The sequence below is a fragment of the Caulobacter vibrioides genome (genome assembly GCF_002858865.1).
In the GTDB taxonomy this organism is placed as follows: Bacteria; Pseudomonadota; Alphaproteobacteria; order Caulobacterales; family Caulobacteraceae; genus Caulobacter; species Caulobacter vibrioides.
On sequence record NZ_PJRR01000007.1, the window covers coordinates 1 to 53,931 of the forward strand.

The 53,931-nt window shown below is 65.5% G+C and carries 61 protein-coding genes, 5 tRNA genes and 1 pseudogene (1 of these 67 only partly in view); 48 read left to right on the forward strand and 19 right to left on the reverse strand.

Translation table 11 applies throughout. From position 1 onward, the window contains the following. Positions 1-169 precede the first annotated feature (169 nt). Entirely contained in the window at positions 170-508 is a 339-nt protein-coding gene (locus CVUC_RS03030; protein ID WP_010919216.1) for a P-II family nitrogen regulator, read from the reverse strand. Positions 509-985: 477 nt separating this feature from the next. On the opposite strand from CVUC_RS03030, the gene CVUC_RS03040 reads away from it, so the two are divergent. The 3 genes and pseudogenes from CVUC_RS03040 to CVUC_RS20255 form a co-directional block, all read left to right on the forward strand. Beyond that, on the forward strand, positions 986-1,885 hold the full coding sequence (locus tag CVUC_RS03040; protein ID WP_096032978.1) for a glycine--tRNA ligase subunit alpha: 900 nt from the start codon (positions 986-988) through the stop codon (positions 1,883-1,885). Positions 1,886-1,891: 6 nt separating this feature from the next. Next, positions 1,892-3,976: a glycine--tRNA ligase subunit beta gene (gene glyS, locus CVUC_RS03045; RefSeq protein WP_101685788.1), complete on the forward strand. Its 2,085-nt coding sequence runs from the start codon at positions 1,892-1,894 to the stop codon at positions 3,974-3,976. 54 nt (positions 3,977-4,030) lie between these two features. Next, positions 4,031-4,114 (forward strand): annotated as a pseudogene (locus tag CVUC_RS20255) (hypothetical protein); the annotation flags it as partial. 23 nt (positions 4,115-4,137) lie between these two features. On the opposite strand, the gene CVUC_RS03050 reads toward CVUC_RS20255, so the two are convergent. After that, positions 4,138-4,995 carry a metal-dependent hydrolase gene (locus tag CVUC_RS03050; RefSeq protein ID WP_096032979.1) on the reverse strand — a complete coding sequence of 286 codons (858 nt, stop codon included), beginning with the start codon at positions 4,993-4,995 and terminating at the stop codon, positions 4,138-4,140. A 56-nt stretch (positions 4,996-5,051) separates the two neighbouring features. On the opposite strand from CVUC_RS03050, the gene CVUC_RS03055 reads away from it, so the two are divergent. Beyond that, on the forward strand, positions 5,052-5,684 hold the full coding sequence (locus tag CVUC_RS03055) for a TetR/AcrR family transcriptional regulator (RefSeq protein ID WP_164468102.1): 633 nt from the start codon (positions 5,052-5,054) through the stop codon (positions 5,682-5,684). Here the strand turns inward: CVUC_RS03055 and CVUC_RS03060 are convergent. The 4 genes from CVUC_RS03060 to CVUC_RS03075 all read right to left on the reverse strand — a co-directional run bounded on the left by CVUC_RS03060 (position 5,681) and on the right by CVUC_RS03075 (position 9,228). Beyond that, complete coding sequence (locus CVUC_RS03060; RefSeq protein ID WP_096032981.1) at positions 5,681-6,076, reverse strand: NUDIX hydrolase; 396 nt, start codon at positions 6,074-6,076, stop codon at positions 5,681-5,683. The genes CVUC_RS03055 and CVUC_RS03060 overlap by 4 nt on opposite strands. Beyond that, a complete protein-coding gene (gene hemB, locus CVUC_RS03065; protein ID WP_096032982.1) occupies positions 6,073-7,077 on the reverse strand; it encodes a porphobilinogen synthase in 1,005 nt (334 codons plus the stop codon). The genes CVUC_RS03060 and hemB overlap by 4 nt, the downstream gene beginning before the upstream one ends. Positions 7,078-7,135: 58 nt before the next feature. Further along, positions 7,136-8,635: a flavin-containing monooxygenase gene (locus CVUC_RS03070; RefSeq protein ID WP_096032983.1), complete on the reverse strand. Its 1,500-nt coding sequence runs from the start codon at positions 8,633-8,635 to the stop codon at positions 7,136-7,138. Between the two features lie 134 nt (positions 8,636-8,769). Then, complete coding sequence (locus CVUC_RS03075; RefSeq protein WP_024265702.1) at positions 8,770-9,228, reverse strand: DUF2147 domain-containing protein; 459 nt, start codon at positions 9,226-9,228, stop codon at positions 8,770-8,772. Positions 9,229-9,295: 67 nt separating this feature from the next. On the opposite strand from CVUC_RS03075, the gene CVUC_RS03080 reads away from it, so the two are divergent. The 7 genes from CVUC_RS03080 to hemA all read left to right on the forward strand — a co-directional run bounded on the left by CVUC_RS03080 (position 9,296) and on the right by hemA (position 15,533). After that, positions 9,296-9,400, forward strand: coding sequence for a hypothetical protein (locus tag CVUC_RS03080; RefSeq protein WP_101685789.1), 105 nt, complete (start codon positions 9,296-9,298; stop codon positions 9,398-9,400). A 91-nt stretch (positions 9,401-9,491) separates the two neighbouring features. Further along, a complete protein-coding gene (locus CVUC_RS03085; protein ID WP_164468103.1) occupies positions 9,492-10,637 on the forward strand; it encodes an isobutyryl-CoA dehydrogenase in 1,146 nt (381 codons plus the stop codon). 7 nt (positions 10,638-10,644) lie between these two features. Beyond that, on the forward strand, positions 10,645-11,250 hold the full coding sequence (locus CVUC_RS03090) for a histidine phosphatase family protein (protein ID WP_096032985.1): 606 nt from the start codon (positions 10,645-10,647) through the stop codon (positions 11,248-11,250). 4 nt (positions 11,251-11,254) lie between these two features. Next, entirely contained in the window at positions 11,255-12,307 is a 1,053-nt protein-coding gene (locus CVUC_RS03095) for an enoyl-CoA hydratase/isomerase family protein (RefSeq protein ID WP_101685790.1), read from the forward strand. A 58-nt stretch (positions 12,308-12,365) separates the two neighbouring features. Continuing rightward, positions 12,366-13,163: a class I SAM-dependent methyltransferase gene (locus CVUC_RS03100; RefSeq protein WP_096032986.1), complete on the forward strand. Its 798-nt coding sequence runs from the start codon at positions 12,366-12,368 to the stop codon at positions 13,161-13,163. Between the two features lie 14 nt (positions 13,164-13,177). Continuing rightward, positions 13,178-14,131, forward strand: a complete 954-nt coding sequence (mmsB, locus tag CVUC_RS03105) for a 3-hydroxyisobutyrate dehydrogenase (RefSeq protein WP_233279814.1) — start codon at positions 13,178-13,180, stop codon at positions 14,129-14,131. 175 nt (positions 14,132-14,306) lie between these two features. Next, positions 14,307-15,533: a 5-aminolevulinate synthase gene (hemA, locus tag CVUC_RS03110; protein WP_010919232.1), complete on the forward strand. Its 1,227-nt coding sequence runs from the start codon at positions 14,307-14,309 to the stop codon at positions 15,531-15,533. 97 nt (positions 15,534-15,630) lie between these two features. On the opposite strand, the gene CVUC_RS03115 is transcribed toward hemA, so the two are convergent. Then, positions 15,631-16,077 carry a MucR family transcriptional regulator gene (locus CVUC_RS03115; protein WP_024265704.1) on the reverse strand — a complete coding sequence of 149 codons (447 nt, stop codon included), beginning with the start codon at positions 16,075-16,077 and terminating at the stop codon, positions 15,631-15,633. A gap of 164 nt (positions 16,078-16,241) precedes the next feature. On the opposite strand from CVUC_RS03115, the gene glyA reads away from it, so the two are divergent. The 7 genes from glyA (at position 16,242) to CVUC_RS03150 (ending at position 23,066) form a co-directional block, all read left to right on the forward strand. Continuing rightward, a complete protein-coding gene (gene glyA, locus CVUC_RS03120; RefSeq protein WP_012640217.1) occupies positions 16,242-17,528 on the forward strand; it encodes a serine hydroxymethyltransferase in 1,287 nt (428 codons plus the stop codon). Between the two features lie 32 nt (positions 17,529-17,560). Beyond that, a complete protein-coding gene (nrdR, locus tag CVUC_RS03125) occupies positions 17,561-18,034 on the forward strand; it encodes a transcriptional regulator NrdR (protein ID WP_010919235.1) in 474 nt (157 codons plus the stop codon). A 65-nt stretch (positions 18,035-18,099) separates the two neighbouring features. Beyond that, a complete protein-coding gene (gene ribH / locus CVUC_RS03130) occupies positions 18,100-18,564 on the forward strand; it encodes a 6,7-dimethyl-8-ribityllumazine synthase (RefSeq protein ID WP_096032988.1) in 465 nt (154 codons plus the stop codon). Beyond that, positions 18,561-19,010: a transcription antitermination factor NusB gene (gene nusB / locus CVUC_RS03135; protein ID WP_010919237.1), complete on the forward strand. Its 450-nt coding sequence runs from the start codon at positions 18,561-18,563 to the stop codon at positions 19,008-19,010. The genes ribH and nusB overlap by 4 nt, the downstream gene beginning before the upstream one ends. Further along, positions 18,970-20,028, forward strand: a complete 1,059-nt coding sequence (gene thiL, locus CVUC_RS03140; RefSeq protein WP_010919238.1) for a thiamine-phosphate kinase — start codon at positions 18,970-18,972, stop codon at positions 20,026-20,028. The genes nusB and thiL overlap by 41 nt, the downstream gene beginning before the upstream one ends. Before the next feature lie 162 nt (positions 20,029-20,190). Beyond that, positions 20,191-20,685: a hypothetical protein gene (locus CVUC_RS03145; protein ID WP_024265705.1), complete on the forward strand. Its 495-nt coding sequence runs from the start codon at positions 20,191-20,193 to the stop codon at positions 20,683-20,685. 242 nt (positions 20,686-20,927) lie between these two features. Then, positions 20,928-23,066 (forward strand): sodium-translocating pyrophosphatase, encoded by a 2,139-nt coding sequence (locus tag CVUC_RS03150; RefSeq protein WP_096032989.1) that lies wholly within the window; start codon positions 20,928-20,930, stop codon positions 23,064-23,066. A gap of 90 nt (positions 23,067-23,156) precedes the next feature. Here the strand turns inward: CVUC_RS03150 and CVUC_RS03155 are convergent, their stop codons facing one another. Together CVUC_RS03155 and CVUC_RS03160 are read right to left on the reverse strand one after the other, a co-directional pair. After that, entirely contained in the window at positions 23,157-23,711 is a 555-nt protein-coding gene (locus tag CVUC_RS03155) for a response regulator (protein WP_164468104.1), read from the reverse strand. A 265-nt stretch (positions 23,712-23,976) separates the two neighbouring features. Next, positions 23,977-24,459 (reverse strand): outer membrane protein assembly factor BamE, encoded by a 483-nt coding sequence (locus CVUC_RS03160; protein WP_096032991.1) that lies wholly within the window; start codon positions 24,457-24,459, stop codon positions 23,977-23,979. A gap of 121 nt (positions 24,460-24,580) precedes the next feature. Between CVUC_RS03160 and CVUC_RS03165 the strand changes: the two genes are divergently transcribed. From CVUC_RS03165 to CVUC_RS03195, 7 genes are all read left to right on the forward strand, one after another. Then, the gene (locus tag CVUC_RS03165; protein ID WP_010919243.1) at positions 24,581-25,111 is read left to right on the forward strand and encodes a ubiquinol-cytochrome C chaperone family protein; all 531 of its coding nucleotides are present in this window, start codon (positions 24,581-24,583) and stop codon (positions 25,109-25,111) included. Beyond that, on the forward strand, positions 25,096-25,635 hold the full coding sequence (locus tag CVUC_RS03170; RefSeq protein ID WP_096032992.1) for a YceD family protein: 540 nt from the start codon (positions 25,096-25,098) through the stop codon (positions 25,633-25,635). Before CVUC_RS03165 ends, CVUC_RS03170 begins: the two co-directional genes overlap by 16 nt. A gap of 175 nt (positions 25,636-25,810) precedes the next feature. Next, positions 25,811-26,893 (forward strand): phosphate acyltransferase PlsX, encoded by a 1,083-nt coding sequence (gene plsX / locus CVUC_RS03175; protein WP_096032993.1) that lies wholly within the window; start codon positions 25,811-25,813, stop codon positions 26,891-26,893. Continuing rightward, entirely contained in the window at positions 26,890-27,867 is a 978-nt protein-coding gene (locus CVUC_RS03180) for a beta-ketoacyl-ACP synthase III (RefSeq protein WP_096032994.1), read from the forward strand. The genes plsX and CVUC_RS03180 overlap by 4 nt, the downstream gene beginning before the upstream one ends. 214 nt (positions 27,868-28,081) lie before the next feature. Then, on the forward strand, positions 28,082-28,384 hold the full coding sequence (locus tag CVUC_RS03185; RefSeq protein ID WP_010919247.1) for an integration host factor subunit alpha: 303 nt from the start codon (positions 28,082-28,084) through the stop codon (positions 28,382-28,384). Between the two features lie 12 nt (positions 28,385-28,396). Continuing rightward, positions 28,397-28,822: a MerR family transcriptional regulator gene (locus CVUC_RS03190; RefSeq protein WP_010919248.1), complete on the forward strand. Its 426-nt coding sequence runs from the start codon at positions 28,397-28,399 to the stop codon at positions 28,820-28,822. 63 nt (positions 28,823-28,885) lie between these two features. Continuing rightward, a tRNA-Pro gene (locus CVUC_RS03195) sits at positions 28,886-28,962 on the forward strand. Positions 28,963-29,027: 65 nt separating this feature from the next. Here the strand turns inward: CVUC_RS03195 and CVUC_RS03200 are convergent. Both CVUC_RS03200 and CVUC_RS03205 read right to left on the reverse strand, forming a co-directional pair. Next, the gene (locus CVUC_RS03200; protein WP_096032995.1) at positions 29,028-29,279 is read right to left on the reverse strand and encodes a DUF2842 domain-containing protein; all 252 of its coding nucleotides are present in this window, start codon (positions 29,277-29,279) and stop codon (positions 29,028-29,030) included. After that, positions 29,276-29,527: a GlsB/YeaQ/YmgE family stress response membrane protein gene (locus CVUC_RS03205; RefSeq protein ID WP_012640223.1), complete on the reverse strand. Its 252-nt coding sequence runs from the start codon at positions 29,525-29,527 to the stop codon at positions 29,276-29,278. The genes CVUC_RS03200 and CVUC_RS03205 overlap by 4 nt, the downstream gene beginning before the upstream one ends. Before the next feature lie 150 nt (positions 29,528-29,677). Here CVUC_RS03205 and CVUC_RS03210 point away from each other — a divergent pair, with 150 nt between their 5' ends. Beyond that, positions 29,678-30,709: a COX15/CtaA family protein gene (locus CVUC_RS03210; RefSeq protein WP_096032996.1), complete on the forward strand. Its 1,032-nt coding sequence runs from the start codon at positions 29,678-29,680 to the stop codon at positions 30,707-30,709. Positions 30,710-30,749: 40 nt separating this feature from the next. Here CVUC_RS03210 and CVUC_RS03215 read toward each other — a convergent pair whose 3' ends face one another. Then, positions 30,750-32,150: a PhoX family protein gene (locus CVUC_RS03215; RefSeq protein ID WP_096032997.1), complete on the reverse strand. Its 1,401-nt coding sequence runs from the start codon at positions 32,148-32,150 to the stop codon at positions 30,750-30,752. Between the two features lie 234 nt (positions 32,151-32,384). On the opposite strand from CVUC_RS03215, the gene rplM reads away from it, so the two are divergent. From rplM to argC, 3 genes are all read left to right on the forward strand, one after another. Further along, positions 32,385-32,858: a 50S ribosomal protein L13 gene (rplM, locus tag CVUC_RS03220; RefSeq protein WP_010919253.1), complete on the forward strand. Its 474-nt coding sequence runs from the start codon at positions 32,385-32,387 to the stop codon at positions 32,856-32,858. Between the two features lie 3 nt (positions 32,859-32,861). Then, positions 32,862-33,335 (forward strand): 30S ribosomal protein S9, encoded by a 474-nt coding sequence (gene rpsI, locus CVUC_RS03225; protein WP_004624294.1) that lies wholly within the window; start codon positions 32,862-32,864, stop codon positions 33,333-33,335. A 91-nt stretch (positions 33,336-33,426) separates the two neighbouring features. Next, positions 33,427-34,380 carry an N-acetyl-gamma-glutamyl-phosphate reductase gene (gene argC, locus CVUC_RS03230; RefSeq protein WP_096032998.1) on the forward strand — a complete coding sequence of 318 codons (954 nt, stop codon included), beginning with the start codon at positions 33,427-33,429 and terminating at the stop codon, positions 34,378-34,380. A 7-nt stretch (positions 34,381-34,387) separates the two neighbouring features. Here argC and CVUC_RS03235 read toward each other — a convergent pair whose 3' ends face one another. Then, positions 34,388-35,020 (reverse strand): DUF1287 domain-containing protein, encoded by a 633-nt coding sequence (locus tag CVUC_RS03235; RefSeq protein ID WP_096032999.1) that lies wholly within the window; start codon positions 35,018-35,020, stop codon positions 34,388-34,390. An 87-nt stretch (positions 35,021-35,107) separates the two neighbouring features. Then, positions 35,108-37,123: a class I poly(R)-hydroxyalkanoic acid synthase gene (locus CVUC_RS03240; RefSeq protein WP_164468105.1), complete on the reverse strand. Its 2,016-nt coding sequence runs from the start codon at positions 37,121-37,123 to the stop codon at positions 35,108-35,110. A gap of 89 nt (positions 37,124-37,212) precedes the next feature. Between CVUC_RS03240 and CVUC_RS03245 the strand changes: the two genes are divergently transcribed. The 18 genes from CVUC_RS03245 (at position 37,213) to CVUC_RS03340 (ending at position 48,584) form a co-directional block, all read left to right on the forward strand. After that, on the forward strand, positions 37,213-37,653 hold the full coding sequence (locus tag CVUC_RS03245; protein ID WP_024265708.1) for a hypothetical protein: 441 nt from the start codon (positions 37,213-37,215) through the stop codon (positions 37,651-37,653). Between the two features lie 108 nt (positions 37,654-37,761). After that, positions 37,762-38,982: an LL-diaminopimelate aminotransferase gene (locus CVUC_RS03250; RefSeq protein ID WP_010919258.1), complete on the forward strand. Its 1,221-nt coding sequence runs from the start codon at positions 37,762-37,764 to the stop codon at positions 38,980-38,982. A 36-nt stretch (positions 38,983-39,018) separates the two neighbouring features. Next, a complete protein-coding gene (locus CVUC_RS03255) occupies positions 39,019-40,308 on the forward strand; it encodes a homoserine dehydrogenase (protein WP_010919259.1) in 1,290 nt (429 codons plus the stop codon). Between the two features lie 74 nt (positions 40,309-40,382). Next, entirely contained in the window at positions 40,383-41,336 is a 954-nt protein-coding gene (gene glpX, locus CVUC_RS03260) for a class II fructose-bisphosphatase (protein WP_010919260.1), read from the forward strand. Positions 41,337-41,396: 60 nt separating this feature from the next. Next, entirely contained in the window at positions 41,397-42,374 is a 978-nt protein-coding gene (locus CVUC_RS03265) for a class 1 fructose-bisphosphatase (RefSeq protein ID WP_164468106.1), read from the forward strand. A 67-nt stretch (positions 42,375-42,441) separates the two neighbouring features. After that, positions 42,442-44,262, forward strand: coding sequence for a single-stranded-DNA-specific exonuclease RecJ (recJ, locus tag CVUC_RS03270; RefSeq protein WP_096033001.1), 1,821 nt, complete (start codon positions 42,442-42,444; stop codon positions 44,260-44,262). Positions 44,263-44,391: 129 nt separating this feature from the next. Continuing rightward, a tRNA-Glu gene (locus CVUC_RS03275) sits at positions 44,392-44,466 on the forward strand. A 45-nt stretch (positions 44,467-44,511) separates the two neighbouring features. Continuing rightward, positions 44,512-44,586, forward strand: a tRNA-Glu gene (locus tag CVUC_RS03280). A 172-nt stretch (positions 44,587-44,758) separates the two neighbouring features. Continuing rightward, positions 44,759-45,349 (forward strand): stationary phase survival cold shock domain protein CspD, encoded by a 591-nt coding sequence (gene cspD / locus CVUC_RS03285; RefSeq protein ID WP_012640225.1) that lies wholly within the window; start codon positions 44,759-44,761, stop codon positions 45,347-45,349. Then, on the forward strand, positions 45,318-45,872 hold the full coding sequence (locus CVUC_RS03290) for a DUF192 domain-containing protein (RefSeq protein ID WP_010919264.1): 555 nt from the start codon (positions 45,318-45,320) through the stop codon (positions 45,870-45,872). Before cspD ends, CVUC_RS03290 begins: the two co-directional genes overlap by 32 nt. Positions 45,873-45,936: 64 nt before the next feature. Further along, positions 45,937-46,013 (forward strand) — tRNA-Pro (locus CVUC_RS03295). Positions 46,014-46,039: 26 nt separating this feature from the next. Continuing rightward, positions 46,040-46,345, forward strand: coding sequence for an ETC complex I subunit (locus tag CVUC_RS03300; RefSeq protein ID WP_096033002.1), 306 nt, complete (start codon positions 46,040-46,042; stop codon positions 46,343-46,345). A 28-nt stretch (positions 46,346-46,373) separates the two neighbouring features. Continuing rightward, positions 46,374-46,450, forward strand: a tRNA-Arg gene (locus tag CVUC_RS03305). Between the two features lie 690 nt (positions 46,451-47,140). Next, entirely contained in the window at positions 47,141-47,392 is a 252-nt protein-coding gene (locus CVUC_RS03315; RefSeq protein WP_010919267.1) for a hypothetical protein, read from the forward strand. A 2-nt stretch (positions 47,393-47,394) separates the two neighbouring features. Continuing rightward, entirely contained in the window at positions 47,395-47,703 is a 309-nt protein-coding gene (locus CVUC_RS03320) for a hypothetical protein (protein WP_010919268.1), read from the forward strand. Continuing rightward, positions 47,704-47,961 carry a hypothetical protein gene (locus CVUC_RS03325; RefSeq protein WP_096033053.1) on the forward strand — a complete coding sequence of 86 codons (258 nt, stop codon included), beginning with the start codon at positions 47,704-47,706 and terminating at the stop codon, positions 47,959-47,961. A gap of 71 nt (positions 47,962-48,032) precedes the next feature. Further along, positions 48,033-48,251 carry a hypothetical protein gene (locus tag CVUC_RS03330; protein ID WP_012640228.1) on the forward strand — a complete coding sequence of 73 codons (219 nt, stop codon included), beginning with the start codon at positions 48,033-48,035 and terminating at the stop codon, positions 48,249-48,251. Between the two features lie 27 nt (positions 48,252-48,278). Continuing rightward, positions 48,279-48,584, forward strand: a complete 306-nt coding sequence (locus CVUC_RS03340; RefSeq protein WP_164468107.1) for a hypothetical protein — start codon at positions 48,279-48,281, stop codon at positions 48,582-48,584. Between the two features lie 224 nt (positions 48,585-48,808). Here CVUC_RS03340 and CVUC_RS03345 read toward each other — a convergent pair whose 3' ends face one another. The 4 genes from CVUC_RS03345 to CVUC_RS03360 form a co-directional block, all read right to left on the reverse strand. After that, positions 48,809-49,984 (reverse strand): lactate 2-monooxygenase, encoded by a 1,176-nt coding sequence (locus tag CVUC_RS03345; protein WP_096033055.1) that lies wholly within the window; start codon positions 49,982-49,984, stop codon positions 48,809-48,811. 261 nt (positions 49,985-50,245) lie between these two features. Further along, positions 50,246-51,343, reverse strand: a complete 1,098-nt coding sequence (locus CVUC_RS03350) for a 3-deoxy-7-phosphoheptulonate synthase (protein ID WP_096033056.1) — start codon at positions 51,341-51,343, stop codon at positions 50,246-50,248. A 95-nt stretch (positions 51,344-51,438) separates the two neighbouring features. Next, a complete protein-coding gene (locus CVUC_RS03355) occupies positions 51,439-51,522 on the reverse strand; it encodes a hypothetical protein (protein ID WP_024265711.1) in 84 nt (27 codons plus the stop codon). A 110-nt stretch (positions 51,523-51,632) separates the two neighbouring features. Beyond that, positions 51,633-51,950 carry a hypothetical protein gene (locus tag CVUC_RS03360; protein ID WP_164468108.1) on the reverse strand — a complete coding sequence of 106 codons (318 nt, stop codon included), beginning with the start codon at positions 51,948-51,950 and terminating at the stop codon, positions 51,633-51,635. Positions 51,951-52,172: 222 nt separating this feature from the next. Here CVUC_RS03360 and CVUC_RS03365 point away from each other — a divergent pair, with 222 nt between their 5' ends. Then, positions 52,173-53,768, forward strand: coding sequence for a methyl-accepting chemotaxis protein (locus tag CVUC_RS03365; RefSeq protein ID WP_096033058.1), 1,596 nt, complete (start codon positions 52,173-52,175; stop codon positions 53,766-53,768). Positions 53,769-53,889: 121 nt separating this feature from the next. On the opposite strand, the gene CVUC_RS03370 is transcribed toward CVUC_RS03365, so the two are convergent. Then, positions 53,890-53,931: the 3' end of a hypothetical protein gene (locus tag CVUC_RS03370; protein ID WP_024265713.1), read on the reverse strand. It continues 225 nt past the right edge of the window; only the last 42 of its 267 coding nucleotides appear in the window; its start codon lies off the right edge, out of view; the stop codon is at positions 53,890-53,892.

Here is a 53,931-nt window from a genome sequence, read left to right on the forward strand (position 1 = left end):
GCCGGAGCCGGCGCGGCCTCGGCGGGCGCGGCGGCGGCCGGCGCGGGCGCGGCCTCTTGGGCGAAAGCGGTCGCCCCCAGCGGAGCCCCCGCGATGGTCGCGGCGAGCATAAGCCCCGCCAGCGGTTTGAAGGTGAGTTTCATCGTCGGTATCCCCTTTTCCCGATGCGTTACAGAGCGGCCGAGCCGGTTTCGCCGGTGCGGATGCGGACGGCTTCTTCGACATTGAGGACGAAGACCTTGCCGTCGCCGATCTTGCCGGTGGCGGCCGCGCCCTTGATGGCTTCGACGGCCTTGGCGGCCGAGGCGTCGTCGACAACGGCCTCCAGCTTCACCTTCGGCACGAAATTCACCTGGTACTCGGCGCCCCGGTAAATCTCGGTCTGGCCCTTCTGGCGGCCGTAGCCCTTCACTTCAGACACCGTCAGGCCTTCAACGCCGGCCGCGACGAGCGCTTCGCGCACCTCGTCCAGCTTGAAGGGTTTGACGACCGCTATGATCAGTTTCATCCGCCTTACTCCGGCCCGCCGAGACGCGGGCTTGATTTGCTTGATTGTTCGAGAGCGATGTCGCCCCCGTTTTGTGATCACCGCCGACGCCGCCCTTACGCGCTGCATCGTTTCCCCGGCGCGATCACGCTATCGGCGACGGTTCCATGACGGGGCGCGCCAGCAAGGTTTTGGAAACGAAATGGGCGAGGCGCCCAAAAGCTGAGCGACGATGATCGCGACTGCATCAGATTTCAGCGTTTTCGATCGACGGGGTTTGGCGAGTGTCGGGTTCGCGCCTTGGCCCAGGGGGCGGAGAACCGCCAACCGGGGCGAGCGCGATCCCGATCCATGCGCCCTGCAGGCTCGCCGCCGCCGAGCGCTGGCGAACACACCGCGCCCCGCGCCAAATAAGGCCTTTTCCGGCAAGGACATCGCTTGAAGCCCCGGACGGCGAGCCCTATGGTCCGCCGACTTTTTCTAGGCCTGCTTCGATCGATGTCGCGCGAAAAACCCAAGTCCTTCCAAAGCCTGATCCTGACGCTCCATGACTATTGGAGCCGGCAGGGCTGCGTCATCCTGCAGCCGCACGACGTGGAAGTGGGGGCGGGGACCCTGCACCCGGCCACGGTGCTGCGCGCTCTTGGCCCCAAGGTCTGGAACGCGGCCTATGTGCAGCCCTCGCGCCGTCCGGGCGATGGCCGCTATGGCGAGAACCCCAACCGCCTGCAGCACTACTATCAGTATCAGGTGATCCTGAAGCCGAACCCCGAGAACATGCAGGACCTGTATCTGGGTTCGCTGGAAGCGATCGGCCTGGACCTGCGCACCCACGACATCCGCTTCGTCGAGGACGACTGGGAGAACCCCACCGTCGGCGCCTGGGGTCTGGGCTGGGAAGTCTGGTGCGACGGCATGGAGGTGTCGCAGTACACCTACTTCCAGCAGGTCGGCGGCCTGGACGTGAACCCGGTGGCGGGCGAGCTGACCTATGGCCTGGAGCGCCTGGCCATGTACGTGTTCGGCGTCGACAACGTCTATGACCTGCCGTTCAACGACCCGGACTCGCCCCTGGGCGCGACGACCTATGGCGACGTGTTCCTCGAGAACGAGCGCCAGCAGTCGGAAGCCAACTTCCACGGCTTCGACGTGGCCGTGCTTAAGCAGCAGTTCGAGCAGATGGAAGAGCAGGTGCCGCTGATGCTGGCGCGCTCATACCAGGACAAGGCCCTGGTGCTGCCCGCCTACGACATGGTCCTCAAGGCCAGCCACCTTTTCAACCTGATGAACGCCCGCGGCGCGATCGCCGTCGCCGAGCGCGCCAGCTACATCGGCCGCATCCGCGACCTTTGTAAGATGTGCGCCAGCGCCTGGGTCGAGCAGCAGGAAGCCGCGTAAGTTAAGATGCCCCAACTTCTCCTCGAACTGTTCTCGGAAGAGATCCCCGCCCGCATGCAGGCCCAGGCCGCCAAGGACCTGGAGCGCATGGCGCGCGAGCACCTGGCCGCCGCCGGCTTCCTGCCCGAGGCCTTGAAGACCTTCGCCGGCCCGCGTCGCCTGACCCTGGTGGCCGAAGGCCTGCCGCTGGCCCAGGCCGACCGCAAGGAAGAGCTCAAAGGGCCCCGCGTCGGCGCCCCGCCGCAGGCCATGGAAGGCTTCCTGCGCAAGGCGGGCCTGACGCAAGACCAGCTGGTCGAGCGCGACGGCGTCTATATGGCCTTCATCGAAAAGAAGGGCCGCCCGACCGCCGAGATCATCGCCGAGATGGTCGAGGCCATCGTGCGCGGCTTCCCCTGGCCCAAGTCGATGATCTGGGGCACCAAGAAGCTGCGCTGGGTGCGGCCGCTCAAGCGCATCCTGTGCGTGCTGGACCGTGAGGTCGTGCCGTTCGCGATCGAGGGTATCGAAAGCGGTGACATCACCGAAGGCCACCGCTTCATGGGCGAGGCCAAGCCGTTCGTGGCCAAGGACTTCGACGAGTATGTCGCGGGCCTGGAAAAGCACTTCGTCGTGCTCGACGTCGAGGAGCGCAAGCAGCGCATCCTCGAGGGCTGCAAGACCCTGTGCTTTGCGCGTCACCTGGAACTGGTCGAAGACCAGGGCCTGCTCGACGAAGTCGCCGGCCTGGCCGAATGGCCGACCCCGGTGCTGGGCGACATGGACCCGGTGTTCCTCAGCCTGCCGCCCGAGGTGATCCGCACCTCGATGCGCACGCACCAGAAGTACTTCGCCGTCCGCAAGGCCGGCGAAGAGGGCCTGGCCCCGCACTTCATCACCATCGCCAACATCCAGGCGGCCGACGGCGGCGCGGTGATCGCGGCCGGCAACGCCAAGGTCTTGTCCTCGCGCCTCTCCGACGCCCGCTTCTTCTGGGACGAGGACGTCAAGGTCGGCTTCGAGCCGTGGCTCAAGAAGCTGGACGGCGTGACCTTCCACGCCAAGCTGGGGACGATGGCCCAGCGCGTCGAGCGCATCGTCGCCCTGGCCGGCGAGATCGCGCCGCTGGTCGGCGCGGATGTCGAGAAGACCAAGGAAGCTGCACGGCTTGCGAAGGCGGATCTGGCCTCGCAGATGGTCGGTGAGTTCCCCGAACTGCAGGGGATCATGGGTGGCTACTACGCCCGCACCTTCGGCCTGGACGGCGAGATCGCAGACGCCGTGCGCGACCACTACAAGCCGCAAGGCCCCTCGGACGCCGTGCCGACCGCGCCGGTGAGCGTGGCGGTGGCGTTGGCGGACAAGCTGGATACGCTGGTCGGCTTCTTCGCGATCGACGAGAAGCCGACGGGCTCCAAGGACCCCTATGCGCTGCGTCGCGCGGCGCTGGGGGTTATCCGGATTATCCTGGAGAACGGCCTGCGCGTGTCGCTCAATCAGTCCCTTACGCCGGCATTTAAGCGTGCGTCTGAAGCTGAGGCCGAACATCGCCCCTTCAGCCTTGATGAGCGAGAAGAGCCCAGTGCTTCGTCCGTGGTTGGTGGCGTCATCGCCTTCTTCGCCGATCGCCTGAAGGTCACGCTCCGCGATCAAGGCAAGCGACACGACCTCGTCGACGCCGTGTTCGCCTTGGGCGATGACGATCTGGCGCGCATCGTCGCGCGGGTCGAGGCCCTGGACGGCTTCCTGAAGACCGACGACGGCAAGACCCTGATGGCCGGCTACAAGCGCGCCTCCAACATCCTCAAGGCCGAGGAGAAGAAGGGCGCCCTGCCGACCGGCGCGCCCGCCGAACCGGCCGCCGACAGCGCCGCCGAGGTGGGCCTCTACAACGCCCTGCGTCTGCTGGACAAACCACTGAAGGACGCTCTGGCCAAGGAAGACTTCACCGGCGCCATGACCCAGTTGGCCGAACTGCGCGGCCCGGTCGACGCCTATCTCGACGGCGTCTTCGTCAACGAGCCTGAACACCGCGAAAACCGCCTGCGCACGCTGGCGGCGGTGCGGGATGCGATGGGCCAGGTGGCGGACTTTGGGCTGATTGGGGGGTAGGGAAAACCTCCCCCCATACAAAACCCGTCATCCCGCGCTTGATGCGCGGGACCCATGGTTCAGCTTCCGCGTGAGAGCGTAAGTGTTCCTCGCACCTGCGGCGGACAAATGGGTCCCGCGCATAAAGCGCGGGATGACGGGGAGATCGGATGTGTTGACCCCTAAGCCCGCACCGCCGCCGCGTTGAACTCCGCCATCCAGTCGGCGACCAGCGGACGGTCGTCCTGGTCCCACGGGTGGAAGCCCGGGCGGTACCAAGCGAAATAGGTCTTCCAGCCGCGGCGGAAGATGCCCGGATCGCCCCAGACAAAGCGCTTCACCGCCTTCAGCGCCGCCTTGGGCGTATAGCCGTCGGCCTCCAGCAGGCGGGCGGCGTAGCGGCTGATGTTGCGGGTGAACATGATGGTGACCAGCACCATCGCCCGGCAGCGGATCATGTAGCGCTTGAACGGCGACCAGTCCTTGGTGACCTCCAGGAAGACGTCATAGGCCACGGCCTTGTGCTCGGTCTCCTCGACCGCGTGCCAGCGCCACAGCTTTTCGATCTCGGGGTCGGTAGTGTCGAACAGGTTGCGGTGACGGGCGTGCATCTCGGCCATCATGGCCGTGAAGTGCTCCAGCGCGATGGTCGAGATCAGCATGGCCATCGGCCCGCGCTCGCGGGCCATCTTCACGCGGCCGCGAATGGTCTCCTCGATCTCGGCGACCGGATAGCGCTCGCGGTCGATCAGGCTGTTGAGGTGATGGTGCTCGCGCGAGTGGATCGCTTCCTGGGCGATGAAGCCCTTGGCGTCTTCGAGCAGCTTGCCCGACAGGCGGTCGCGATAGGCCTTCACCGCGTCCATGAACATCCGCTCGCCGTCGGGGAAGGTCAGCGACAGGGCGTTGAACACCGCGGTGCCGACCGGGTCGCCGCCCAGCCAGTGACCCTTCTGGGCCGAGGTCAGGTCGAAGCGGATGTCGCGCGGGGCGACGGAAAGGTCGTCAGGCGTGTGCTTGGCTTGGGTCGCAGCGGTCATGGGCGTTGTATCCTTGGCCGAGTTGGGGCTTGGTCAGCCCCTGTTGCTCCTGAGATTTGGTTGTACTGACAAAAATGTCAATAGAGGTCTCGCCTATCCGCGCCCCGCGCGTGCGTCGCTCGCCTGAGGCCGCGCGCGAGAACATCCTGGCGGCCGCCGAGGCGATCCTGGTCGAGCAGGGGCCCCAGGCCCTGAAGCTGGCCGACGTGGCCAAGGCCGCCGGCGTGGTCCACGCCAATGTCATCCACCATTTCGGCTCGATCGCCGGCGTCGAGGCGGCGCTGATGGAGCGGATGATCCGTCAGCTGGCCGACAAGGTGATCGCCGTCATCCAGAAGGAGGGCTCGTATATCGGCATGGGCGCTCAGGCCCTGTTCGACGCCTTCGAGGCCAAGGGCGCGGCGCGCCTAGCCGCCTGGCTGGAGATGACCGGCGAGGGCAAGCGAATGACCCTGGTGCGCGATGTCGTCGACGAGATCATCGACACCCGCGTGGCCCGCGAGGCCGTGCCCAATCGCGACGCGGTCGTCGATTTCATCCTGCTGAACATCATCCTGGCCGTCGGTGTGGGGCTGTTCGGCCCGACCTTGAGCGAACTTCTGGGTCGCCCTTCGGGCCGGGCGCGCGAGCTGGCTCAGGCGCTGATCCAGGAGCGGATCGATCAGGTCGTCGCCGCCGCGCGGTCTTAGGCTAGCGCGCGCAGGGCCGGCAGGACAGCGTCGGTCAGCAGCGGCGCCAGACGCCGATCGCCTGGCGCAGCCGGATCGACCCACGCCAGTTCCTCGATCTCGGCGCGCGGGCTGATCTCGCCCGTCACCTCGGCGAGATAGGTCGCCGACTGCACCGTGAAGCCGGCTTCATTGGCGGCCGGGGCGCTGAAGTGACCCAACAGCTCGGCGGAAACGAGCTCGCAGCCCAGCTCCTCGCGCAGCTCGCGGGCCAGGGTGGCCAGGTCGTCCTCGCCCGCATCGCGCTTGCCGCCGGGCTTCATGAAGATCGCGGTCCCGCGTTTGCGGACCAGCAGCAGCCGGCCCTCCGCATCGCGGATGACGGCGGTGACGATGTCGAGGACGCGGTTCAAGCCCCCAGCTTCTCCGCCGCCCAGGGGGCGAAATAGGTGATGATCCCGGCCGCGCCAGCGCGCTTGAAGGCGGTCAGGCTTTCCAGGATGGCGCGGTCCTTGTCGATCCAGCCGTTCTGGGCGGCGGCCATGATCATCGCGTACTCGCCTGACACCTGGAAGGCGTAGGTGGGCATGCGGAACTCCTCGACCAGGCGGCGCAGGATGTCCAGATACGGCATGCCCGGCTTGACCATGACCATGTCGGCGCCCTCGGCGATGTCGAGGGCGACTTCGCGGATGGCCTCCTCGGTGTTGGCCGGGTCCATCTGGTAGGTCTTCTTGTCGCCCTGCCCAGCCGAGAGCTTGGCCGAGCCGATCGCGTCGCGGTAAGGGCCATAGAAGGCCGAGGCGTACTTGGCGGCATAGGACATGATCATCACGTCCTGATAGCTGGCGGCTTCCAGCGCGGCGCGCAGTTTGCCGATGCGGCCGTCCATCATGTCGGACGGCGCCAGGATGTCGGCGCCGGCTTCCGCTTGCATCAGGCCCTGTTCGATCAGGCGCTCGATGGTGGCGTCGTTGAGGATCTTGCCACCTTCGACGACGCCGTCGTGGCCATGGTCGGTGAAGGGGTCCAGCGCCACGTCGCACATGATGCCGACCTCGGGGGCGGCGTCCTTCATGGCCTTGACCGCGCGGGGGATCACCCCGTCCGGGTCAGCGGCGATCGAGCCGGCCGCGTCCTTCCGCGACCCGTCGATATGCGGGAAAATGGCGATGGCCGGGATGCCCAGATCTCGGGCGCGGACGGCGGCCTTGGCGGCTTCCTTGACCGACAGGCGCTCGACGCCGGGCATGGAGGCGACCGGGATCGTCCCTTCACCCTCGTGCACCACCATCGACCAGATCAGGTCGGACGGACGCACCTCAGTCTCGCGAACCAGGCGACGGACCCAGTCGCTCTGGCGCACGCGGCGCAGGCGGGTGTGCGGATAGGGGGCGAGGGGCGGCGTGGTCATGGCGTTGATGTGAACCGCGCCGCCGGCCTAGGCAAGACCGAGACGCCCTTAAGCGGCCTCACGAATAGCGGAACGCCGCGTCGGTAAGGTCGATGGTCGGGAAGAGGTCCTTCTCGGTCCAGTAGTCCTGGGTGTGACGCCATTCGGGCTTGTCGCCGGCCTTTGGCAGGAGGTGCATGTTGCGCATCAGGTAGCCGGGATTGAAGTCCTCAGGGTCGATCCAACTCCCGATCTTCATGTCCCTGTCCTCGGGCCGCAGGGCGACATCGACCTGACGGGCTCCGGTCCTTTCCATGTGCGCCAGCAGGCGACAGACGAAGTCGCCGATCAAGTCCGCCCGCAGCGTCCAGCTGGCGCGGAAATAGCCGAACACCCAGACAAGGTTCGGCACGCCCGTGAACATCATGCCCCGGTAGGTGACCGTCTTGGCGAAGTCGAGCGGCTGGCCGTCGATCTCGAAGGCGATGTCGCCCAGCACCGACAGGTCAAAGCCCGTGGCGGTGATGATCACGTCGGCGTCGAGGGTTTCGCCAGACTTGAGCAGCAGGCCGGTCTTGGTGAAGCGCTCGATCTCGTCGGTGACCACGCTGGCCTTGCCCGAGGCGACGCCCTGGAAGAGGTCGCCGTCGGGCACGAAGGCGATCCGCTGGCGCCAGGGGCGGTAGCGGGGCGTGAAGTGCTTGGCGATGTCGAAGTCCTCGCCGAGGAACATCTTCACGCCCTCCAGCAGCTCGGCCTTCACGGCGTCGGATTCCTCGATCGCGCGGCGGGTGAAGTCGTGCTGGTCGAAAAGCACCTTCCGGCGGACGATCTCGTGGATCCAGGCTTCGTCGACCTGCAACTGACGCAGGGTGTTGGCCAGCTCGTTCTCGTTGCGGCCGGGGACGAAATAGGTCGGCGAGCGCTGCAGCAGCGTCACGTGCTCACAATCGCCGGCGATGTTGGGGACCAAGGTGGCGGCGGTAGCGCCCGAGCCGATGACGACGACCTTCTTGCCCTTCAGGTCGAGATCTGCGGGCCAGGTTTGCGGGTGGACGATACTGCCCCCGAAATCCGCCATGCCTGGCCATTCGGGGGTGTAGCCCACCGAGTGGCGATAATAGCCCTGGCACATCCAGAGGAAGTTGGTGGTGTAGGTCTCGACGCCGTCAGGGCCGGTCACCTGCAGCGACCAGAGCTTGTCCTTGGACGACCAGCGCGCTGAGCTGATGCGACGTCGATAGCGGATGTGCGGAGCCAGGCCGTTCTCGTCGATCACCTCGCCCATGTAGCTGAGGATCTCGGCGGCCGTGGCGATCGGCGGGCCGACCCAGGGCTTGAAGCGATAGCCGAAGGTATAGAGGTCGCTATCGGAGCGAATGCCCGGATAGGTGTGGGTCAGCCAGGTGCCGCCGAAGCTATCGAGGGCCTCTAGAACGCAGTACCGCGTTCCGGGTCTTTGCGTCGTCAGGTGATAGGCGCCGCCAATGCCGGAGATGCCGGCGCCGACGATGATCACATCGAAGTGCTGTGTCGCCGCGCCATGCGCGGTCTTCTGAAGCGTCGCCGCCTCGGCCATGCCCGTTCCTCCCGTGTTGGCCGCTTTGCGGCCAGTCGACCGGACGCCTCTGACGGGCGTCTAGGTTATCGACGTACACTTGGAGGGTCGCCCGTGTTTTGCGCTTAATCAAGCGCGTTCACGAGCAAAGTCCGCTATGGGGCGGCGCGAGAGGCCAAGACCGACCCGCCGTCCAGGCGCGTCCAGATCTGCGACTTGCAGAACAGGTTGCCGATCACGCAGCCCTTGGCGCGCATCGTCCGAGCGTCGAGCACATCGGCGGTGCCGACCAGAGTGACCCGCAGGGTGGGAACCCAGACACGGCCCTTGAGCGAGCCGTTGTTCTGCGCTTCGAACTCGCGGAGCAGTTGCTTGCCGATCAGGGTGTCGGCGCCGGCCTTGCGCGCGTCGGCCTCGGCCTTGGCGCTGGCCCACACGACGACGCCGCACGTGGCCGCGCCGCAGTTCTTGATCTCAAGATGGACCGTATTCTTCGGATTCCGCCAGACGCCATAGCTACGCGTGATGTCGCCGCCAGCATGGGCGGGCGCGACGAACGCGGTCATGGCCAGGGCGACCGTCAAGGCCGCCAGTACGAGTTTGAAGAAACGCATAATAGTCAGTGCAAAGGATTATGATTGAGGACGCCACCCCGGAGCAGGGCATTTGGAGCGAAAGGCCATGGTTATCAAGGGGGTGCGCTCCAACAGGCGATTCACACCGTGTAACGGAGGATTTCAGGTCACATTGAGCTCCGGCGTTCCGATAGTCTCCATGATGCAGTGAAATGGCGGTGGCGCATGATTGACACCGCGTCGCCGGCGCGGCACGTCAGCCATCAAAGAGGCGAGGGCGGTTCTGCCCCGAACGGGAGGAAGTGCGCATGGATTTCGCGCTGAACGAAGATCAAGTCGCAATCCAGGACGCCGCCCGCGCTTTCGCCGAAGGACAGCTTGCCCCGCATTCGGCCGACTGGGACGAAAACAAGCACTTCCCGGTCGACGTGCTGCGCCAGGCGGCCGAGCTGGGCTTCGCCGGCATCTATGTGAACGAAGATGTTGGCGGCTCGGGCCTGTCACGGCTCGACGCCTCGATCATTTTCGAGGCGCTCAGCTATGGCGATGTGCCGGTCGCCGCGTATCTCACCATCCACAACATGGCGTCGTGGATGATTGACCGCTTCGGCTCGGACGATCTGCGCCAGCGCTACCTGCCGCGCCTGACGACCATGGAGCTGATCGCCAGCTACTGCCTGACCGAACCGGGCTCGGGTTCGGACGCGGCCAATATGCGCACAACCGCTAAGCTTGACGGCGACCACTATGTCCTCAACGGCGGCAAGGCTTTCATTTCGGGCGGTGGTGTCTCTGACATCTATGTCGTCATGGCGCGTACGGGCGGCGAGGGGGCCAAGGGCGTCTCGGCCTTCGTGGTCGAGAAGGGCATGGAGGGGCTGAGCTTCGGCGCCAATGAGCGGAAGATGGGCTGGAACGCCCAGCCGACCGCTCAGGTCAATTTCGACAACTGCCGCGTGCCGGTCGCCAACCGCATCGGGCAGGAAGGCGAAGGCTTCCGCTTCGCCATGATGGGTCTGGATGGCGGTCGCCTGAACATCGCCTCGTGCTCGCTGGGCGGGGCCCAGTTCGCGCTCGACACCGCCAAGGCGTATCTGGAGACCCGCAACCAGTTCGGCCGCCCGCTGAAGGACTTCCAGGCGCTGCAGTTCAAGCTGGCCGACATGGCCACCGAGCTAGAGGCCGCCCGGCTGATGGTGCGTCGCGCCGCCCACGCGCTGGACAGCAAGCACCCTGAAGCGACCAAGCTGTGCGCCATGGCCAAGCGCTTCGCCACCGACGCGGGCTTCCAGGTCGCCAATGACGCCTTGCAGCTGCATGGCGGCTACGGCTACCTCCAGGATTATCCGCTGGAGCGCCTCGTCCGCGACCTGCGGGTGCATCAGATCCTGGAAGGGACCAACGAGATCATGCGCGTCATCATCGCCCGCGAGATGTTCCGCCAATGAGCGTCGGATGATCTATCTCTGTCGTCACGGCCAGACCTTCCACAATCGCGAGGGGCGACTGCAGGGACGGACGGAGTCCGATCTGACGCCGCTGGGCCTGATGCAGGCCCAGGCCATGGGTCAGTTGCTGCGTGACCTCGTGCGACGCGAACCGCCGGCGCCCTGGCGACTGGTCGCCAGCCCGCTGCGCCGGGCGCGTCACACTGCCGAGGCGATCGGCGAGCATCTGGGACTAGCCGTCGATTTCGACGAGCGTCTTGTCGAGATCGATGTTGGGGAATGGTCCGGGCGCCTGCGCGAAGAGGTGCATGGCGAGAATCCTCACCTTGTCGGCGACGACGCCTGGGGCTTCCAGGCGCCGGGTGGCGAGACCTATGAGGCCATGATGGTCCGGTTGACATCCTGGCTGAGTGAGCAGGCCACAGAACCCGAGCGCCGCCTGATCGTCGTCAGCCATGGCGTGGCCGGCCGACTGCTGCGCGGCGCCTATGCCGGGCTGGCGCGGGAAGAGACGCTGCGGCTCGACATTCCCCAGGACGCGGTTTTCCGTCTCGCGAAGGGTCAGATCGACCGTTTCGACTGCGAGCCCATCGACGAACTCGCCGAGGACTAAAGTGATGACCGAAGACCCCGAAGTCCTGATCCGCGTCGAGAAAAACGTCGGCCGCATTACGCTCAATCGGCCAAAGGCGCTGCACGCCCTGACGCTTGGCATGTGCGAGACCATGATCGGCGCGCTGCTGGACTGGCAGGACGATCCCGAAATCTACATGGTCCTGATCGACCATACGGGCGAGCGCGGCTTCTGCGCCGGCGGCGACATCCGCATGCTGGCCGACAGCGGCGCCAAGGACGGCGTTGAGGCGCGCCGGTTCTTCCACACCGAGTACCAGCTGAACCACCTGCTGTTCACCTACGAGACCCCGGTCGTCGCGGTGATGGACGGGATCGTGATGGGCGGTGGTGTCGGGATCTCGATGCCGGCCCACATCCGGATCGCCACCGAGCGCACCACCTTCGCCATGCCGGAGACGGGCATCGGCCTGTTCCCGGACGTCGGGGGGGGCTGGTACCTGCCGCGGTTGCCCGGGAAGGCGGGGCTGTGGCTGGCCCTGACCGGTGCGCGGATCAAGGGCGCGGACTGCATGCGCCTGGGCATCGCCACCCACTTCGTCGAGTTCGGCGCGGTGGAGGGCCTGAAGAAGGCGATCATCGCTGATCCGCGCCGCATCGAGGAGACGCTGCGCAAGTACCGCGCCGACGCCGGAAAGGCCTCGCTCCTGGGCTTCGAACAGGATCTGAACCGGTTGTTCGTCGGCGAAAGCGTCGAGGAGATCTTCGAGTTCCTGACCCTCGACTCCAGCGACTGGGGCAAGGCGCAGCTGGAGGTCCTGAAGACCAAGTCGCCCCAGACCCTCAAGGTGGCGTTCGAGCAGTTGAAACGCGGTGCGGCGATGGAGGACTTCGCCGACAACATGGCCATGGAGTACCGGATCGGCTCGCGCGTGGTGATGAAGCATGACTTCATCGAGGGCGTGCGGGCCGTGATCGTCGACAAGGACAACGCTCCACGCTGGTCGCCGGCGCGGGTCGAGGATGTCACGGACGCCGCACTGGCCGAGATTTTTGCACCTCTTCCGCCGGGCGAAGAGTGGACACCGCTGACGTAGCGGACGTCGTGCGCTAACGTGCCCGGAAACAAGAACACGTCGGTTCGGAAGGATTGCCATGCGTAAGCCGCTGCTAAGTCTCGTCGCTGTACTGGGTTTGGCGGCCTGCGCCAGCCAGCCGATGATGGGACCTCCGCCTCCGCCGCCGTCGGGGCCGGTTGCGATCGCCCTGCCGGCCAATATCGCGGCCGCGCTCAGCGATCCGTCGCGTCCCGCCGCCGACATGATCCGCGACAAGGATCGTCACCCCGGGGAGGTGCTGGCCTTCGCGGGCGTCAAGAGCGGCGCCAAGGTCGCCGACCTGATCCCGGGCGGTGGTTACTTCACGCGGATCTTCTCGAAGGCTGTCGGGCCCAAGGGCAAGGTCTACGCCTATGTGCCCGATGAACTGACCAAGCTCGCCAAGCGCGAGCCTGCGGTGAACGCGATCGCGCGCGATCCGGTCTATTCGAACGTGCAGGTCATCCTGAACACGCTTCCCAACTTTGGTGCGCCGGAGAAGCTGGACCTCGTGTTTACGGCCCAGAACTACCACGACATGCACAACAAGTTCATGGGCCCGGCCAACCTTGGCGTGGTGAACCGTCAGGTGTTCCGGGCGCTCAAGCCCGGCGGCGTCTATCTGGTGCTCGACCATGTCGCCGACGCGGGTTCGGGCCTGCGGGACACCGAGACGCTTCACCGGATCGACCCTGCGGTGGTCAAGGCTGAGGTGATGGCGGCGGGTTTCGTCTTCGAGGGCGAGACGCGGGTGCTGCGCAATCCCGCCGATCCGCGCGCCGCCAACGTCTATGACGCCGGCATTCGCGGAAAGACCGACCAGTTCGTCTACAAGTTCCGCAAGCCGGCGCGCTAAGAAAGCTGATTAAAATCAACGATAAGAGCCGCGCCCATGAGGCGCGGTTCGCTTTTGCAGGGAGTTCTTCGATGACGCGTATCGCCTTTATCGGCCTTGGCAACATGGGCGGCGGCATGGCCGCCAATCAGGCGAAGGCCCAGCATCAGGTCCGCGCCTTCGACCTTTCAGCTGCCGCAGTGGAGCGTGCTGTCGCAGCAGGTTGTCTGGCGGCCGCCTCGGTCGCTGAAGCCGTCGCCGAAGCCGAGATCGTCATCACCATGCTGCCGGCAGGGCCGCATGTGCGCGCGGTCTACGCCGAGCAGATCCTCCCGAATGCGCCCAAATCCGCGCTGTTGATCGATTGTTCGACCATCGACGTGGACAGCGCCCGCGTCGTGGCCCGGCAGGCCGCAGAGGCCGGCTTCCGGTTCGCCGACGCGCCGGTGTCCGGCGGGATCATGGCTGCAGAGGCGGGAACCCTGGCCTTCATGGTCGGCTGCGAGGCGAGCGACTTTGCCACCGTGGAGGCCGCCTTGGCGCCGATGTCGCGCGTGACCATCCACGCCGGCGACCATGGGGCGGGGCAGGCGGCCAAGATCTGCAACAACATGCTGCTGGGCGTCTCGATGCTGGGGACCTGCGAGGCCTTCGCCCTGGCCGAGAAGCTGGGCCTGGCGGCCGACCGCTTCTTCGAGATCGCCAGCAAGTCTTCGGGCCAGTGCTGGTCGATCACCTCGTACTGCCCGGTGCCGGGCGTGGGGCCGCAGACGCCCGCAGATCGCGGCTACGAGGGCGGCTTCGCCTCGGCGATGATGCTGAAGGACCTGAAGCTGGCTCAGGAAGCCGCCGCCAAGGCCGGCGCCTCGACGCCGATGGGGGCGCAGGCCGAGGCGCTCTACGCGCTGTTCGACGCCAACGGCTTTGGCGGCAAGGACTTCTCGGCCGTCATCGAGTTACTGCGCGGAAGGGTGGCCGATCTGCATTGAATCGGCCAAGAGATGATGGTTCAGGGCGTGTATCGAGAAACTCGATCAAGGCCATCAGGCCTTTCGATTTGCTAGGTAAACGCCCTTAGATGGACACTGCGGGCCACAGGTGCGAAAAGCCGGGCCTGGACTTAGGGGATCGTCGACCCGATGGGGCGGCGGTTTAGAGATCGAAATGGACTACAAAGCCGCGTTCCGCAGCGCCGTTGAGCAGATCCGCGAAGAGGGTCGCTACCGGGTGTTCGCCGACCTGAAGCGTCAGCGCGGCCAGTTTCCGCGCGCGACCTGGACGCGCCAGGACGGTTCGGAACACGAAGTCGTTGTCTGGTGCAGCAACGACTATCTCGGACAAGGTCAGAATCCTGTGGTTCTGGAGGCCATGAAGGCCGCCGTTGACGAGCATGGTTCGGGCTCCGGCGGTACGCGCAACATTTCGGGCACCAACCATGACCACGTCCTGCTGGAGCAGGAACTGGCGGATCTGCACGGCAAGGAAGCCGGCCTGCTGTTCACCTCGGGCTATGTCTCGAACGAGGCGACGCTCTCGGTGGTCCAGAAGATTCTGCCTGGCCTGATCATCTTCTCGGACGAACTGAACCACGCCTCGATGATCGCCGGCATCCGCAACGGCGGTGGTCCGCGCAAGATCTTCAAGCACAACGACCTGGCGCATCTCGAGCAACTGCTGGCCGAAGCGCCGGCTGACGCGCCCAAGCTGATCGCCTTCGAAAGCGTCTATTCGATGGACGGCGACATCGCCGACCTCGCCGGCACCGTGGCCCTGGCCAAGAAGTACGGCGCGATGACCTATCTCGACGAGGTTCACGCGGTCGGCATGTATGGCCCGCGCGGCGGCGGCGTCGCCGAGCGCGATGGCCTGATGGGCGAGATCGACATCATCGAAGGCACGTTGGGCAAGGCGTTCGGCGTGATGGGCGGCTACATCACCGGCGACGCCGAGGTGATCGACGCCATTCGCCTGATGGCTTCGGGCTTCATTTTCACGACGTCTCTGCCGCCGGCCCTGACGGCCGGTGCGCTGGCCAGCGTCCGCTGGCTCAAGCAGCACCCCGAGGTTCGCGAGATCCACCAGGAGCGCGCGGCGACCCTGAAGGCCATGTTCAAGGCGGCGGGCCTGCCGGTTATGGACAGCGTCAGCCACATCGTTCCGGTGCTGGTCGGCGATCCCGTCCACTGCAAGATGATCAGCGACATGCTGCTGGCCGATTTCGGCGTCTATGTGCAGCCGATCAACTATCCGACCGTGCCGCGTGGCACCGAGCGCCTGCGCTTCACCCCGACGCCGTTCCATACCGACGACATGATGCGCAAGCTGGTCGCGGCGATGGAGAAGCTTTGGGCCCACTGCAACGTCGCCCGGATGGGCGGCTACGCGGCCTAGAAGGAAGACGCGCACCTTCAGCTTCGGACGCCCGCAAAGCTCTGGAAACGAAAAACGCCGCCGGAAACCGGCGGCGTTTGTGCGCCTGGATGATGGCTCAGCTGCCTCGTCGCACGCCCTTGCCCAGGCCGATCTGCTTGGCGAAATCCGAACGTCTGGCCGCATAGGCCGGCGCCACCATGGGGTACTCCGGCGGCAGGCCCCATTTGCGACGATAGTCTTCGGGGCTCATGTCATAGTGCGAGCGCAGATAGCGCTTCAGCATCTTCAGCCTTTTGCCGTCTTCGAGGCAGACAATGTAGTCGTGCTGCACCGAACGGCTTACGGGAACGGCGGGCTTGGCCTTTTCTGCGGGCCTGGGCGCCTCGACGCCGTCGTTGAGCGTGGCCAGCGCCCCGTGGACGGTCCGGATCAGGTCTGGGATGGCCGCTTGAGCGACCGTATTTTGACCGACATAGGCCGCTACGATCTCGGCGCTGAGTCCCAGGATGTCGACGTCATTCTCGATCGTCGTGTCCGTGTTTACGCCGCCCTGAGACGCCATGAGATACCCCACTCCTGTTATTATCGTCATCGTTCGCGCAGGGGCCAGATGCGCCCTGCCGGTCGACAACGCGCAACATCTCGAGTGGTTCCGAGATTGATCGCCGCGCCTATCCCGTTAAAGAGGGCGCCTCTGCCGACTCCCCGCAACGCCAGGAGAGCGTGATGACCCAAACCGACCTCAGCGCCTTTTTCGGCGCGGACCTCGCCACCGCGGACCGCGACATCTTCGATCGCATCGGTCGCGAGCTGGGTCGCCAGCAGAACCAGATCGAGCTGATCGCCTCGGAGAACATCGTCTCCAAGGCCGTGCTTGAGGCCCAGGGCTCGATCCTGACCAACAAGTACGCCGAAGGCTATCCGGGCAAGCGCTACTATGGCGGCTGCGAATATGTCGACGAGATCGAGACGATCGCGATCGAGCGCGCCAAGGCGCTGTTCGGCGCGGGCTTCGCCAATGTTCAGCCGCACTCGGGCTCGCAGGCCAACCAAGCGGTGTTCATGGCGCTGCTGCAGCCGGGCGACACCTTCCTGGGCATGGACCTCGCGGCCGGCGGCCATTTGACGCACGGCAGCCCCGCCAACCAGTCGGGCAAGTGGTTCAAGCCGATTTCCTACTCGGTCCGCCAGCAGGACCAGCTGATCGACTATGACGGCGTCGCCGAGGTCGCCCAACGCGAGAAGCCCAAGCTGATCATCGCCGGCGGCAGCGCCTACAGCCGCGAGATCGACTTCGCCAAGTTCCGCGAGATCGCCGACTCGATCGGCGCCTATCTGATGGTGGACATGGCGCACTACGCCGGCCTGATCGCCGGCGGCGCCTATGCCAACCCGATCCCGCACGCCCACATCGTCACCACGACCACGCACAAGACGCTGCGCGGCCCGCGCGGCGGCTTGGTGCTGACCAACGACGAAGCGATCATCAAGAAGGTCAATTCGGCGGTGTTCCCCGGCCTGCAGGGCGGCCCGCTGGAGCACGTCATCGCGGCCAAGGCCGTCGCTTTCGGTGAAGCGCTGCAGCCTTCGTTCAAGGACTATGCGCGACAAGTTGTCGCGAACGCGCGGGCCCTGGCCGAGGCGCTGCTGAAGTCGGGCGTGAATATCGTCTCGGGCGGCACCGACAGCCACCTGATGCTGGTCGACCTGCGCCCGAAGGGCGTGACCGGCCGCGACGCCGAGCACAGCCTCGAGCGCGCCTACATGACCTGCAACAAGAACGGCGTGCCGTTCGACACTGCGCCGTTCACGATCACTTCGGGCATTCGCCTGGGCACGCCGGCTGGTACGACGCGCGGCTTCAAGGAAGCCGAGTTCACGCGCGTTGGCGAGCTGATCGGCGAGGTCGTCAACGGCCTGGCGGTCAATGGTCCGGAAGGCAACGCCGCCGTCGAGGCCAAGGTTCGCGAAGAAGTGCTGGCCTTGACGGGTCGCTTCCCGATCTACAACTAATAGGGTGATTGCGCCGCGGAGGGGGCTAGATCATGCGTTGCCCGTTCTGCGGTCATGCCGAAAGCCAGGTCAAGGATAGCCGCCCGTCGGAAGACGGCGCGGCCATCCGGCGTCGGCGGATGTGTCCTGAGTGCGGTGGACGTTTCACCACGTTCGAGCGCGTTCAGCTTCGCGAACTGATTATCGTGAAGCGCTCTGGGCGCCGTTCCCCGTTCGATCGCGACAAGCTGGTGCGTTCGGTCGGCCTCGCCACCCAGAAGCGTCCGGTCGACCCCGAGCGCGTCGAACGGATGGTCAACGGCATCGTTCGGCAGCTGGAAAGCATGGGCGAAACCGAGCTGCCGTCGTCGACGGTGGGCGAGATGGTTATGAAGGCGTTGAAATCGCTCGATGACGTCGCCTATGTCCGATACGCGTCCGTTTACCGTGATTTCAAGGAAACCAGCGACTTCGCCAAGTTCCTGACCGAAGAGGGTCTGAGCGACGGTGGCGAAGAAGAGCTATAGTCCGTTAATCCTGATGTGTGTTTGTAGGGGCGCGCGGCGCGCGTGCCCGTGGAGAGTTGAGCTAGATGGTTGAAGACAAAATCCGCCTGCTGATCGTGGAGGGCCGAAGCCATTCGGGGATCTCCGACGAACTGCTGCGCGGAGCCACCCAAGCCATCGAGGCGCAGGGCGCCGATTACGACGTGATCACCGTGTCGAACGCGCTGCAGATTCCGACCGTGATCGCCATGGCTGAGGATGCCGGGCACCGTCCGGTCGGCGTGCGCTATGATGGCTATGTCGCCCTGGGCGTTGTGATCCGCGGCGAAACCTACCATTTCGAACTCGTCGCCAACGAGACCGCTCGTGGCTTGCAGGACCTTGGCGTGGCCAAGCGTCTGCCGATCGGATTCGGCGTACTGGCCGTTGATGAAGAGGCCCAGGCCCTGAGCCGCGCCCGGGTCAGCGAAGGTGATCGCGGCGGCGCGGCCGCTAAAGCCTGCCTGGAGACCATCGGCCTGAAGCGCCAACTGCTGGGACAGGCCCGATGAGCGGCAACCGTATCCAACCGCGCTCGGTGGCGCGTCTCGCCGCCGTCCAGGCGCTGTATCAGATGGAAGTCTCGGGCGCCGGCGTCGATTCGGTGATCCGCGAGTTCGGCGAGCATCGCTTCGACCGCGACGTCGAGGGCGAGCAGCTCGCGGCGGCTGACGAGACCTTCTTCGCCGACCTCGCGCGCGGCGTGGTGACCAATCAAGCCAAGATCGACCAGGGCATCGTCAAGCGTTTGGCGTCCGGTTGGCGACTGGAAAGACTGGATGCGACGGCCCGCGCGGTGCTGCGCGCCGGGGCCTTCGAGCTGATGTACCGATCGGACGTTCCGACCGAGGTGGTCATCAATGAATATGTAGAGATCGCGAAATCCTTTTTTGAAGGTCCCGAGTCAGGCTTCATCAATGGCGCCCTCGACGCGATCGCCCGTGATGCACGAGACTGACGAAGAAGACTGGTTCGCTGAAGACGACGCTGCGGCCCCCGCTGCGGCGCCGCCGACTGAATTCGATCATATCGCGCGGTTGCTGCGGCCGCTGACGCGCGGCGACCCTGTCGCTCTGGATCTTCTGGACGATGCGGCGGTGCTGCCGTCCAGGCCGGGATACGACCTGGTGATCACCAAGGACGCCATGGTCGCGGGCGTTCACTTCCTGGCCGAAGAGGCCTTGGATGTCGTCGCCCGAAAGCTGCTTCGCACCAATCTGTCCGACCTCGCCGCCAAGGCGGCCGAGCCCTATGGCTATTTCCTCGCCGTGGGCTGGCCTTCCGGCTCCGACGTCGCCTCGCGAGAGACCTTCGCCCGAGGGCTGGCCGAGGACGGTGCGTTGTTCGACATTTCCCTGCTGGGCGGGGATACGGTCACCACCTCCGGTCCGCTCGTCGTGTCGGCGACCTTCCTGGGCTGGGCGCCGCAGGGCGAGACGATCCTTCGCCGGGGCGCCAAGCCTGGTGACCGCCTGATGGTCTCCGGTACGATCGGTGACGGATGGCTGGGTCTTCTGGCGCAGTGGGGCGAGGTCATGGACGCCGATGGAGCCATGCTGCGCCGCTATCGCCAGCCGGAACCGCGCGTGACCCTCCGCGACGCCATGCGCGTTCACGCCAAGGCCGCCGCCGATGTTTCCGACGGGCTTCTGGCCGACAGCAGCCATATCGCCAAGGCCAGCGGCTGCCGGGTGCGGGTCGATCTTGAGCGGTTGCCGCTTTCGCCGGGTGCGCAAGCCTGGCTGGATCAACAGCCCGAACAGGTCGAGGGACGGATCTCCCTGGCGTCCGGTGGCGATGACTACGAGATCGTCTGTGCGGTTGACCCCAATGAGGCCTGGGCCTTCCGCGTGGCGGCTGCCGCCGCCGGCGTGAAGGTCAGCGAGATCGGCGAGTTTGTCGAAGGCGAGGGGGTCTCGGCCTACTACAAGGGGCGTGACGTCACACCCTCTCGGCTTGGCTGGCTTCACGGCTAGAGCATTTGCCGATCCGTAGGAAACGGTGATCGGATCGAGAAGCGCTCTGAATGTCTGAGATGGAGCCCTTTTTATCCGATCTGAGTGAGTCAATCGGATCGGAAAGGGCCGCACGGCTGCGGTTAGGCGAATTTCAAGGCCTTGGATGCTAGGGGAGGGGCCATGACCTCGCCAGACACCCCCACGCGCCGCATCCTCTTGGCCGCCGCCTGTGGCGCTTTGGCCGCCTTGGCCAGCCCCGCCCTGGCCTCCGAAAAGAAGAAGGATGACGGCAAGCAGGCGCTCGACCCCACCTACAAGCTGGGCTCGATGACCATCCCGATCATCGCCAATGGCAGGATCGTCAACTACGTCTTCGTGGCGATGACGCTCAAGTTGACCTCCGGAACGGAAGTCGAGTCCTTCAAGGACAAGGAGCCAGCCCTGCGGGACGCGATCGTGCGGGCGGCGCACAAGACTCCCTTCACGCGCGCCGACACCTGGAAAGAAGTGGACGGGCCACGTCTCACGGCCTTTGTGCTGAGCCAGTGCGCTGTTCTGTTCGGTAAGGGCAAGGTCGCCTCGGTCGAGATCGTGAAACAGATCCCCCGACAGCAACTGATGCCTCCCAAGGCCAGCGCGGCGATACAGGTCGATCGCGACATCGTTCGCCCCTAGGCGGGCTTTCTGGCCCAGTTCCTCAGCGACAAACGCTTGTTTCGAGCCGGGTTGCGCACCCCCCAGCCATCTGACAGTCTCGTTGGAATGACACTGTTCCGGGTGTCATTTAGGGAGCATCGAGGGGCATGAGGCCAAAAGGCCCGCCCGTCGATCGGGGTGGCGGGTTTGACGTGCGTCATTCCATTCTCCCCGGATCGGCGTCCCCTCGTGATTGAGAAACGCGAAGGGGCGAAGAACTAATGAGTCTTTGGCTTTATCTGGCTATTGGGGCCGGGCTTCTGGCGGTGCTGTACGGCGCCGTGCAGACAGCGAGTCTAATGCGAGCCTCGGCTGGCAATGCGCGTATGCAGGAGATCGCTGCGGCGATCCAGGAAGGGGCTCAGGCCTATCTCAAGCGCCAATACACGACGATCAGCATCGTCGGCGTGGTGGTGATCGCCGCTCTGGCGTTCTTCTTCAAATCTTGGGAGCAACCGGTTGGCTTCGCGCTGGGCGCGATCCTTTCGGGCGCGGCGGGCTTCGCCGGCATGCTGATCTCGGTTCGCGCCAATGTGCGGACCGCACAAGCCTCCTCCGAGAGCCTCGCCAAGGGTCTGTCGATGGCCTTCACCTCCGGCGCCGTGACGGGCATGCTGGTGGCCGGCTTCGCCCTGCTGGGCGTGGCGGGCTACTACTACGTCCTGTTGGCCACCGGCCACGAGGCGACCGGTCGCGTGGTCATCGACTCGCTGGTCGCGCTGGGCTTCGGCGCCTCGCTGATCTCGATCTTCGCCCGTTTGGGCGGCGGCATCTTCACCAAGGGCGCCGACGTGGGCGGTGACCTTGTCGGCAAGGTCGAGGCCGGCATTCCGGAGGATGATCCTCGCAACGCCGCGACGATCGCCGACAATGTGGGTGACAATGTCGGCGACTGCGCCGGTATGGCCGCCGACCTGTTCGAGACCTACGCGGTGACCACGGTCGCCACCATGGTGCTGGCGGCGATCTTCTTCCGCGGGACCGAGGCCGTCAGTGCGATGATGCTGCTGCCGCTGGCGATCTGCGCGGTCTGCATCGTCACCTCGATCATCGGCGCGTTCTTCGTGCGTCTGGGCAAGAGCCAGAACATCATGGGCGCTCTGTATCAGGGCCTCATCGTGACCGGCGTCCTGTCGATCCCGGCCGTCTGGTACGTGATCCACCAGCTGGTGCCGACCGCCGTCGAGGTGGACGGTCGCTCCTATGGCGCCGACGCGCTGTTCTATTGCGGTCTGGCCGGTCTAGTCGTCACCGCCGCGATCGTGATGATCACCGAGTACTACACCGGCACCGGCTTCCGTCCGGTCAAGTCGGTGGCGCAGGCCTCGGTCTCGGGTCACGGCACCAACGTGATCCAGGGCCTGGCCATGTCGCTGGAATCGACGGCCCTGCCGGCCTTGACGATCATTGTCGGCATCGTGGTGACCTATAACCTGGCGGGCCTGTTCGGCATCGCCATCGCCACTACGACCATGCTGTCGCTGGCCGGCTTCATCGTCGCCCTCGATGCTTTCGGCCCCGTGACCGACAATGCAGGCGGCATTGCCGAAATGGCCGGCCTGCCGCCGGAAGTCCGCGTGACGACCGACGCGCTGGACGCCGTGGGCAACACCACCAAGGCCGTCACCAAGGGCTACGCGATCGGTTCTGCCGGTCTGGGCGCCCTGGTGCTGTTCGCCGCCTATACCGAGGACCTGAAGTTCTTCTCGGAAAACGCCGCCCCAGGTAGCTTCTTCCACGGCATGGGCGCGGTGACGTTTGACCTGTCCAACCCCTATGTCGTGGTCGGTCTGCTGTTTGGCGGCCTGCTGCCGTTCCTGTTCGGTGGCCTGTCGATGACCGCCGTCGGCCGTGCGGCCGAGTCGGTCGTCGCCGAGGTCCGCCGTCAGTTCCGCGAGAACCCCGGCATCATGACCGGCGAGGTCAAGCCGGAGTATGGCAAGGCCGTGGACATCCTCACCAAGGCCGCTATCCGCGAGATGATCTTGCCCAGCCTACTGCCGGTCGTCTCGCCGGTGGCGCTCTTCTTCGTGATCCAGGCCATCGCCGGCAAGGTCGACGCGTTTGCAGCCCTCGGCGCCATGCTGATGGGCGTGATCGTCACGGGCCTGTTCGTCGCCATCTCGATGACGAGCGGTGGTGGCGCCTGGGACAACGCCAAGAAGGTGATCGAAGAGGGCTTCACCGACAAGAACGGCGTCCTGCACAAGAAGGGCGGGGAAACCCACAAGGCGGCCGTCACCGGCGACACCGTCGGCGACCCCTACAAGGACACCTCGGGTCCCGCCGTGAACCCGATGATCAAGATCACCAACATCGTGGCCTTGCTGCTTCTCGCGGTCCTGGCCCACGGCGTCTGATCTTTCAGAGGGCCAGTCATAAAGGCGAACGCCCCGGAGCCTGCTCCGGGGCGTTCTGCTTTGATCTGGACGCCTGTGGTCAGCGCGGGCCTAGTAGATGTCTTCGAGGTCCATCTCTTCAAGCGCGTCCTGGACCGGGGCCTGAGCCGCAGCCGCAGCCGCCCCGCGGCGCTCGACGCCCTGGAAGTCGTGGTCGATCCTCCGCCGGCGGCAGGGGCCAAAATATTCGCTGGCGCGCACGAAGGGGCGAGGATTGTTGACGATCTCGTTGATGCGATGCATCACGCCACGCGCGGTCAACGGCTTGGCCAGGAACTCTGTCACGCCAGCCATGCGCGCCTCGTTCAGGGTGCGCTGGGTCGCGTGACCCGTCATCATGATGATCGGCACGAAGTGGTTCGGGCTTGCCGTCGATGTCCGGATCCAGCGGATGAATGCAAGACCATCCACGGGCTGCATCATCAGGTCGGTGAAAATGATGTCGATCTCCTGAGTCTGAAAGATCTTCAGCCCTTCGAGTCCATCATTCGCCTCACGGATCCGGCGCACGCCTGCCGCCTTCAGCATCGTGCCGACAACCTTGCGCATGTTCGCGTTGTCATCGACCAGCAGGACCGACACATCGCGGAAATCCATTCCCTCCACAGAGCGCCTCCCTCGCGGCCGTGAATTCGCGCCGCGAAATCTTGGCGGCTGGAGTCGATGATTGGCTGGATTGAGTTGATAGAGTCTTTCAACCGAGGCCGGCCAAGCTGGTTCGTGAGGGTGAATCTGGGATTTAGAGTAAAGTGTCGCAGTTCAACTCACCAGCCTGGGTGGTGCTTTTCGCGGCGGGCTCACCTGGGCGCGAAAAAGGCCGCCCACCTGCTGGTGAGCGGCCTCTCTATTGTCGCGACGTGTCGACTTAGGTCTATCGGTCGCCTGGTCGCTGGCCCGGCGCCGTGTCGTCCTGCGGCAGCATGCCACCACGACCGACGTTGCCGAGAAGTTGCTCGAGAATGGTCATCTCGCGGCCACGGGTCGGCGTCTCGCGGCCGTTGTAGGCGATCACCTTGCCGTCCTGCAGCGTGTAGGTGTCGACCGACGCGACCTTCTCGTCAGCGGGATTGAACTTGATGGCGACGACATCGCGCTTGATCACGCGCGGCATGTAGAAGGCCACGCGGTCGGTGGTCTGCGAGATGTAGTACCAGGTGTTGTTGTCAAAGGTCGAAACCGCCGACGGAGAGCCGAGCTTCTCCATCAGGGTGGACTTGCTGTCCTCGCCGACTTTCATCTCGGCCGGCTTGGCCTCGATGGCCTGGAAACCGGAATAGCTTGTCAGCGGCGTGCACGCCGAAGAAGCGAGCGCCACGGCCATGACGGCGGCGACGAAAACGGCGGGGCGAGACATCAAGGCTCCGAACCGGAAAAATGCAGACTTTGACCTATCGCTCGCGCGGGCTTAGTTCAATGCCCGCGTGAAGGCGGACTCCGCGCATAGCGGGATGTCGCGGCGAAATCGAGGCGTTTGAATGTTTCTGGATAGGTGGCTGAAGCCGAGACCCGCCAAGTTGGCCGGCGCCAAGCTCTATGCGTCCGCTGTCGGGCAGGCTCGATCGGCGGCCTTCTATCGCGACTATGGCGTCCGTGACTCGCTGGAGGGACGCTTCGAGCTCTTCAGCCTGCATGTGATCTTTCTGGTCGAGCGACTGAAGGGACAGGGGGAGGCGGCGGCCGAGGCCTCGCAAGCTGTGTTCGACGCCTATGTGAAGGGGCTCGACGACGCCTTCCGCGAGATTGGCGTCTCCGACACCGCAGTCGGCAAGAAGATGAAGAAGCTGGCGGGCGCCTTCTATGGACGCCTCAAGGCCTATGACGACGCCATAGGCGGCCTTCCCGAGACCACGGCGACGCGCGAATTCATCGCGCGCACCGCGTTGGAGGAGCGCAGCGAGGGCGACGCGGCGGCGTTGACGACGTATGTGATCAAGGTGCGCGAAGCGCTGGCGGCTCAGCCGCTGGACGCCTTGCTGCAAGGAGACGTGACTTGGCCGAACCCCTGACCACAGCCTGGCCCTGTGAGATTTCCCTAGCGCAAGTGGATCGCGGCGCCGTCAGCTTGCGGCTTGAGCCTTGTGCTGAGCAGCGCAAGGCGATCGCCAAGCAACTCAGCTTGGTCAGTCTGGAAGCGCTCAGCGCCGAGGTCCACCTGTCCTCCTGGCTCGATGGCGCCAGTATCTCGGGGATTCTCCGTGCGCGGGTTGTTCAGACCTGCAGCGCGACCGCCGACGATTTCGAAACGCCGATTGACGCGCGCTTTTCGTTGAAAGTCCTGCCGGCGAACAGCCAGAACGCACCTCAGGAGGAGTTCGGCGACCTGGGCGCCGACCCGGACGGCGACGATCCGCCCGATGTCCTGGAAGGCGAGATGATCGATGTTTCGGGCTATGTGGTGGAACATCTGGCTCTGGAACTGGATCCTTTCCCTCGCAAGCCGGGCGCGGTGTTCGTCCAGCCGCCTGAGCCGACCGAGATTTCGCCCTTCTCCGCCTTGAAGTCTCTCAGCCTCAAGCGTGAGGAAGACTAACGTCTTCCGCGACTTGCGAGCGGCTCGACAGCCGCTGGACTGAGATTGAGAGGGTCTGATTTCAAGCCAGCCGGGCTGGCTAGGCCCGACTCGCCTGCTTGCGTGATAATCACGCGGATGTATCGTCCGCCGCCTTCAGGGCGGTGTGGCCGCCTGCCGGAGCTCACAGCGCCACGTGTCCCAATCCCTCGTCATCTCCGTCGACGCCATGGGCGGCGACCACGGCCCCTCCATTGTCGTCCCCGGGATCGCTCAAGCGCTCCAGGCCCTGCCGGGCGTGCGCTTCCTCCTTCACGGTGATGGCGCTGCGATCGAAGCCGAGCTTGCGAAGCATCCTGGCGCCAAGTCGGTGAGCGAAGTCCGCCACTGCGACAAGGCCATCGGCATGGATGAGAAGCCGGCCCAGGCCATGCGTCGGGGCAAGGGCTCCAGCATGTGGAACGCAGTCGAGGCCGTTCGCGAAAACGAGGCGCAGGCCTGTGTTTCCGCCGGCAACACGGGCGCGTTGATGGCTATCTCCAAGCTGATCCTGCGCATGGGCGCAGAGTTGGAGCGTCCGGCCATCGTCGCCAACTGGCCCACGATGAAGGGCGTGACGACCGTTCTCGATGTCGGCGCCAACGTCGAGAGCGACGCGTCGCAACTCGTTGAGTTCGCCATTATGGGCGCGGCTTTCCATCACGCCGTCCACGGATCCAAGCGGCCGACAGTGGGGCTGCTGAACGTAGGCTCCGAAGACCAGAAGGGGCACGAGGAGGTGCGCGAGGCGCACGCCATCCTGCGCGAGACCACCCTGGATTTCGACTACCATGGCTTTGTCGAGGGCAACGACATCGCCTATGGCACGGTGGATGTGGTCGTGACCGACGGCTTCACCGGCAACGTCGCCCTGAAGACCGCCGAGGGGCTGGCGCGGTTTTTCTCGAATGAGATCAAGTCGACCCTGACCTCGGGACCTCTGGCCATGCTGGGCGCGCTGATCGCGTCAGGCGCCCTGAAGAAGATGCGTCACCGCCTGGATCCGAGCCGCGTGAACGGCGCTCCGCTGCTGGGGTTGAATGGCATCGTGGTGAAGAGCCACGGCGGGGCGGACGCCAACGGCTTCGCTTCGGCCATTCGGGTCGCGACGAACCTCGCGCGCAGCGATTTCCGCGCCGAAATCGACAGAAATCTCAAGCGCCTGACCGCTACGGCGGCGGCCATCAAGTCCGGCGACGGGCAGGGTCCCGGCGAAGACGCCCAAGGAGTGGCCGAGTGAGCGTTGTGCGAAGCGTTGTAACGGGCGTCGGCGCCTATCTGCCGTCCAAGGTCGTGACCAATGACGACCTGGCGAAGTTTGTCGACACCAGCGACGAGTGGATCGTCGAGCGCACCGGGATCCGTCAGCGCCATCAGGCGGCGGACGATCAGCCGGTTTCGGATCTTGCGTTCGAGGCGGCCAAGGAAGCCCTGGCGGCGGCGGGCAAGACGGCCGCAGATGTCGATCTGATCATCGTGGCGACGACGACCGGGGATCTAACCTTCCCCGCGACCGCTACCATCGTACAGCGCAAGCTGGGCGCGCCGGTCGGCGTCGCCTTCGACGTCCAGGCCGTCTGCTCTGGCTTCGTCTACGCCATGAGCGTCGCCGACGGCTTCGTCGCGCGCGGCCATTCCAACTGCGCGCTGGTGATCGGCGCTGAAGCCATGACCCGCCTGATGGACTGGAGCGATCGCGGCACTTGCGTTCTCTTCGGCGACGGCGCCGGCGCGATCGTGCTCGAGCCGGGGGAAGGCGAGGGGACCACCGATGACCGGGGCATGCTGGGCTTCGCCCTGCGCGCCGACGGGACCAAGCAGGATCTACTGTATGTCGACGGCGGGCCGTCGACGACCGGAACGGTCGGCAAGCTCCGGATGCTGGGCAATCAGGTCTTCAAGCACGCGGTCGTCAACATCTCCGAAGCGATTCACGCCGCCGCCGGCAAGGCGGGCGTTGCGGTCGCCGATGTCGACTGGTTCATTCCGCACCAGGCCAATCAGCGCATCCTCCAAGGCGTGGCGCATCGCTGCGGCATTGACGAGGAAAAGGTCATCTCGACCGTGGCCATCCACGCCAACACCTCGGCCGCCTCGATCCCGCTGGCGTTCGCGCACGGGATCAAGGACGGCCGGATCAAGAAGGGCGACTTGCTGCTTCTGGAGGCGATGGGCGGTGGGCTGACCTGGGGCGCCTGCGTCGTCCGTCTCTAGTTTCAGGGCACTGGCGCTGCGCGCTGCGCGATCCTGCGCCAAGGCATGAACTCTTGGCGTTGAGTCTTTGACTTCATGCGGTAATCGCGGCATGAGGTCGTCGGTGAACTTGGGCGCGGCCAGTTGAGGGCGGCCGCAACATGCCAGGGTTCGCCGCGAGTGCTCCAGCTAGGGCGACCCCCAAGGTCGCTCCGATACGCGTGAAGGGGGTTGCATGAAGGGCGCTACTTTGACCCGGGCCGACCTGTGCGAGGCGGTTCATGAGGAAGTCGGACTGACCCGCCAGGACTGCGCGGGACTGGTCGAGCGCACTCTTGATCTCGTCGCCGAGGCGCTGGAACAGGGCGAAACTGTCAAGCTGTCCGGGTTCGGCGTCTTCCAGGTCCGCGCCAAGCGCGCGCGCATGGGGCGCAACCCCAAGACCGGCGAGCCCGCTGAGATCGAGCCGCGGCGCGTGATCGGCTTCCGCGCTTCGCAGGTCATGAAGGCGCGCATCGATCGCGCTCTGGGCGGCTAAGGATCGATTGCGGTGGCGAAGGGGCCAAACGCCTTCCGCACGATCTCCGAAGCCGCCGAGGAGCTTGGCGTGCCGCAGCACGTGCTTCGCTTCTGGGAAACAAAATTTTCTTTCATCCGCCCGATGAAACGCGCCGGTGGGCGCCGATTCTATCGTCCACAGGACATCGCTGTTCTGAACGGCGTCCGCACCCTGCTGCACAGCGAAGGGCTGACCATCAAGGGCGTCCAGAAGCTGCATCGCGATCATGGGCTGGCGCACGTGATCGCCGCCGGGCTGGGATCCAACGGTTCGGCGAGTCTGGAAGCTGAATATGACTATGCGCCGCGGGGCAAAGAGCGCCCTGTCGGCGAGGAGACGCGGGACCGACTGGCGTTCGCGCTCGCCGATCTTACCGCGATCAAATCCCGCCTCGACGGACTTTTGGCGCGCGGTTGATTTCTGTCCAAATCGGTGTTGCCCAAGGGCAGGGCGGCGCCTATAAGGGCGCTCCTTCCGCGTCGGAGCGTGGCGCAGCCTGGTAGCGCACTTGACTGGGGGTCAAGGGGTCGCAGGTTCGAATCCTGTCGCTCCGACCATTTCCTTCGGGAATATGCGGAAGATGAAAGGCCGCCCGGAAGGGCGGCCTTTTTCGTATCCGGCTTTATCGCACGCCGGTGTCCAGCGGCTTGTCGGCCTTGCCCATCCAGCTGATCAGCGGGATCACGGGCAGTATCCAGCCCATGCCCAGGGCTACGAAATAGACCAGATGCACGAAGCGGTTCTGGGGCAGGTGGTCGTAGAGGCTGGTGAAGATCCAGATCCATGCGAACAAGATCACCATGACGCCGATCGAGCCGATCAGCTTCCGCAGGCGCGCGGGGATCAGGCGGGGCGGGCTGGAAGGTTCGTTCACGCGGGTCTCCGAATAAGGCCAAGGACGGCCAGGAACAGAATCGCGCCGACGGTCGAGACGATCAACTCGCCGACGAAGCCAGCCAGATGTAGGTCGATACGCGAGGCGATGAAGGCTCCGATGAACGAGCCTATGACGCCGATCAAGAGCTTGCTGAACAGCGAGTGCCGGCGCGCCAGAACGATGTCGGCGATCCATCCGGCCAGGATGCCGATCACCGCCGCCGCGAAGACTCCCATTCCGCTCATTGATCGCTCCGCTTCGTCCGCGCGTGCTGATGTTTCGCACGAAGCGGCGGCTCCGTCATGTCGGGCCACACAGAGATTGATGCGGGCCATTGTCGGGCGTAGGGAAAGAGCCGCCGCATTTCGGCTCACAAGTGACGCGTTTCCGACCCTATGACGTCTTTCCTGCGTTCCGACCGCTCGCGTCCCGTCGCGATCTGGCTTTTCATCGTCGCCGCCATGGTGTTCGCCATGGTCGTCGTCGGCGGGGCGACCCGTCTGACCGACTCGGGTCTGTCGATCACCGAGTGGCAACCGATCATGGGCGCCTTGCCGCCCCTGTCAGAGCAGGCCTGGCGAGAGAGTTTCGAGCTCTACAAGCAGATCCCGCAGTTCCAGCTGGTCAATCCGGATATGACCCTGGAGGGCTACAAGGAAATCTTCTGGTGGGAGTGGGCCCACCGTTTGCTGGGGCGAACCGTCGGGGCGGTCTACGCCATTCCGCTGATCGTTTTCCTGATCCGTCGCGATATTCCGCGCCGTCTGATCTGGCGTTGCGCCGCGATGCTGGGCCTGGGCGGCCTGCAGGGCCTAGTGGGCTGGTGGATGGTGTCCAGCGGCCTTTCCGAGCGGGTTTCGGTGGCCCCGGAACGGCTGATGACCCACCTGGGCCTCGCCCTTGCGCTGTTTGTCCTGTTGATCTGGACCGCCCTTGACGCCTGGAACGGCTCACCGCGCGTCGAGGAGCGCAGCCCCTGGCGCGGCTGGGCGCTGGCGTTCCTGGGCGCCGTCTTCTTCCAGAGCCTGCTGGGCGCCCTTGTCGCCGGCAATGACGCGGGGTTTGTCTACAACGACTGGCCGCTGATGAACGGGCGGTTCTTCCCGGGTGACTATGGCGGTGCGGGCCTGTGGGGAACGCTGGCCCACAGCCAGGCCGCAGTTCAGTTCAACCACCGTATCTTCGCCTACGCCCTGCTCCTGGCCGCCGTCGTGTTGGTCGTCCTGGCGCGGCGCGATCGTCTGCTGGTGGGTCAGGGCAAAAGCCTCGCCACGGCCGTCGCGGCCGTTGTCTTCCTGCAGGCCGCCCTTGGCGTCTGGACGCTGATGGCGGCGGTCCCCATCAGCCTGGGCGTGCTTCATCAGGCCGGCGCGGCCGTTCTGCTCGCCGTTGCGACCGCCTTCGCCTGGCGGGTTCGCCGCCCTTGACCAAGCCGCAGCTTGGAAAGGGCGGCGAGACGCGCGCCGACTAGACCTTCACCGCGCCCCACGGCCCGGAAATGGCCAGGGTGAAGCCTGGGTTCTGCAGGTTGACGAACAGCGTGCCGCCGTCCGGGGAGAAGCACGCGCCTGCAAACTCCGAATTGTCCGCGTGGACGTTGCGAGCCAGCGTGTAGATCTTGCCCTCGGGGGTCACGCCGCGCAGGTGATTGCGAAGCGTGTCTGAATAGCGGTCTTCGCAAACGATGACGTGGCCCCACGGCGCCACCACCAGATTGTCGGCGTAGTCGAGGACGCGACCGTTCTGGCTTTCGACGAACAGCTGCAGCTTGCCCGGCTGATCCGTCTCGCCCGGCTGTCCCTCGAAGGCGCTGGGGACATAGCGGAAGATCTGGCCTGCGCCCTTGGCTCCCCCCGAAGTCGCGGTAAAATAGAGCTCTCCTTCACCGAAGAACAGGCCTTCGCCCCGGCAGACGATCGCGGCGCCGGCCTTGTGGCCGCGGCGGCGCAGATCGTCATTCGGGCTATCGACGCCGTCGAGATCGATCCACCGCACGGCTTTCCAGCCCCCCACAGGGAAGGATTGCTCCTTCTGGTTGCGGGTGTCGCCGCCTTCCGGCGCATCGACGAGGCCCAAGGCCTGCAAGCGACCGCCGGCCGCCAGGTTGCGGCGATCGTTGGGCAGGTAGCGATAGAAGAGGCTGTCGGCGACATCCTCGGTCAGATAGACGACGCCGGTTCGCGGATCGACGCACGCCGCCTCATGTTTAAAGCGGCCCATCCCGGTCAAGGCGACAGGCTCAACCAGGCCGACATGGGCGCTGGGCACCTCGAACACATAGCCGTGGTTCTTGCCGGCCCTTGCGCCGGCCTTGATCGTGGTCTCCTCGCAGGTCAGCCAAGAGCCCCAGGGCGTGACACCGCCGGCGCAGTTGACCAGGGTGCCCGCGATGCTCATGTGCTGGCGCTCGGTTTGGCCAGTCTTAAGATTGTAGAGTTGGGTGGTCGTCCCGCCCGCAAGGGCCGCGCCGTCGCCGTTGAAGTCCCAGACGCGGCTGCGGTCGATACGGTCGATAAGGCTCTGACGGGGACCAAATGCGGCCTTCTCGATGTCAGAGGCGGACATCTCGTGATTGCGCACCAGCAGGACCTTGTCGTCGCCCGCCGCGAAGCAGCCCATGCCGTCGAACTTGCCAGGCAGGATCAGGCCGTCGCTCATCGTCTCGCCGACCTGGGCGATCACGCGATAACGGAAGCCGGCGGGGAGATCGATCATCCCCTTGGGGTCGCTCACCAGGGGGCCATAGCCGGTGACCTCGTTCAGATAGGTCTCAGCCGGATGCCCGCCATCTTGGGCCCGGGCCGCGAAGGCGCCGAAGGCGATGCTGGTGGCGGTGGCGCTCAGGAACATTCGACGGGATACGGCCATGGTGTCTGCTCTCGCGAGGGGGCTGGGGTCGCTATGCCGCCATTTCATGACGATTGAAACACAGCGATGCGGTATTATAATACCACTTTTGCTAGTGCATTGTAATTGTTTGGCTTTGCAAGTTTCTGAGCTGCTATTGTTGACAGTGTTCGTCGTCTCCCGTACATGCCGCGCCTCACACGGACGAAACCGGTTTTCTCGGGTTCGGACGCCCAGAAATTACGGATCAATCCAATGCAGAAGATCACGGCTTCCTTGAAGCCAGCCGAGGTCGAGAAGAAGTGGATCGTGGTCGACGCCGAGAACGCCGTTGTCGGCCGTCTGGCTTCGTTCATCGCCATGCGTCTTCGCGGCAAGCATCGTCCTGACTACACCCCGCACGTCGATTGCGGCGACTTCGTCGTCGTCATCAACGCCGACAAGGTGAAGTTCACCGGCAAGAAGCTGGACGACAAGGTCTACTACCGTCACACCGGTCACCCGGGCGGCATCAAGGAAACCACCCCGCGCAAGGTGCTGGGCGGTCGTTTCCCCGAGCGCGTCCTCGAGAAGGCCGTTGAGCGCATGCTGCCCAAGGAGAGCCCGCTGGCTCGCAAGCAGCTGACCCACCTGCTCATCTACAACAACGGTGAGCACCCGCACCAAGCGCAAAACCCCGAAGTCGTCGACTTCGCGGGCCGCAACGCCAAGAACATCCGGAGCCTCTAAGCTATGACCGACGCTCAAGGCTTTGACGCGCTGGCCAGCCTGTCCAGCAACCCGGAAGCTGCCGCTCCGGCCGAACCCAAGATCGACGCCCAAGGCCGCGCCTATGCGACCGGCAAGCGCAAGAACGCGATCGCTCGCGTTTGGATCAAGCCGGGCAAGGGCTCGATCACGATCAACGGTCGTGACCAGGAAGTCTACTTCGCCCGTCCGGTGCTGCGCATGATGATCGCACAGCCGCTGGAAGTGACCGACCGTCTGGGTCAATTCGACGTCGTCGTGACCGTCGAAGGCTCGGGCCTTTCGGGCCAGGCCGGCGCGATCCGCCACGGCCTGTCGAAGGCTCTGACCTATTACGAACCCGGCCTGCGCCCGGTCCTGAAGCCGCACGGCTTCCTGACCCGCGACAGCCGCGTCGTCGAGCGTAAGAAGTACGGTAAGGCCAAGGCCCGCCGCAGCTTCCAGTTCTCGAAGCGCTAATCGCGACGATTACGTGTTTGGGAAGGGGCGCTTCGGTTCAGCCGAAGCGCCCTTTTTCTTGTCCTGTCTCTTGTTCGGATTGGAGTCCGCCATGGCGAACGCTCCCAAGGTCTTCATCGACGGCGAAGCCGGCACCACCGGCCTGCAGATTCGTGAGCGTCTGGTCGGTCGCACCGACCTGCAGCTGATCTCGATCGACCCGGACAAGCGTAAGGACGCCGACGCGCGCGCCGAGATGCTGAACAGCGCCGACGCGGTGATCCTGTGCCTGCCCGATGACGCGGCCAAAGAAGCCGTCTCTCTGGTCAGCAATCCGAACACGGTGATCATCGACGCCTCGACCGCCTATCGCACGGCCGAGGGCTGGGCCTATGGCTTCGCCGAGCTCGACAGCGAGCAGCGCGGCAAGATCGCGGCCTCCAAGCGGATCTCCAATCCGGGCTGTTACCCGACCGGCGCAATCGCCCTGACGCGGCCACTGGTCAGCGCCGGCATCCTGCCGGCCCAGCTGCCCGTCTCGTACAACGCCGTCTCGGGCTATACCGGCGGCGGCAAGGCGATGATCGCCCAGTTCGAGGATGAGAGCGCCGCCGACCACACCCGGGCGCCGTACTTCATCTACGGCCTCTCGCTGAGCCACAAGCACGTGCCGGAAATGCAGAAGCACGGCGGTCTGCTGACCCGTCCGATCTTCACGCCCGCCGTCGGCCGCTACGCCCAGGGCATGATCGTCGAGATGCCGCTACATCTGGCGACCCTGAACGGCGCGCCGTCGCTGGCCGACATCCATGCGGCGCTGGTCAAGCACTACAAGGGCGAGGCGTTCGTCGAGGTCGCGTCGCTGGACGAGGCCAAGGCGCTGACGACCCTGGACCCTGAAGGTCTGAACGGCACCAACCGCCTCAAGCTCTTCGTGTTCGGCTCGGACGCCGGAGGCCAGGCGCGTCTGGTGGCGCTGCTCGACAACCTCGGCAAGGGCGCGTCGGGCGCGGCGGTGCAGAACCTGAACATCGCGCTCGGGCTGGATGAGGCCGCAGGCTTGTAGACCTGTCTCAGACCCGCCAGCGGTAGTGGCCGGCGGGTTTGTGCAGCTTGAAGCGCCATAGCGGCTCTTCCCTGACGCCATCGCTGATATTGTGCGCTACGCGCACTTGCTCGGGCCCGCTGACCGCGATCCCCAGATGCGGCCGGCCGCCCGCCAGGCGCCAGGTGAGGATGTCCCCTGGCGCGACGCCCTCGAACGCATCGCCACCCAATAGGCGCGGCGAGGGAAGGGGGAGCCTGGCCTTCTGGCGCGCGAGGAACGCCTCAAGGTTCAGCACCCGCCGATGGTCGATATTGGCGTCGGGTGAGGTGAGCCCCCATTCGCGCCGCGATGGGTAGGCGTCGAACGCCGCCTTCATGTCTTCATGCACGCGTTGTTGCAGATCGATGTCCCACGCGTCACGCGCGGCGCGGATCAGCACATCCGAGCAGACGCCGCTGGTCCGTAACACATCGCCATTCGGATAGCCGATCGAACGGTAGCTGGCGTCGTAGGTGACGGTGACGCCGATCTGGGCCCGTGCGGCGGCGGCCAGCTTTCGTCCGGCGTCCGGAATCAGGGCGTGACTAAGATCCGCCCGCGCCAGGAGCGGCGCGGCGGCGCAGAACCCTAAGGCTGTCCGTCGGTTGAGCGTGAGCATGGCGCGGAAGCTTGGCCATGATCCTGGCGACTTTTGGGCGAACCGGGTTCGCTGTTAGCCTTCTGGGGGAAAATCCTGCATTTGCCGTCAAGGTTGTGACTTTACCAGCACAAATGAACCTGGAGCGTCCTCCAGCGGCTTCAGCTTGCCCTTGGCCGGATCGCGGGCTGGAACCTGGTCGCCCGAGCGCGCCTTGAGCCAGGCCGCCCAGTGCGGCCACCACGAGCCTGGATGCTCCTGCGCGCCGGCGATCCACTCGGACACGTCCGCCGGCAGTTCGCTGTTGGTCCAGTGCTGGTACTTCCTGGCGTCGGGGTGGTTGATCACGCCCGCGATGTGACCCGAACCGGCCATGGTGAAGGTCACGGGGCCGCCGAACGCCCTGGCGCCGCGATAGACGCTGCGATACGGCGCGATGTGGTCGTCCTTCGAGGACTGCACATAGATCGGGATCTTGACCTTCGACAGGTCCAGCCGCTCGCCGCCCAGGCTGAGCTTGCCGGTGGTCAGGGCGTTGTCCTTGTAGAAGTTGCGCAGATAGAACAGGTGCAGCGCCTTGGGCATCCGCGTCTGATCGGCGTTCCAGAACAGCAGGTCGAACGGGCGCGGCTCCTTGCCCATCAGGTAGTTGCTGACGAAGAACGACCAGATCAGGTCGTTACCGCGCAGGGCGTTGAAGGTGTCGGCCATCGACTGGCTGGGCAGGAAGCCGCCCGCCTGGTCCATCTGCTGCTCGATCGACTGCAGCCATTCCTCGTTGGTGAACAGCAGAAGGTCGCCGGCCTCGGCGAAGTCCTGCTGGGCGGCGAAGAAGGTGGCCGAGTTGATCCGCTTGTCGCCGCGCGCGGCCATATGGGCCAGGGCGACCGAGAGCAGGGTGCCGCCGATGCAGTAGCCTACGGTGTTGACGCGATCGACGCCGCACTGGGTCATCACCTGCTGGGCGGCGTCGTAGATGCCCTCGATCATGTAGTCTTCGAAGGTCTTGGCCGCGAGCGTCTGGTCGGGATTGACCCACGAGGCGACGAACACCGTGAAGCCCTGAGCCGTCAGCCAACGGATCATCGAGTTCTCGGGCCGCAGGTCCATAATGTAGAACTTGTTGATCCACGGCGGGAAGATCAGCAGCGGGATCTCGCAGACGGTGTCCGTGGTCGGGTCAAACTGCAGCAGTTGCAGGATGTCGTTCTGGTAGACGACCTTGCCGGGCGCTGTGGCGACGTTCTCGCCGACCTTGAACTTGGCCAGATCCGTCTGGCTGATCGCCAGCTGGCCGCCGCCACGCTCGAGGTCGGCCGCGAAGTTCTCCATGCCGCGCACCAGGCTTTGCCCTTGAGTCTGGACGACTTCGCGCAGGGCGGCCGGGTTCGAGATCAGGAAATTCGACGGCGAGAACGCGTCGGTCAGCATCTTGGTGAAGAACTCGACCCGGCGCTTGGTGGCGGGATCGACGCCGTCCACCTCGGCGATCAGGCCGTTCAGCCAGTTCGATGACAAGAGGTAGGACTGCTTCATCAGGTCGAACATCGGGTTCGACGCCCAGTCCGGGTCATTGAAGCGTTTGTCCCCGGCAGCGGGTGCGACCACGGGCGCGACGTCTTCGCCGGCGGCGCGGCGCGCGGCGGTCTGCCAGAGCTCCATGTATTGGCCGAAGAGGTCCGCCTGCGCCCGCATCAGTCGGTCAGGTTGCGCCGCAAGTCGCGTCATCACCTCGTTCAAGGCGGGGGCGACGTGGAACGGGTCGGGCGTCAGGGCGGCGGGACGGTCGGCTTGGCGTAGCGCCGCCTCGGCGATCGCGCCCTGAGCGGTGACCGCCGCGCGCGCGAGATTCGCCGAGAGGGTCTCGACCATCTTCAACTGGTCGGGCGAGAGCATGGACTCAAATGGCGGGAAGGGCGGGCCGTCACCCCGCGGCGGCGGCGGCGGCGCGGCGCGAGCCGAATCGCTTTGAGGCGGAGGCTGAATGTCTTCCGGCTTGGCCTTCGGCTTGCCGGACTTGGCGGCGGCCTTGGGCTTTGCAGCGACTTTCTCCGCTGTTGCGGCCTCATCGGCCTTTGTCGCGGCTTTCTTTCGAGCCTTGGGGGCGGCCTTCGCCGTGGCCATGGGGTTTCCTCCGCGAGTCCAAAGCCGGTTCGAGAAAAGCGCTGAACGCCTTTCGCTCGCCGCGATCATCGCATAAGACCAGAAACAAGATGAACGGCGAAACCCGCAAAATCGTGCGCATCGGTTTGATCCTCGGCTTCGCGGCCGGCGCGACCGCTTGCGCGAGCCCGTTCTCGTCCAGCCAGGTGGATCCCAGCTCTCCCGTCGCGGCCGCGGCGACAGCCGCCGCAAAGGCCAAGGGGCCGCGCCGTAAGTTCTCCGACATCCCCGTCGTTCCCACGGATGTGCCGACGGATGGCCAGATTCGGGCCAAGGTCGCGCAGCAGCAGGCGGCCGGCGCGGCGCTCGCAAAGGCGACGGCGCCGAACACCTGGGACCTGAAGGACTCCGAGGCTTACGCCGCAAAGGCGCGTCGTGAGGCCAATCCGCCGGCCCTCCAGGCCCCCACGGAAACCGACCGCGCCAACACCGAAGCCTTCGCCCGCGCAGCGCGCGGCCGAGCTAGCGCGCCTCCGTCACAGCCCCAATAGGGCGACGGAGGCATAATCTTCCTTTAGCTGGCTTGGCTTGGCCCCGCTTGGGGTCTATCCATGCCCGACTTTCGCTCCCAAAGCGCCGACGCGGCGCATAGAGCCCTCATGAGCACCGATTTCCACCGTATCCGTCGCCTCCCGCCCTACGTTTTCGAGGAGGTCAACAAGATCAAGGCCCGGCTTCGCGCCGAGGGCACCGACATCATCGACTTCGGCATGGGCAATCCCGACATGCCGACGCCGCAGCATATCGTCGACAAGCTGATCGAGACCGCGCGCGATCCCAAGGCTGGGCGCTATTCCGCCTCGAAGGGCGTTCCAGGCCTTCGCAAGGCCATGGCCAACTATTATGGCCGCCGCTTTGGCGTGAAGCTGAACCCGGACACCGAGGTCATCGCCACGCTGGGCTCCAAGGAAGGCTTCGCCAACCTAGCCCAGGCCCTGACGGGACCGGGCGACGTGATCATCTGCCCGAACCCGGCCTATCCGATCCACGCCTTCGGCTTCATCATGGCCGGCGGCATCATCCGCCACGTGCCGGCGCTGTCGCCCGAGGAGTATCTGTCCAACATCAGCCGCGCGGTGAAGCACTCGGTGCCGCCGCCCAGCGTGCTGATCCTGTCCTATCCGTCGAACCCGACGGCCCAGTGGGTGGACCTGGACTTCTACAAGGACGCGGTCGCTCTGGCCAAAAAGCACGACCTGCTGGTGATCAGCGACGTCGCCTATGGGGAAATCTATTTCGACAATAATCCGCCGCCGTCGATCCTGCAGGTCGATGGGGCCAAGGACATCGCCGTCGAAGTGAACTCGCTGTCCAAGACCTACGCCATGGCCGGCTGGCGCGTGGGCATGGTGGTCGGCAACGCCCGCATCTGCGCGGCGCTCGCCCGCGTGAAGTCTTATCTCGACTACGGCGCCTATACGCCGGTGCAGGTGGCCGCCGCGACGGCCCTGAACGGTCCCCAGGATTGCGTCGACGAGATCCGCGGCATCTACAAGAGCCGCCGCGACACGCTGATCAAGTCGATGAAGGCCGCGGGCTGGGACATCCCGAACCCGCCGGCCTCGATGTTCGCCTGGGCCAAGATCCCTGAAGCCTATCGCGAAGCCGGCTCCATGCTGTTCTCGCGCCTGCTGATCGAGGAGGCGGGCGTCGCCGTCGCGCCGGGCATCGGCTTTGGCGAGTACGGCGAAGGCTATGTGCGGATCGGTCTGGTCGAGAATGAGCACCGTATCCGCCAGGCCGCGCGCAACGTGAAGAAATTCATCGCCAACGCCGACTCCATCCTGGCCAAGGCCCACAACAAGATGGAACAGGCCTAAGACGGCTGCGTCGGACGGCGTAACGAGGATTCGAAGATGACGAACAAGACCTGGCGCGTCGGCGTCGCGGGCCTGGGTACGGTTGGCGGCGGTCTCCTGCAGTTCCTGGCGGAACGGCCCGGCTTCGCGCCGGCCGGCGACCTGGCCGTAGTGACGGCAGTGTCCGCCCGCTCGAAGTCGCGCCCGCGCACGGTCGACATCTCCAACCTCGTCTGGTTCGACGACCCCGTGGCCCTGGCCGCCTCGCCGGAGATCGACATCTTCGTCGAGCTGGTCGGCGGCTCGGATGGTCCGGCCAAGGCCGCCGTCGAGACCGCGCTGAAGGCGGGCAAGCCGGTCGTCACCGCCAACAAGGCCCTGATCGCCGAGCACGGCGCCGAGTTGGCCGCCCTGGCCGAAGCCACCAACACCCCGCTGCTGTTCGAGGCGGCGGTGATGGGCGGCGTTCCCGCCGTGAAGATGATGCGCGAGGCCCTGGTGGGCGACGACATCATCTCGGTGGCCGGCATCCTCAACGGCACCTGCAACTTCATCCTGTCGGAGATGGAGAAGACCGGCCGCTCGTTCGCCGACGTGCTGCGCGAGGCTCAAGGCCTGGGCTATGCCGAGGCCGATCCGACCATGGATGTCGGCGGCTTCGACGCCGGTCACAAGGTCAGCATCCTGGCCGCGCTGGCGTTCGGTTGCGCGCCCAACTTCGCCGCCGCCGAGATCGAGGGCATCAGCGAGGTTGATCTGCTCGACATCAAGCTGGCCAAGGACCTGGGCTACCGGATCAAGCTTATCGCCGGCGCGGCCAAGTCCGAGGATGGCGTAGCAGTGAAGGTGCATCCGTCGCTGGTGCCGCTGGATCATCCGCTGGCCCAGGCCGGTGGGGCGCTCAACGCCCTGTTCATCGAAGGCAAGCGCATCGGCCGGATCTTCCTGCAGGGGCCGGGCGCGGGCGCGGGTCCCACGGCTGCGGCGGTCGCGGCCGACATCGCCGACGTGATGACCAAGGCTGTGCGCCCGGTGTTCCAGGCGCCGGCCGGCGACCTGAAGCCCTTCGTCTCGATCGATCCGTCCAAGGCGGTGGGCAAGGCCTATCTGCGCGTGATGGTGCAGGACCAGCCCGGGGTGATCGCGGCGATCTCGGAAACCCTGGCCGAATGCGGCGTGTCGATCGACAGCTTCCTGCAAAAGCCTGTCGAAGGGGCGGGTGGGGTGCCGATCGTGCTCGTTACCCATGCGACGCCAGAATCAAACCTCCTGGACGCGATTAGCCGCATCGAAAAGCTGCAGACCGTGCTAGAGCGTCCGCGCCTTCTGCGCGTCGCGCGCATCTAACGACCTGCAAAAAAGGGCGACGAAGGCGACATTGGGAACAAGGCCGCCTCGATCGGGGCGGTCGGGAGAAACGGATGAGTTCGAACACCCTGGACCGCGCTCTGGTCCTGGACGCCGTTCGCGTGACCGAGGCCGCCGCCATCGCCTCGTGGACCATGCTGGGCCGCGGCGACGAAATGGCCGCCGATCAGGCTGCGGTCGACGCGATGCGCAACGCCCTCAATGAACTGGATATCGATGGCGAGATCGTCATCGGCGAAGGCGAGCGCGATGAGGCGCCGATGCTGTACATCGGCGAGAAAGTCGGCACCGGGAAAGGCCCCCGCATCGACATCGCGCTGGACCCGCTGGAAGGCACCACCCTGGCGGCCAAGTCCCAGCCCAACGCTTTGACGGTGATGGCCTGGGCGCCCAAGGGGACGCTGCTGAATGCGCCCGACACCTATATGGACAAGATCGCCTGCGGCCCGGGTCTGCCGGCGGGGGTCATCGACCTGGATCGCTCGCCGGCCGAAAACATTCAGGCTGTCGCCGACGCCAAGGGCGTGGCGCTTTCCGAGATCACGGTCTGTGTTCTGGACCGGCCGCGTCACGCCGAGATTATCGCCAGTGTCCGCGCTGTGGGCGCCCGTATTCATCTGATCACGGACGGTGACGTCGCCGGCGTGATCAACACGACGGACCCATTGACCGGCATTGACCTCTATCTTGGGTCCGGCGGCGCGCCCGAGGGCGTCTTGGCCTGCGCGGCGCTGAAGTGCGTCGGCGGCCAGTTCCAAGGGCGACTGCTGTTCCGCAACGCTGACGAGCGCGCGCGGGCGGCGCGTTGGGGCGTCACGGACCTCGACAAGAAGTACGACCTGCATGAGATCGTGCGGGACGAGGCGATCTTCGCCGCCACGGGCGTGACGCGCGGGGGGCTGCTGGATGGCGTCGTCTATCGCGACGGCTGCGTGCACACCCACACGCTGGTGATGAACTCCTCGACGGGCACGGTCCGCGAGGTCCGCATGAAGCGGAAGGTCTGAAACCTTCCTGTCACGCCCATCGCCTAGATGGGCCGCTCTGCTTTCGGTTCGAGGACGAGAATGACTGCTTTTGTCGACCTGGCCGCCCGGCTCGCGGCCGAGCCGGCGGACGCCGCCCTGAAGGACGTGGTCCTGACCATCGCCGAGACGTGCGCGCAGATCAGCCGCGTCGTGGCCTCGGGCGCCCTGTCGGGAAGCCTGGGCGCGGCGGGCAGCACCAACGTGCAGGACGAAGAACAGAAGAAGCTCGACGTCATCACCAATGACATGCTGAGCGACGCCCTGAAGGCCTGCGGTCCCGTGGCGGGTCTGGCTTCTGAAGAGCTGGAAGAGGTCGAGCCCACGGGTCGTGTCGGCGGCTATCTCGTCACCTTCGATCCGCTGGACGGCTCCAGCAATATCGACGTCAACGTTTCGGTTGGAACGATCTTCTCGGTCTTGCCCGCGCCGGCCGGCCATGCGCCGACCGAAGGTGACTTCCTGCAGCCGGGCCGCAACCAGGTGGCGGCGGGTTATGCAGTCTACGGGCCCCAGACGATGCTGGTCGTCACGCTGTCGGGCGGCGTCAACGGTTTCACGCTCAGCGCCGACGGCCGCTGGTTGCTGACCCACCCGGACCTGGCAATCAAGCCGGACACCGCTGAGTTCGCGATCAACATGTCCAATCAGCGCCACTGGGCGCCAGGCGTGCGCCGCTACATCGACGGCTGCCTGCAGGGCAAGGATGGCGCGCGGGGCAAGAACTTCAACATGCGCTGGGTCGCCTCGATGGTGGCAGACGTCCACCGCATCATGATGCGCGGCGGGGTCTTCATGTACCCCTGGGATGCGCGCGAGCCGGACAAGCCCGGCAAGCTGCGCCTAATGTACGAGGCCAATCCGATGAGCCTTCTCGTCGAGCGGGCGGGCGGCAAGTCGATTGAAGGCCTGACCGAAATCCTGGATATCAAGCCGGCCAAGCTGCACCAGCGCGTGCCCGTCGTCCTGGGCTCGGCCAATGAGGTCGAGGTCATCCGGGCCGAGATGCGCGCCGGCTGACGCACGTCCGACCCTGTCGTGCGGGCGCCGCATGGTTCGAATCCTTGCGACAAGCTAGGCTCGCCCGATGCCCGCCGATGGTGTCACCTCTATTTCCTCCAGCGCCTTTCTGGGCGTCGAACGCTCGCTGAGCGGCCGCGCCTGGCGCGAGCGGCCGGCCGATCTCGCCGTGGTCCGCGAAATTCAGCAGCGTCATGGCCTGATCGAGCCCCTGGCGAAGGCGCTGGTGTCGCGCGGCGTCACCCTGGAGCACGCCGAGCACTATCTGCGCCCGACGCTCAAGGCCCTGTTCCCCGACCCATCGCTGTTCACCGATATGGACCGGGCGGCCGAAATCCTGATCGACGCGCTGGAGCGCGGTCGCCCGACCATGGTGTTCGCCGACTATGATGTCGACGGCGCCACCAGCGCCGCGCAGCTGGTCCGGTGGTTTCGCCATATGGGCGTCGAGCTGCCGATCTACATCCCCGACCGTCTGACCGAGGGCTATGGCCCGAGCCCGGCGGCGTTCCGCAAGATCCGCGATGGCGGCGCTGAGCTTGTGGTCACCCTCGATTGCGGCGCGGCGGCCTATGACGCGATCGCCAGCGCCGGAGAGATCGGGCTGGAGGTCGTGGTGATCGACCACCACCTGATGCGCGAGGACCCGCCGGCCGCCGCGGCCGTGGTCAATCCAAACCGGCCGGGCTGCCCAAGCGGGCAGGGCGTGCTCGCGGCGGCCGGGGTGACGTTCGTGCTGCTGACCGCGCTGAACCGCGAGGCGCGCAAGCGTGGCCTCTTTACCGAGGATCGACCGCAGCCCGACCCGCGCCAATGGCTGGACCTCGTCGCCTTGGGCGAGGTCTGCGACGTCACCCAGTTGGTTGGTTTCAATCGCGCGCTGACCGCCCTGGGTCTTCGGGCCATGGGCGCCTGGGCCAATCCCGGGCTGAAGGCGTTGTTTGAAGTCGGCAAAGGCTCGGGCGAGCCGTCAGTGTTCACGGCGGGCTTTATCCTGGGGCCGCGCATCAACGCCGGCGGCCGGGTTGGTCGCTCCGATCTCGGTGCGCGGCTTCTGTCGACCGACGATCCGCTGGAGGCGCGGGCGCTGGCCGAGGAGCTCGACAGCCTCAACACCGAGCGAAAGGCCGTGGAGGCCGCCGTCGTCGAAGAGGCGGCGGCGATGCTGGAGCGCGGCAGCAACTTCAATCCCGACGCGCCGGTGATCGTGGTGGCGGGCGACGATTGGCACCCGGGTGTGATCGGCATCGTCGCGGGTCGCCTGCGCGAACGCTATCGCAAGCCTGTCGTGGTGATCGGGATTGATCGGGCCGCGAATGTCGGCAAGGGCTCGGGCCGGTCGCAGCCCGGGGTCAATCTTGGCCGGGCGATCCAGGCGGCGTTCGAGGCCGGCCTTCTGATGGCCGGTGGCGGTCACGCCATGGCGGCCGGGCTGTCGATTCGTCCCGAGATGATTCCCGAGTTCCGCGCCTTTCTGGAGGAGCGCCTGGCGGGTGAGATGGAGGCCGTGGGCGTGGAGGCCGTCGAGGTCGACGCCTTGGTCCAACCTCGCGCGGCGAACCGTGCGCTGCTCGATGACTTTCAGCGTCTCGCGCCGTTCGGGCCGGGTAACCCCGAACCCCTGTTCGCGTTGAGCCAGGTGCGGCCAGAGCGCGTCTCGGCGCTGAAGGGCGGGCACGTACGTATGGACCTGGTCGGTCCGACGGGCGACCGCATCAAGGCGATCAGTTGGCGAAGCGCCGAGACCCCGCTGGGGCAGCGATTGCTGGCGGGGGGCGGACCTCTCGACGTCGTCGGCAAGCTCAAGCCTGACGACTACATGGGCCGAAATGGCGTGCAGTTCGAGATCGAGGACGCCCACGATCCTCGCGCGCGTTACGCGGACTAGAGATTTCAGGGGGCGAGCCCGCACCTTGGCAGGCCCAGACGGGGATGTGGACGGACTGAAAAAAGTATCTTGGAGCGGGTTGCGCGCCCCAAACGGCGCGGCTATACACCCGCTTCCTCGCGGGGCCGTGGTCCCTTCGTCTATCGGTTAGGACGCCAGATTTTCAATCTGGAGAGAGGGGTTCGACTCCCCTAGGGACTGCCACCCGCGAGGCCATATAACGGCTATGTTCCGCTTCGGCGGCGATGTGGTCCCTTCGTCTATCGGTTAGGACGCCAGATTTTCAATCTGGAGAGAGGGGTTCGACTCCCCTAGGGACTGCCATCTTCGGCTGTATTTCAAATTTGTTTCCGCATTGTGGCTGCGACGAAATGTCGCGGTACCCGCTTGTGCGCTGTTTTGACGCGATTTCGTCATTGACGGCTCTCCTCACGCGAGAACACTGTTCTTGTAGTGCTTGCTCCGATGGGCTGATTGGGCAAGCCAGAGGGGTGGGATGTCTGGTTACGATTTTGAGGACGCTGCGGCGCACGAGGAGTTCGTGCGCATTAGCGGCAAGGTGAAGTGGTTCGACGCCGGCAAGGGCTACGGGTTCATCGTACCGGATGATCCTGGGCAGACCGGACTCAAGGACGTGCTTCTGCATGTGACGTCGCTGCGCAATTGCGGCCGCGAGACCGCCATGGAAGGCGCCATCATCGTTTGCGATGTGGTTCGGCGGCCCAAGGGCTGGCAGGTCAGCGAGGTCGTCAATCTCGATGAGAGCGGCGCGCCGTCTCCGTTGGAGCGTCAGCGGCGGACCTTCGCCGAAGGTCCCGTTCGACGCGACGGGTTGCGCGACGGTCACGGGCGCAGCGCTCTGACGCCGGAAGGACCCGCCGAGCACGCCAAGGTGAAATGGTTCAACCGCACCAAGGGCTATGGCTTCGTGATCCGTGACGCAGAGCCAGGCGATATCTTCGTGCATATCGAGACGCTGCGCCGAGGCGGGCTTGAGGATCTGCAGCCGGGCGACGACGTCCTGGTGCGGTTCGCACGCGGGCCCAAGGGACTGGTTGTCGCCGAGATTTCCGCCGGCGACGCCTGACTTTCGCCACTGGCCGCAGGAGGCTAGTCTCGCAAGAGACTGGCTTTCCGTGAGGCGATGCGTGACCGAAGTGATGATCCACAGGCGAGCCCTCTTGGCTGGCCTGGCGCTGGCCGCCGGGGGCGGCCCAGCGTTCGCCGCCGGCAAGCTGGAGACGGTCGAGATCGTCACCAGCCGTGGCCGTGCGCGGTTTCAGGTCGAGATCGCCGCGACCAAGGCGGAGCAGGAGCGGGGCCTGATGTTCCGCAAGTCGCTCGCGCCTGATCGCGGCATGCTCTTCACCTATAAGCGCCCGCAACCGGTCGCCTACTGGATGAAGAACACGCTGATCCCTCTGGATATCCTCTACATCCAGGCCGATGGCCGAGTGCTGTCGATCGCGCGCAACGCTCGCCCGCACGACCTGACGCCGCTGGCTTCGGGCGGGCCGGTGCTGGGGGTGCTGGAAATCGCGGGCGGCCGCGCTGCGCAACTCGGCATCCTGCCGGGTGATCGCGTGCTGCATCGCATCTTTCCGAAGTAAACAGGTGCGCGCCTTTGTTGATCCGCGCGCCGAACCCCTGTAGAGCAGCCGCCTGCTGATGTTTCGGAGCGTAGCGCAGCCTGGTAGCGCATCTGTTTTGGGAGCAGAGGGTCGCAGGTTCAAATCCTGCCGCTCCGACCATCGGTAAGGCACTTTGGGAGAGGTCCATGCTGGCCCGCATCTATCGCCCCGCCAAGAACGCCATGCAGTCCGGCAAGGCCAAGACCAAGGACTGGGTGCTGGAGTTCGAGCCGGCGAGCGCGCGCAAGTCCGATCCGCTGATGGGCTGGACGACCTCGAGCGACATGAACGGCCAGATCCGCCTGACCTTCGAGACCCGCGACGAAGCGGTCGCCTATGCTCAGCGCCACGAGATCGCCTTTCAGCTCTTTGAGCCCAAGGCGCCCAAGCGCATCCTCAAGGCCTACGCCGACAATTTCGCGGCCAATCGCAAGCAGCCCTGGACTCACTAGGTCTGTCGCGACTTGAGCCGGCGAGCGCGCGCCCTTAGCTCAGACGGATAGAGCATTCGCCTTCTAAGCGAACGGTCGCAGGTTCGAATCCTGCAGGGCGCGCCAAAACTATGCCAGAGCGCGAGGTTTCGCCTCAGCGCCGCCGACACGACGATTTGTTCGCGCCATATCGTAGGCGTGCGTGTAGCGGGCGATACACCTTGACGCTTAGGTCACGCTGGGAAGGTCCGGTTCTAGCCTAGGTGTCTGCACGCCTGGTCCGCTGGGTCAGGTCGATCCTGGCTTGGTCGTGGGCGATATCGGCGGCGTCCTGGAGGGGCGGCATGCGATAGGCTTTCCGTGTGCTCAGGCCCGGTTACGTTGATCGGCCGCCAGCGGTCGCCCCAGATTGATCTCGGCGACGGCGTGCAGGTCTGGCGGCTCCAGGCCCCGGGCATAGGCGCTCAAGGTCAGCGCTAGGCCTCGACCCGGAGCCGCGCCTTGCAATGCCCTGGAAAGTCGTAGGTCAGCGAAACGTCAATCTCGAACCGCATGGCTTGCCGAGTGGAGGCGGCGCAGGCGCTTGCGTTGTAGATCAATACGCAGATTATGTCCACTCTATCGTATCCATCAGAAATATAATTTAAATATGTTGTCGACGTGCGGCGAAAATGGGCGCACCATAACTAAGTAAAAATTTCGCTTTAGTCTGGACCCATCGAAGATGGGTGGCCAGGTTCTATTCTAAAATTCAAGATTTTTAGCTCGCTTCGGCGTATCGATACGCTATCGAGCGCTTTACGAAGGTGCGCCCGGATGCTGCCCCGTCCTCAACGAAACACCCGGCTCATCGGCCAAGCCCGCGGTCTCCATTCTCTTGCCGACCGGCTGCAGCCCGATCGCAACGCCGCGCGCTTTCTTGTGCATGAGACGCTGATGGCGGCGTTGGGCCTACCTGACGATCAGCGCGGAACCAAAGAGCAGGGGCGGGATCTGCGCCGCTGGATGATCGCTCATCTGCGGACCAGTCGACGGGCGATCCCCTCAGTCGCGCCTGTAGGGCGCTGAATTTGGAGAAACCCGCCATGTCTGATCCTGAGAGCCGCTCCACGCCTCCTGATCTTCGACTCGTTACAAAGTCGGATTGCGATCACGGCGATCATCATCTCGCGATCGACGTGCTGCGAGCCTTGAGGCAGCTGGAGCGGCGGATACGCACTGGCCATCTTGATCCGGTGAATATCCGCGACGTTCAACAGCTTGCCGCGCTGGGCTTGGCGCAGCACGGCCGGGGCGGATGGCGGCCAACGGCCGAGGGGCTGGCCTATCTGGAGCGATGCAAGAGCGACAAGGCGCTTGGCCCGCAAGGCTTCGCCTGATTGGTCCGTGACGTGTTGCGAGCGCCGACGCGGCGCGGAGTGCGGATGTCCACTCTTGATGAGGGCGAAAGGATGCGCATGAGCGATGACCTCCCGTATCTGCGGCAGGCGCGCGAGCAGCTTCGGCAAAGCTGCGATGATTGTCAGCGTCAGCTGAATGCGCTCGCCGCGCAGGTTGGCTGGCTGGCCGACAAGCTCGGGCAGAAATCCGTCGGTGTGGCCATACAGGCGGGACCGCCTCCACGCCTTGAAGGCTAGACCCGAGCGCGGAGCGTTTGCGGGCACCGGGTGCTCTTCGACGTGGTTCGGACGAGACAAGGAACAGTTCGATGAACAAGCCGATCATCCAGCGGGTCATCATCACGGTTCGCCGCAGGGCGGGGATGTGGGCGGCCGAAGAGGAGGGGGTCTTTTTTGTCGCGTCACCGGACAAGGACATCGTCAAGGCCTCGGCGGCCAAGCGCGCTCAGGCCTGCTTTGGGCAGGGAAGAGCCTGCCAGATCCGAATCTCAGGCGAGCACGGCTTTTTGATTGAGCCGCTCGCATAGTCGCTCTGCCCAACGAAAGGCTTCGCCATGTCGGCCAGTTTCGAAGACGCGCTTGAATGCGTTCTGAAGGGGCTCGAGCATCCGCCCGCCCATGGCACAGACGAGGACGCGGACTTCATGATCGCTCTTGCGCTCGTGCTGGCTACCCCGCCGGCTCACGACGAGGAGCAGCCCATGGCTGCGCCTGCCGCGCTCGACGATGACCTCCGGAGACGGCTCCAGGCCTTGGCGCAGCATCGCGATTTCCCCAATGTCTTCGGCGATCACCCAGATGGCATCGGTCCCACTTTGGGCATGGATCTCAGCGTCAAAGGTCAAGCTTCACGCCGCTGATTTCAGCGCGGCCGTCGCAACACACTCGCCAGCTTTGCGCCGGATTGTGGTGCGATGAAGTGAGGGGCGTTATCGGGGCGACAACGGCGCTCTGCGCAACAGCACGAGCGATCACGACAAAGTCCAAGTCTAGCTGATGCCAAGTACGATGCAGTGCGGGTGGACTGCCGCGCCCACGTCGCGGCGGGCGACGCGTTGAGCGACCGTCTGTAGCGACAGGCGCTTTAGACGCCGGCCCTTCGAACCGGGCGCACGCCTGCGTCACGGAGCGCGGCGAGGGTCGGGAAACCGTCGACGGCCATCAGCAGGTCGAGCTCGGCGAGGATGCTCCGCAACACGTGGACGACGCCGTCGACGCCGCCGATCGCCAGGCCATAGGCGTAAGGCCGACCGATCCCGACCGCCCGCGCGCCCATCGCCAGCGCCTTGGCGGCGTCCGATCCGGATCGCACGCCGGAATCGAAAAGGACCGGCGTGTTCCCGCTGGCCGTGACGATATCTTCGAGCAGGTCGATCGCGGCGATGCCGCCATTGGCCTGACGGCCGCCGTGGTTGGAGCAAAAGACACAGTCAACGCCCAGGTCCACGGCCCGGCGCGCGTCGTCCGGGTGACAGATACCCTTGAGAACGATGGGCAGCTTGGTGGCCGATCTGAGCCAGGCCAGATCCTCCCAGGTCAGGGTCTTGCCAAACAGGCCGCCCCAGGTGCGGATCGCGGTCGCAGGATCCTCGGCCACCGGCTTGCCCAGGATCTCCAGGAAGCGCGGGTCGGTGAAGTAGTTTTGCAGGACATGGCCCCGAAGCTGGGGGAAGTTTGCGTCGTTGAGATCCCGCGGCCGCCAGCCTGTGACCCAGGTGTCGAGCGTCACCACCAGGGCCTTGAAGCCGGCGGTCTCGGCCCGGCGGATCAGGCTTTCGGCGAGGTCGCGGTCCTTGGGCGTATAGAGCTGGAAAAAGCCGACCCCGTCGCCCAGCGCCGCGCCGACCTTTTCAATCGGATCGTTGGCCAGGGTTGAGGCCATCACGGGCACGCCCGTCCTTTGCGCCGCGACGGCGGTGGCGATGTCGCCATGCCCGTCCTGGGCGCACATGCCGATGACCCCGATGGGACTCATGAACAGCGGCGTGGGCAGCTTCAGGCCAAAGAGTTCGATCGACAGGTCGCGCTTGGACGCGTCGACCATCATCCGGGGGACGACGCCCCAGTCGTGAAAGGCGTCGGCGTTCCGGCGCTGGGTGAACTCATCGCCACAGCCACCTTGCACGTAGCTGAGTAGATCGGGGGACATGGCGGCGGTCGCGCGCGCTTCCAGCGTCTTGAAGTCGACCGGCCATTTGGGGCGCACGCCCTGCAGCCCGGCCCCATAGATCTCGTTCTGATAGTCGCCGTAATGGGCCATGCCGCGCCCCTCCCGTGTCGTTCTTCTTTGTTCCCGGACACTCTAGCGCGACAAACGCATGTTTGAAGGGGGCGGCCGAGGTTTCGAGGCACCCGGGTGTCTAGAAACCTCGCCGTGTCCCCGCCCATTGAAGGCAGGGTGGTTGGGGCTAGAGCGTGACGCCGAAAGTGGGAACCGGTTTCGGCGCTCGTCACGCTCTAAGTGTTTGATTTAGAGACTTGTTATCGCGTCGGAACGATTCCGTTTGCGACGCGCAAAGCTCTAGGCGCCCCGCGCCAGGCGACCCGCGCGAACTGCGCCCGCCAGGTCGTCCAGCAGCCGCACCGAGGTTTCCCAGTCGACGCAGGCGTCGGTGACCGACTGACCATAGGTCAGGGCCTGGCCTTGGACGATATCCTGGCGGCCGGCCACGAGATTGCTCTCGATCATCACCCCCATGACCGGCGAGGCGCCGGTCGCGACCTGGGCGCAGACGTCGGCGATCACGGCGGGTTGGTTCTCATGGTTCTTGCCGCTGTTGGCGTGGCTGACATCGACCATCAGGCGCGGCGGCAGTCCGGCCTTGCTCAGAACCTCGGCGGCGGCGGCGACGCTGGCGGCGTCGTAGTTCGGGGTCTTGCCGCCGCGCAGCACGAGGTGACAGTCACCATTGCCCGTCGTGGTGGCGATCGCCGCGCGGCCCTCTTTGGTGACGGCCAGGAAGTGGTGCGGCTGGGACGCGGCCATTACGGCGTCGACGGCGATCTTCACATCGCCATTGGTGCCGTTCTTGAAACCGACGGGGCAGGAAAGGCCCGAGGCCAGTTCGCGGTGGATCTGGCTTTCGGTCGTGCGGGCGCCGATCGCGCCCCAGGACACCAGGTCAGCGATGTACTGCGGGGTGGTCACGTCCAGGAACTCGCAGGCGGCGGGCAGGCCCTGCGCGCTGACGTCCAGCAGAACCCGTCGCGCCAGACGCAGGCCGTCATTGATCCGGAAGCCGCCGTCGAGGCCCGGATCGTTGATCAGTCCCTTCCAGCCCACGGTCGTGCGCGGCTTCTCGAAATAGACCCGCATGATCACTTCCAGTTCGCCCGCGTGGCGCTCGCGCTCGGCCGCCAGGCGGCGGGCGTAGTCGATCGCCGCCTTGGGGTCGTGAATGGAGCAGGGGCCGATGACCACGACGAGGCGGTCGTCCTGGCCATGCAGGATCTGATGAACCGCCTGGCGCGCCCCGCCGACGATCTCGGCCACTGACGAGGTGGCGGGAGCTTCTCCGATGACCTGAGCCGGCGGGTTCAGGGTCTGGAGTTTCTCGATCCGCAGGTCATCGGTCGGAACGGGCAGGGTGACGAGGTGAGCGGTGGACGTGGACGGCATTGGCGCGACTCCGGAAACTTGGAGGTCCGGCGGCCATCAAAAAAGCCGCCCGGGGGACCCCTGGCGGCTGGTGAAGACATTCGATGGCGCTGATCTCAGGCCAAACGACACCCTCCCGGCGCCAGAGGCGTCGGATAGCTAAAATACCAAAACTGCTGTTGGCAGGCGGCGAGGGTCATCAAGCGAAGCCTAGACACAAGATTCGCGTATGTCACGCCCCCAAGTCCATTTTGGGCGCATGGGGGCGCGCCAGAAGGGGAGAGCCGTCAGCAGACGGCTCGGTTCAGGCTCAGGGCTTGGTCGACAAAGCCTTCAGATCGGCGTCGACCTTGGCGATCATTTCGTTGGTGATCTGCCCCTCGGCGTAGGCTTGCAGCTCCCGCAGGCTCATGCCTTTGAATTGTTCGAAGGCCGGATGCTTGGCCAGGGCAGGCAGGGTCTTGTCCAGAGCCGCCTTGGCGGCGGGGTTGGCGACGACCGCTTCCAGTGGCGTGTCGGCGGAGAACGCGTTCGCCGAGGCGGCGGCCGGCGGCGGGGCGGCGTTCTGGGCCAAGGCCGGCGTGGCCAAAAGGGCGGCGAGCACGAGGCCGGTCGCAATACGCATCATGGAGCTCCGTTTCGAGAATGGAGTTCTAGAGGACAGCAGGCCGTGGCTCCGGGTCAAGGCAAAGCTTGACGACAATCCTGGTGCTTTTGACGCGCGCCAAAACAGGGGCCCGCCTTGACGCTACGTAGACACGCGTATGCGACAAAATGCGCGCGATCGCACTGAAGTCACGGACGGTTAATCCCTAGATCCAATGCTTGGCCGGAATCTCCAGGGGCGGCCATGATCGAGTTCGACAGCATTGAGGCGCAGCGGCGCACAGGCGGAAAACTGGTCTTGGCCTGCAATGCGGCGATGGTGGCGTTGACGCCGCTGGCCAGTCTTGTCGCGGGCAATGCGGTCGCGAAACTGGCCGGAATCGCCACGGTCCTGGCGCTCGTAGCGTTCGTGGCTTACCGGGTCGCGGCGGATCATTTCGGCCAGCGCCTGGTCTCAGCCCTTGTTCTGGTCGGACAGGTCGCCCTGTTCGTGCTCGCCTTCAGCGGCAGTCCGCTGCAGTCCGAAGCGCGCCTGGCCTTTCTCGCCGCGCTGGCCCTGCTGGTCGCCTATGGCGATTGGCGGATCATCGCCGCCGGCGCGCTTGCGGTCGCAGCCTGTCATGGCGCCGCGGCGCTAGTCTCGCCGCATGCGCTGGGCGGGAGCGGGGGTCTGATGGCGACGGCCTTCGCGATTGGGGTGACGGCCGCCACCGCCTGGTCGCTGATCTGGATGACGGCCGGCGTTTCGAGACTGTTCTCGACGGTGTCCGCCCGGACCCGCAACGCCGAGCGCGCGGCCGAACAGGCCGAGGAGGCGCGTGAGGCGGTCGTGGCCGAACGCAATGCGCGCGAGCAGTCGGTCGCAGAGCGCGCCGCGCTGAAGGCTGCGATGGAAGCCGAACAGAATCTGGTTGTGACCGAACTCGACGCGGCGATCACCAAGCTTGCCGACGGGGACCTGAGTTGGCGGCTGCAGCAGAGCTTCGCCGAGCGCTATGAAGATCTGCGGGCCAACTTCAACCGGGCGCTGGAGCGACTGGAAGCCGCCATGGGTGACGTGACCACGCGCGCTTCCACCATGACCGACGGGGTCAACGAGATGAGCCGCGCCTCCGACGAGTTGGCGCGCCGAACCGAACAGCAGGCCGCCAGTCTGATCCAGACGGCCACGGCGCTGGGCGAGGTGACCGTCGCGGTGAACGAGACCGCTGAGAACGCCCGGCAAGCCAACGCTGCGGCGGAGGGCGCGCGCCAAGAGGCCGAGCGGTCCGACCCCGTGGTCACCGAGGCTGTCGAGGCCATGACCCAGATCGAAACCTCCTCGGGTCAGATCGGTCGGATCATCGGCGTGATCGACGAGATCGCGTTCCAGACGAACCTGCTGGCGCTCAACGCCGGCGTCGAGGCCGCACGGGCCGGCGAGTCGGGCAGGGGCTTCGCCGTCGTCGCTCAGGAAGTTCGCGCCTTGGCGCAGCGCTCGGCCAACGCCGCCAGTGAGATCAAGACTCTGATCAGCGCTTCGACGGCTCAGGTTTCGGCGGGGGTTGAGCGCGTTGCGCGCACGCGGGAAGCCTTGCAGCGTATCGTCGCGCGGGTCGCCGAGATCGACGGGCAGGTCAATGCGATCGCCCGCTCGGCGAACGATCAGGCGCAGAGCCTGCGCGACGTCAACACCACCGTCGGCGAGATGGACCGGGTGGTGCAGCAGAACGCCGCCATGGTGGAAGAAACCACTGCGGCCGCTCACGCCCTGCGCTCCGAGGCGCAAGACCTCAGCGACCGCATCGGCTTGTTCAAGATCACGGGCCGCATCGGCGGCGCCCGCCGTCAAGCGGCTTAGTCGGCTTCTGGCATCTGCGCTGAACCGCCTTGCGGCGGCGGGTCCAGACCAGCGAACGCGCTGGAGCGCTTTCCGATCCTTATGAAGCGGTGATCGAATGAAGAGCCGTCTACCGTAAAGGTCAGCGAGCGGCGCAGCGCACAGCGGCCCTTTCGAGGCTCCA

What these genes read in the sequence shown, in the direction of transcription:
- CVUC_RS03355 (WP_024265711.1), bottom strand. Translation starts at nt 51,522, where the DNA reads ATGACCCTCGCCGCCTGCCAACAGCAGTTTTGGTATTTTAGCTATCCG.
- glyA (WP_012640217.1), top strand. Translation starts at nt 16,242, where the DNA reads ATGACCCAAACCGACCTCAGCGCCTTTTTCGGCGCGGACCTCGCCACC.
- nusB (WP_010919237.1), top strand. Translation starts at nt 18,561, where the DNA reads ATGAGCGGCAACCGTATCCAACCGCGCTCGGTGGCGCGTCTCGCCGCC.
- nrdR (WP_010919235.1), top strand. Translation starts at nt 17,561, where the DNA reads ATGCGTTGCCCGTTCTGCGGTCATGCCGAAAGCCAGGTCAAGGATAGC.
- CVUC_RS03090 (WP_096032985.1), top strand. Translation starts at nt 10,645, where the DNA reads ATGATCTATCTCTGTCGTCACGGCCAGACCTTCCACAATCGCGAGGGG.
- CVUC_RS03070 (WP_096032983.1), bottom strand. Translation starts at nt 8,635, where the DNA reads ATGGCCGAGGCGGCGACGCTTCAGAAGACCGCGCATGGCGCGGCGACA.
- CVUC_RS03150 (WP_096032989.1), top strand. Translation starts at nt 20,928, where the DNA reads ATGAGTCTTTGGCTTTATCTGGCTATTGGGGCCGGGCTTCTGGCGGTG.
- CVUC_RS03215 (WP_096032997.1), bottom strand. Translation starts at nt 32,150, where the DNA reads ATGGCCGTATCCCGTCGAATGTTCCTGAGCGCCACCGCCACCAGCATC.
- CVUC_RS03115 (WP_024265704.1), bottom strand. Translation starts at nt 16,077, where the DNA reads ATGGCGTCTCAGGGCGGCGTAAACACGGACACGACGATCGAGAATGAC.
- CVUC_RS03160 (WP_096032991.1), bottom strand. Translation starts at nt 24,459, where the DNA reads ATGTCTCGCCCCGCCGTTTTCGTCGCCGCCGTCATGGCCGTGGCGCTC.
- argC (WP_096032998.1), top strand. Translation starts at nt 33,427, where the DNA reads ATGGCGAACGCTCCCAAGGTCTTCATCGACGGCGAAGCCGGCACCACC.
- CVUC_RS03350 (WP_096033056.1), bottom strand. Translation starts at nt 51,343, where the DNA reads ATGCCGTCCACGTCCACCGCTCACCTCGTCACCCTGCCCGTTCCGACC.
- CVUC_RS03250 (WP_010919258.1), top strand. Translation starts at nt 37,762, where the DNA reads ATGAGCACCGATTTCCACCGTATCCGTCGCCTCCCGCCCTACGTTTTC.
- CVUC_RS03205 (WP_012640223.1), bottom strand. Translation starts at nt 29,527, where the DNA reads ATGAGCGGAATGGGAGTCTTCGCGGCGGCGGTGATCGGCATCCTGGCC.
- CVUC_RS03315 (WP_010919267.1), top strand. Translation starts at nt 47,141, where the DNA reads ATGCTGCCCCGTCCTCAACGAAACACCCGGCTCATCGGCCAAGCCCGC.
- glyS (WP_101685788.1), top strand. Translation starts at nt 1,892, where the DNA reads ATGCCCCAACTTCTCCTCGAACTGTTCTCGGAAGAGATCCCCGCCCGC.
- CVUC_RS03165 (WP_010919243.1), top strand. Translation starts at nt 24,581, where the DNA reads ATGTTTCTGGATAGGTGGCTGAAGCCGAGACCCGCCAAGTTGGCCGGC.
- CVUC_RS03185 (WP_010919247.1), top strand. Translation starts at nt 28,082, where the DNA reads ATGAAGGGCGCTACTTTGACCCGGGCCGACCTGTGCGAGGCGGTTCAT.
- ribH (WP_096032988.1), top strand. Translation starts at nt 18,100, where the DNA reads ATGGTTGAAGACAAAATCCGCCTGCTGATCGTGGAGGGCCGAAGCCAT.
- CVUC_RS03365 (WP_096033058.1), top strand. Translation starts at nt 52,173, where the DNA reads ATGATCGAGTTCGACAGCATTGAGGCGCAGCGGCGCACAGGCGGAAAA.
- CVUC_RS03235 (WP_096032999.1), bottom strand. Translation starts at nt 35,020, where the DNA reads ATGCTCACGCTCAACCGACGGACAGCCTTAGGGTTCTGCGCCGCCGCG.
- CVUC_RS03340 (WP_164468107.1), top strand. Translation starts at nt 48,279, where the DNA reads ATGTCGGCCAGTTTCGAAGACGCGCTTGAATGCGTTCTGAAGGGGCTC.
- CVUC_RS03300 (WP_096033002.1), top strand. Translation starts at nt 46,040, where the DNA reads ATGCTGGCCCGCATCTATCGCCCCGCCAAGAACGCCATGCAGTCCGGC.
- CVUC_RS03330 (WP_012640228.1), top strand. Translation starts at nt 48,033, where the DNA reads ATGAACAAGCCGATCATCCAGCGGGTCATCATCACGGTTCGCCGCAGG.
- CVUC_RS03345 (WP_096033055.1), bottom strand. Translation starts at nt 49,984, where the DNA reads ATGGCCCATTACGGCGACTATCAGAACGAGATCTATGGGGCCGGGCTG.
- CVUC_RS03100 (WP_096032986.1), top strand. Translation starts at nt 12,366, where the DNA reads ATGCGTAAGCCGCTGCTAAGTCTCGTCGCTGTACTGGGTTTGGCGGCC.
- glpX (WP_010919260.1), top strand. Translation starts at nt 40,383, where the DNA reads ATGAGTTCGAACACCCTGGACCGCGCTCTGGTCCTGGACGCCGTTCGC.
- hemA (WP_010919232.1), top strand. Translation starts at nt 14,307, where the DNA reads ATGGACTACAAAGCCGCGTTCCGCAGCGCCGTTGAGCAGATCCGCGAA.
- thiL (WP_010919238.1), top strand. Translation starts at nt 18,970, where the DNA reads ATGGCGCCCTCGACGCGATCGCCCGTGATGCACGAGACTGACGAAGAA.
- CVUC_RS03095 (WP_101685790.1), top strand. Translation starts at nt 11,255, where the DNA reads ATGACCGAAGACCCCGAAGTCCTGATCCGCGTCGAGAAAAACGTCGGC.
- cspD (WP_012640225.1), top strand. Translation starts at nt 44,759, where the DNA reads ATGTCTGGTTACGATTTTGAGGACGCTGCGGCGCACGAGGAGTTCGTG.
- CVUC_RS03030 (WP_010919216.1), bottom strand. Translation starts at nt 508, where the DNA reads ATGAAACTGATCATAGCGGTCGTCAAACCCTTCAAGCTGGACGAGGTG.
- CVUC_RS03360 (WP_164468108.1), bottom strand. Translation starts at nt 51,950, where the DNA reads ATGATGCGTATTGCGACCGGCCTCGTGCTCGCCGCCCTTTTGGCCACG.
- CVUC_RS03245 (WP_024265708.1), top strand. Translation starts at nt 37,213, where the DNA reads ATGAACGGCGAAACCCGCAAAATCGTGCGCATCGGTTTGATCCTCGGC.
- CVUC_RS03210 (WP_096032996.1), top strand. Translation starts at nt 29,678, where the DNA reads ATGACGTCTTTCCTGCGTTCCGACCGCTCGCGTCCCGTCGCGATCTGG.
- CVUC_RS03075 (WP_024265702.1), bottom strand. Translation starts at nt 9,228, where the DNA reads ATGCGTTTCTTCAAACTCGTACTGGCGGCCTTGACGGTCGCCCTGGCC.
- CVUC_RS03265 (WP_164468106.1), top strand. Translation starts at nt 41,397, where the DNA reads ATGACTGCTTTTGTCGACCTGGCCGCCCGGCTCGCGGCCGAGCCGGCG.
- CVUC_RS03080 (WP_101685789.1), top strand. Translation starts at nt 9,296, where the DNA reads ATGGTTATCAAGGGGGTGCGCTCCAACAGGCGATTCACACCGTGTAAC.
- CVUC_RS03255 (WP_010919259.1), top strand. Translation starts at nt 39,019, where the DNA reads ATGACGAACAAGACCTGGCGCGTCGGCGTCGCGGGCCTGGGTACGGTT.
- CVUC_RS03145 (WP_024265705.1), top strand. Translation starts at nt 20,191, where the DNA reads ATGACCTCGCCAGACACCCCCACGCGCCGCATCCTCTTGGCCGCCGCC.
- rpsI (WP_004624294.1), top strand. Translation starts at nt 32,862, where the DNA reads ATGACCGACGCTCAAGGCTTTGACGCGCTGGCCAGCCTGTCCAGCAAC.
- rplM (WP_010919253.1), top strand. Translation starts at nt 32,385, where the DNA reads ATGCAGAAGATCACGGCTTCCTTGAAGCCAGCCGAGGTCGAGAAGAAG.
- recJ (WP_096033001.1), top strand. Translation starts at nt 42,442, where the DNA reads ATGCCCGCCGATGGTGTCACCTCTATTTCCTCCAGCGCCTTTCTGGGC.
- hemB (WP_096032982.1), bottom strand. Translation starts at nt 7,077, where the DNA reads ATGACCACGCCGCCCCTCGCCCCCTATCCGCACACCCGCCTGCGCCGC.
- CVUC_RS03050 (WP_096032979.1), bottom strand. Translation starts at nt 4,995, where the DNA reads ATGACCGCTGCGACCCAAGCCAAGCACACGCCTGACGACCTTTCCGTC.
- CVUC_RS03240 (WP_164468105.1), bottom strand. Translation starts at nt 37,123, where the DNA reads ATGGCCACGGCGAAGGCCGCCCCCAAGGCTCGAAAGAAAGCCGCGACA.
- CVUC_RS03040 (WP_096032978.1), top strand. Translation starts at nt 986, where the DNA reads ATGTCGCGCGAAAAACCCAAGTCCTTCCAAAGCCTGATCCTGACGCTC.